We start from the raw sequence: 57671 nt of genomic DNA, 5'->3' as shown, positions 1-57671 counted from the left end.
AGCCACTACCAATTGGGCAAGAAAGGTGCCCGGAAGAGTTTTTACCGGTGGGGCCACTCGCTGCCCCACCGGTGAGTTGAGCGTTCTGCTTGCGTTTGTCTACTGCAACAGACCGTTCAATCACTAATATCCGCTCACCGGAAGCAACCAGGGATATTTCTTGCTAGAATTTGAGCAGTTTGTTCAAAAATTTGGCCCCGCAGTTGACCCGGAGTGAGCATATAGTGCGATTAGATGATGTAGACCTGAAAGTGCTGCTCGCGCTGATCAAGGATCCCCGCATCCAGATCTCTGAACTCGCAGATGAGGTCGGTGTTGCGCGCAACACAGCGCAGTCGCGCTTGCGCCGGTTGCAGCGTGCCGAAATCCTGCGTGATGGCGGCCGCGACATCGATTTGAGCAAGCTCGGCTATGACGTCTTGGCCTTCGTGACCCTGGAAGTGAACCACCGCGACCTGGATTCGGTAATCACCGCACTGCGCCAGATCCCCAACGTGCTCGAAATCCATGAGACCTCCGGACGCGGCGATGTCTGGGTGCGGCTCATCGCCACCGACACCCACCAGCTGCAATCGGCGTTGCGCCAGATCCTGCGCATCAAGGGGGTCACCCGTTCGGAAACAACCTTCGCGCTCCATACGCATTTGGCCTACCGTGCCGCTCCCCTGCTGGAGCATTATGCGGAACATGACCACTAGGAAGTCATTCACTTTCCACTGCAGAAAACAAGTCTTTCGTTTCGAGTATTCGGGTCCTACTCTGGGAATACGAGAAGTCACGAGGTAGATCCCCGGCTTCCGGCGGATCCCTCGTATTCGACGAAGGAGTACGCAATGAGCAAGGATTTCGACACCACAGAATTTGCGCCGGAATACGGCAACGATATCTACGAACCGGATGACGGACGGGATTCCCAGGCTTACGAGGGCTCCAGCGACATGCCCGAGACGATGCGCAATCTCGACCCGCTGGCACAACGCCACTACCTCTATGACGATGATCTGGAAACCGAGGATGATCTGGACAACGAATTCGCCTCAGAAGATGACGAGGACGGGGAAAGTTCGGAACTCGTTGATCTGGAGGATGAACTCTAGTCCGCGGGCTAAGCAATTCTTGGGCTAAAAGCCATAGACTTTAGAAGTGATTAATCCAGTTCATCTGCGCACATTGCTCGAAGTGGTGGCGCATCGTTCCTTTGCCACGGCCGCAACCCGCTTGGGCTACACAGCCAGCGCTGTCTCCCAGCAGATGACAGCATTGGAGCGGAGCACCGGAACCACGCTGTTCCTGCGCGGCGCACGCTCCATTACCCCGACGCCCGGCGCGCTGCGCATGGTGCGCCACGCCAAACGAGTCCTGACCGACCTCGACGCGCTCATGGCGGACGTCGCCACGATCTCCACCGAAGCTACCGACCTTGAGGAAATCAAGCTTGGCATCTTCCCGTCGCTGGCCACCTACGCACTGCCGCAAATTCTCAAGGCCCCGGATTGGTCCTCCCTGGGCATCAACCTGCGCCTGTGGATCGGCGAACCCCAGCAGACTGTCGCGGGCCTTGGTACCAGCGGCGACCTCGACCTCGCACTGATCTTCCAGGTGGGACCCGGAGGGCTGTCCTGGCCGGCATCCCTTGAACGCACCTGGCTGGGCGATGACCAGTTCCGCGTGGTCATCCCGGCATCCTGGCCCATCGCCGAAGACTCCCAGCTGACCGTGGACCAATTGGCCGAATGGCCATGGATCTTCCACCACCCGGGCACCTCGGACGCCACCCTGATTTCCCGCTTGTTCTCGTCCTACAACATCCACCCGCAGGTGGCCGCCTACTGCGATGACTTCAATGCGTCGCTGAGCCTGGTGTCCTCGGGTCTGGGAGCCGCATTGGTCCCCGATCTGGCCATGGCCAACGCTCCGGAAGGCATCCGCATTGTGGATGCACCAGAGATCCGCCTGGCCCGCTCCATCTTCGCGCTGAAGCCGGAGAATTCGAAGAAACCGAAGGCAGCGCTGGTCTTGGACCGGCTCGCCCAGGTCCTCTCCCGCTAATTCATTGCGCCGCGGCCCCAGCGATGGCCGCCTGAGTCCCAAGAAAGAGGAATTCCCCGGTGGAGAACCCAAGCCCTGCATCCTCCAGCGACAGCGTGGTCATCGCGGCCGTGCATGGCCCCATCGGCCACATCCAGCTGAACCGCGCCAGCAAGCTCAACGCACTGACCCTTCAGATGCTCACCGAGCTGGGCCGGGTGCTGCGTGCCTGGGCCGCGGACCCTTCGATTTCCCTGGTGTTGCTCACCGGCCGCGGCGAGCGCGCCTTTTGCGCCGGCGGGGATATTGCCGATTTCCATGCAGCGGTCACCACCGGACGGCACCAGGATTTTGCCGATCTGCTCTCCACCGAATTCGAGCTCGACTATCTGATCTCCGCCTACCCCAAGCCGCTGATCAGCCTGGCCCACGGCATCACCATGGGCGGAGGCATCGGGTTGGCCTCGCACGCACCGGTGCGCCTGGTGACCCCGAACGCAGCCATGGGAATGCCCGAAGCGAAGATCGGCTACACCCCTGATGTGGGCGGCAGCCACCTGCTGGCCAACGCCCCGGGACACTTCGGCGAGTACTACGCCATGAGCGCGCAGTCCTTCACCGGAGCAGATGCAGTGCTTCTCGGTTTCGCCGACGTCGTGGTCACCGAGGAATTCGCCGCGAACATCCTCGATGAGCTCGAGGAGTTCGCCGGGCTGAATGCCGGCGAGATCGCGGCGGCCATCGAGGTCATGCACGGAGCCCCGGAGTCCTTCGCACTGGAGATGGATCGCGGCTGGATCGACCATGCTTTCAGCGCCGGCTCCCCGCAGGAAGTCATCGAGCGCTTGGGGCAGATGGTCCATCCCGCGGCGCAGCGCGCGGCGCAGCTGCTGGCGGCGAACTGCCCCACCAGCATGGCCAGCGCGTTCTACAACGTGCGTGCCGCCCGTGCTGAGCAGGACCTGCGTTCGGCATTGGACCGCGAGCTGCGCTCGGCCCGCTACCTGATGCACCGCCCGGATCTTGCCGAGGGCATCCGCGCCCAGGTCATTGACAAGGACCGCAATCCCGCATGGATTCCGGCTTCGCTGGACGACGTCGACCACGAAGTCTTGCGGTCCCTGGCTGCTGGTTCCGAAGGCTAGCTATCGGCCCCGGGCTTGCCCTCGGGCCGGGTGACATCTGCGTGCACCGGGCGCACCTTTGCTGATTCCCTCGGCTCGATGCGCGGCGCGCTCACCGCATCTTCTGGTTCGTGGACCGTCGACGGGGTGATGTCCACGCTCCTGGGTGCCGCATAGTCCAGCGGCGCATGCTCGCCGAAGTGGTCCGCATCCGCCTCATCCCAATCCTCCTTCCAGGAACTTGGAATGTCCTCTAGCAGCTCGCCGGGACGCAGCCACTGGAACAGCGAAGCGTAGGAGCGGGTGGACTGCAGGTTCACCCGGCGGCGCAGCATCCTGGTGTTCAGCTGCTCCGGGCTGGTCAGCCCCATCGATGCTATGATCTGCGCGCATTCGGTGACGGTCAGGCGATGGTAGTTGTAGACGCGGTGCCCCTTGTCCTCCACATCCAGTGCGCGCATCAGTCGCTTGTTCTGCGTAGCCACGCCAACCGGGCAGTGGTTGGTGTGGCATTGCTGGGCTTGGATGCAGCCGGTGGCCATCATCATGGAGCGTGCCGAGAAGGTGAAGTCCGCCCCCTGGATCAGCCGCTTGATGATGTCCGAGCCGTTGGCGACCTTGCCCGCGGCGGCGAGGCGGATCTCATCGCGCAACCCGGCACCCACCAAGGTGTTGTGCACCAGCATCAAGCCTTCGGTCAGCGGCGCGCCAACATGGTCTTCGTATTCCAGCGGGGCGGCGCCGGTGCCGCCCTCGGCACCGTCAATGGTGATGAAATCCACCAGGATTCCGGTTTCCAGCATGCCCTTGCACAAGGCCATGACATCGGTGCGGGAACCGACGCAGAACTTGATCCCCACCGGCTTGCCGCCACTCAGTTCCCGGAGCTTCGCCACGAAATGCATCAATTCACGCGGGGTGGAGAATTCTGCGTGGCTGGCGGGCGAAATGCAGTCCACGCCCATGGGGACATCGCGGGCCGCAGAGATCTCCTCGGTGACCTTGGCAGCTGGCAGCACGCCGCCGAGCCCGGGCTTGGCGCCCTGCGAGAGCTTGATGGTGATGCCCTTGACGTTCTCGTGGCTCGCCTTGGCAGCGAAGGTTTCAGGGTTGAAGCGGCCTTCCGGGGTGCGGCAGCCGAAGTAGCCCGAACCGATTTCCCAGAACAGGTCGGCACCGTATTCCAGGTGGTATTTGGTCAGCCCGCCCTCGCCGGTTTCATGGACGAACTCGCCCGTCGCCGCTCCCTTGTTCATGGCCAGCACGGCGTTGGCGGACAGCGAACCGAAGCTCATCGAGGAGATGTTCATCAGCGAAATCTCATAGGGCTTCGAGCATTGGCTGGAGCCCACCCGGACGCGGTGCTGCGAGGTGGACGGGGCCACCGGGGCCGCCGAGTGCAGCAGGTATTCGTGGCCGACTTCATTGACGTTCAGCTCCGTGCCGAAGGCCTTGTGGCTATCTGCGCCCTTGGCCCGTGCATAGATCAGCGAGCGGGTATCGCGGCTGAAGGGACGTCCATCGGTGTTGCGCTCGATGAAATACTGCTGGATCTCGGGGCGGATGAATTCGAAAAGGTAGCGGGCGTGCCCGACGATCGGGAAGTTGCGCAGGATCGCGTGCTTCTTCTGCGACAGGTCCCTGATGCCCAGCAGCACCAGCAAGCCGGTCAGCACGACAAGGATCCACCAGACCCATTCTCCGGAGGTGCCGGCAAGGATCGCCGTCACCACGAAGCCAGTGAATAGAACAGCCAGAAACAGGAGAACCACTATTCGCATCATATTGCGAGCCTAGTACGTCCCTTCCAGCTTGTCAGTCCCCTCAAGCCAGCGCCCATGAATCAGCTGGGCAGGACCCTGTCTGCTTCGCGCACGGACATGCGGGAGAACAAGGATTGCTCGTCGGCCAGCAGATCCTGCGCCGCACCGCGTTCGCACACCCGGCCATCGCGGAGCACCAGCACGCTTTGTGCCCGGTGCAGGATCGAGAGCCGGTGGCTGATCATCAGCACCGCCATCCCTTCGGCGCGCCGGCGCTCCACAGCATCCAGGACCAGCTGCTCGCTGCTGGCGTCCAGCGCGCTGGTGGATTCATCGAGGATCAGCACCGCAGGCTGGCGCAGCAGCGCCCTGGCCAGGGCCACCCGCTGCCGCTGGCCGCCGGAAAGCCGTGCAAAGCGATCCCCCAGCCGGGTCTGCAAACCGTCCTTCTGCTTGCACAGCCATGGCCCCAGTCCCAGCTCTTCAAGGACCGCTTCCATCGCCGCGTCGCTGATCCCCTCGGCACCGAGCAGCAGGTTCTCGCGCAGCGTGCCGCGGATCATCACCGCCTCTTGGGAGACCAGGATGATTCGCTGGCGCAATTGCGCCAAGCTCGCCGCTTCCAGCTGCACGCCAGCAAAGCTCGCCATGCCTTCCGCTTCCACCGACCGCACGAGGGCGGCGGCGATCGAGGACTTGCCGGAGCCACTCTCGCCCACCATGGCGATCAAAGATCCCGGTTCGAGGTCGAAGTCCACGCCCTGAACTGCGCGATAGCCTTCGAATTCAACACAGAGATCCGAAACGCGCAAGGTGCCGGTGGCAGGCAGGGGCACCGGGTTGGCTGTTTCATGCACCGGATGGCTGGCTGCCGCGGTGGCATGCAGCCGGCGAGCGCTGGCCAGCGAGTCCTGCAGGCCCAGGATGAAGCCGTCCACGGCGCGCACCGCTTCATAGGACGGGACCAGGGCGCAGCACAGCAGGAGCAGCGTGCCGAATTCTCTGGCGGATCCCAGCAGGACAAAGAGCGTGAGCAGGCTGCCCCAGATCACCAGCTGGGTCAGCGTGGCCCGTACCGCGGTCCAGCTACCGGTCGAGCGGGCGGCCTGCCTGGTCTGCTGCAGGCTGCCGCGCAGGCTCTCCATGACCGGTTTGCCGGCGTTGAAGCCGTGGATCACGTCGATGCCGGCCAGGGTGTCGGTCAGCAGCTGATTCTGGACGCCGCGGGCGGCGGCGGTGCTCCGGGCGCTGGAGCGCAGGGAGCCGACGCCGATGGCCGGGATGAGCACGCCAATGAGCACATAGCCGGCGAGCAGCACCAGGGCCGGTTCGCTGCCGAAGAGCGACCAGGTGCCCCAGGTTGCCAGGGCGCTGACTACTACAGCCGCTACGGCCGGGGGCAGGGTGTGCGCGAAGAACACCTCTACCTTGTCGATGTCGCTGGTGGCCTTGGCGAGCATCCCGCCGGAATTCTTGGTGCCGGCGGTGAACGGCGCTTGGCGTTCGAAGGCCTCGTACATGCGGTTGCGCAATCGTGCCAGCGACAGGAACGCCACCCGGTGGCCAACATACTGTTCCAGGTAGCGCAGTGCTCCCTTGGCCAGTCCCAGGACGATGACCGCGGCTGCCAGCATGCCCCAGCCGGTGCCGGCTGGCAGCAACCCGGTGTCCAGCTGCAGGGCCTTGGCCAGGCCGAGGCCGGCGATGACGTAGATTCCCAGGGACGCCAGCCGGGTGGCGCAGGCGAGCACGCAGGCCAGCAGCAGCGGCGGGAGCAGATCCCTGGTGCTGCCCAGCAGCCAGGCGACGGTCGTGAGCGTGGAGGTTTTCTGCGTATGCATTAGTTCCCCTCCCCCATTTCGGTCCGGCCGCCGGAGTGCAGGGCTTCGGCGCGGTGGCGGAATCCGTCCATTGCCTCTTTGAGATAGCCATCGGTGGCCAGCAGTTCTTCGCGGCTTCCGGCCTGGATGAGCTGTCCCTGGTCCATGACCAGCACATAGTCGTAGTCGGCGAGCAGGCCCAGACGGTGGGTGACGGTAATGACCGTGGTGCTGCGGTCCAAGCCGCGCAGAGTTCCGAGCACTTCCGCTTCGCTCTGCACATCCAGGGCGCTGGTCGGTTCATCGAGCAGCAGTATCGGACGCTGCGCAAGCAAGGCCCGGGCGAGCGCCAGGCGTTGGGCTTGGCCGCCGGACAGTCGCGCCCCGCCCTCGCCCAGGCGTTGGTCCAATCCATCGGGTTGCCCCTCGAACCACGGTCCCAACCCGACCCGGCGCAGCGTGTGGAGCAGTTCGCCGTCGCTGGCGCCTGACGAACCGAGCAGGAGGTTCTCGCGCAGGCTCATGCCAAAGAGCGTTGCCTGCTGTTCCACCACGGCGGTGCTGGCTTTCAGGGTTGCCGGGCCCATGGCCTGGCGGGCATCGCGGATGGTGCCGTCCGACGCTTCGAGCTGGCCCTGGAGCACGCGCAGCAGGGTCGTCTTGCCGCTGCCCGATGGCCCGATGATGGCGGTCCGCGAGCCTGCCGGGAAATGCCAGGAAATGCCGGACAGCGCCTGCTGGCCGCTGTCGTAGCCGGCGCTGACGCCGTCCAGGATCAGATCGCGGTGGCGCAGGTCCACGTCCAGCGGGTTGGCCATGGAGCGGTGCATCGGAATGCCGGCGACCTCTGCCAGCTTCTTCTCGGCGGCTTTCCCTGTCATCCCGATGTAGAAGAAGCTGCCCACGTAGTTCACCGGCGCGAGCATCAAGAAGCTCAGGATCACCAGGGACAGCGCTGCGCCCGGGGAGATCGCCCCGGAGCCGGCGCGCCACCAGGCCAGCAGGCAGGCGGTGGCGAGCAACAGCACGGCAAAGCTTGAATCGATGACCAGCAGGATCAGCTGGTTGCGGGCCAGCAGCTTCATCACCTGCTGTCGTACCCGTTCGGTGGCCTTTTCGATGCGGGCGCCCATCCAGCGGCTGCCGCCGTTGAGCTTGAGCATGCCCAGGGAACGCAGCGCATCAAGGAAGGTCGCCGAGAGGATGCCCTGGGCTCGGCGGTATTCTCCGTTCGAGGCGCCGAAGCGCCGCTGGAAGCCCAGCACGATGACCGGAACCAGTGCGGTGGGAACCAGCATCAGCAGTGCGCTGAGCGGGTCAATGGCAAAGGCGATGAAGCACAGGATCAACACCGGGGTGGCCACCGCGGAGACGGCCGGGCCGATGAAGCTTGATCGGTACTTCACCGACCGTTCCACCGAATCCATGGCAGCATGGACCAGTTCCCCCTCGCCTGCGGCACGCACTGCCAGCGGGCCGATGGACAGATAGTGCTTGAGCAGCTTCATGCGGTGGTGCTCGGTGAGGTCTTGGCTGTTGCGCGAGATCACCACGGGAATCAAGAAGGTGGCGACGGCCATGGCCAGCAGCTCGCCGACGGCGCTGAAATACCATTGGGTGCCCAGCCGGCGATCGGACAAGAGCTCATCCAGGCCCTGGCCCACGACGATCACCAGGCCGGCGGTTCCGGCCGCGGCAATCAGGCTCAGTGCCACCACGATGGCTGTTGACGCCGAAAAAATTCCAAAGACCCTACGCACCCTCCTATCCTAGGCCAGAGCCACCCGGCAGCCTCCCGCCGCGGAATGTGCCGTCAAGGCGCGGGCCGTGAAGCGTCATACATTGCCCGTGGCCTGCGAAGTGCGCGAAACTGGAGTGCATGAGCACTCCGGAGCTGAAACAACGTCCGCATTCTGTCACCCTGCGGTTCCTTGCCGCGCCGACCGACGTCGATGTCACCGGGATCGTGGCTGCGGGCACCGTTCTCGAATGGGTCGACAAGGCCGCCTACGCCGCGGCGGTGGGATGGTCCTCCAGCTATTGCGTCACCGCCTATGTCGGCAACATCCACTTCGAGGACCCGATCCACTCCGGCGATCTGGTGGAGGTCACCGCTTCGGTGGTGTACACCGGCACCAGCTCGATGCATATCCATACCGAGGTGTCCTTCAGCGATCCGCGCGAATTGCGGCCGGTGAAATCCAGCAGCTGCCTGGTGATCTTCGTAGCGGTGGACGAGGAGGGCAAGCCGACACCGGTTCCAACGTTCACCCCGGGCACGGCCAAGGAAATCGCCGTGCGCGAGAATGCGCTGGCACGCATCGAGATCCGCGAGCAGATTGTCGCGTCCATGAATGGCCAGGTCTACACCGATGAAGGCACCGCCGAGCGGGTTGTCCTGCGCTTTTTGGCGGCGCCGACCGATGTGAACTGGGGCGGCAAGGTGCACGGCGGCATCGTGATGAAGTGGATCGATGATGCCGCGGAGCTGTGCGCGGCCCGCTACTGCCAGCAGGAAACCGTTGCGGTGTTCTCCGGCGGGGTGCGCTTCTACCGGCCGCTGCTGATCGGCCACCTGGTGGAGGTCGAAGCCCGCCTGGTCTATACCGGCAACAAGGGCATGCACATTGCCGTGCATGTGCGTTCGGGCGATCCGAAGACCACCGACATGCAGCTGACAACCTACTGCCTGACCGTGATGGTCACGCGGGATGAAACCGGGACTGCTGTTCCGGTCAAGCCGTGGGTCCCGGTCTCCGAGGAGGACCGGCGGCTCTGGAATCACGCCCGCGACCTGCTGGCCATCCGCGCGAACGCGCCCGGCGGCTACACCCCAGTGCATCTGGCCGAGGAGAACGCCAAGTGAGCACAGATAAGCCATTCGTCAAGGTTTGCGGCCTCTCCACAGCCCAGGACGTGGACGTCGCCGTGGCCCACGGCGCCGATGCCGTCGGGTTCGTGCTGACCGAAAGCGTCCGCGAAATTCCGGTCCAGCGCGCTGCCGAACTGGTCAAGGCGGTTCCCGCCGGCATTGCCACCGTCGCAGTCTTCCGCGGCGAGGACATCGGCACGGTGCTGGAGCGGGCCGGACAGGCCGGCGTGGGCTGGGTTCAGCTGCATGGCCAGCGCACCGCAACGGATGTGGCCGCCGCCCACGAGGCGGGGTTCAAGGTCATCCGTGCGGTACGCCGCAATGACTCCGAAGAGCAGTTCGCCGATTGGGGCGAGGAGCTGCTGCTCATCGACGCCTCGGTGCCAGGCAGCGGCGAAAGCTGGGACTATGCGGCGGTGAAGGACCTGGCCGCGGGACGCCGCTGGCTGGTGGCCGGCGGGCTGTCCGCGCAGAATGTGGCTGAAGCCTTGGACGCCTCCGGCGCTTTCGGCGCCGATGTCTCTTCCGGCGTGGAGTCAGCTCGCGGGGTCAAGGAACCCAAGCTGATCGCCAGTTTCATCGAAGCGGCCAAGGCCTAGCCAAGCTCCCCGCGACAGCTGATTCAGCGGATCCAGTTATGCGGGGCGGGCTTGCGGGTGCTGGGCAGCGCACCGTCCTCTCGCCATTGGTGCAGCCATTGAGGCAGGACCAGGTCTTCTGGCATTTCCAAGCCGACAGCTGCCAGGATTTCCTCATTGGGCACCGCGCCCTTTTTCGAGGTCATGCGGGTGGCAATGTAGGCGCGGGCGTAGATCTCGCCCTTCACCACGATGCGCTGCTCGAAGTAGATGCACTTGTCGTCCATGCCGATCAGCTTGGTTTCCTGCGAGAACTTGGTTCCCAGGCGGACCGACTTGCGGAAGGTGATGGTCTCGGTCTGCACGACCGGAACCCACTTGTTCTTGGACATGATGTCCCAGACGCCAGAGCGGAACATCAAATCGAAACGCCCGAGGTCGAAGATGGAGAAGTACATGCCGTTGTTGATGTGGCCGGCAAAGTCGATATCGGTCAGCGTGGCGCGCATGTCCACTGAGCTGGTGTCGAACATGGTCAGCTTGGAAGCCTTCTTGCTTTTCAGGTAGACCATGAGAATTCGGAAAATCATGTGCATACCATCACATTACTCGTTAGTAACCTTTATTCCTAGATCATGTCCTTCCCAGCTCAGCATCGAGACTAAGCCTCCAGGCTCATGCCCGGAACAGCGCAAAACGGTAAAATCGGTTCCAATGCCTGGCCAACGCAACAAACAAGGAACGTCATGCGCCGACTGCCCGAGCTAGTTCACCGTCGGCTCCCCACGCTGCCTCCGGTGGATTGGGAACGCCCCGCTCCCGATCGGAAGGGACTGCGCCGAGATGTGATCGTTGCCGCGGGCTTCCTGCTGCTGGCGCTGGCCATGCACGAACTCATGCAGTCCCTGACCGAACGGGAAGACGCGCCAGATCGCCTGCTCTCCTACCTGGTGCTGGCGTCCTTGATCGTGCCGCTGATGTTCCGCCGGCGCTGGCCGATTTCGATGATGCTCATCGGCTCGGCTGCCTTCTTCGGCGCAGGTAACGAGAACACCTACCGGGTCGGCATGGAACTCTGCGCGCAGCTGGCCTATTTCATTGGCATCTACACGGCGGTCACCTGGTCGAAGAACCGCCGGGGCCTGTGGACGGCAATGAGCGTGGTGCTGTTGTTCATGGCCACCTGGCTGATTATTTCCTTCTTCTCCTCGGACCTGTTCAAGGCCACAGGCACCTCCATGGTCGAAGAACCGGCAGGCGTCCTGCCCACAACCACGGCCTTCGTCCTCTACAACCTGCTGATGAACCTGATGTTCTTCGGAGGTGCGATCTTCCTTGGCATGGTCAGCTGGACCAATGCCTATGCCAGCCAGATCGTCGAAATCCAGGCGCAGCGCATTGCCGAGCAGTCACAGCAGCTGGCAGACCGCGCGGTCAACCAGGAACGGCTGCGCATTGCCCGCGAATTGCACGATGTCATCGCCCACCACATCGCCTCGGTGGGCGTCCAGGCTTCGGCCGCCCGCATGGTGCATGACCGGGATCCCCAGCAGTCAATCGAGCTGATGCGCGGCATCGAATCCTCGGCGCGCAGCGCAGTCAGCGAAACACGGGCCCTGCTGGGCGTATTGCGCGAACATGACGACCCGGACGATGTGCCGGGCTCGGCCGAGGGCGCACGGAACCCCGAACCGTCCATGGCGCAGCTCGACGAGCTGATCGCCACGAATGAGCGGCAGGGACTGGGCATCCAGCTCTCGTGCGATGAGCACCAGCCCGGTTTCATTTCTTCCCTGCCAGCCGGCCTGTCGCTCGCGCTCTACCGCATCAGCGGCGAGGCCTTGGCCAACGTCCGCGCGCATTCCACTGCCCGCACCGCCACCTTCTCGCTGCGTTCGGGAACCGATGCGGAGGGCGCATGGGTAGAAGTCGAAGTCACCGACAACGGCCGCCCCCGTCTCGATTCAGCCGGAGGCGGCTACGGCCTGCGCGGCATCCGCGAACGCGCCAAGCTGCATCACGGGTTGGTGGAAATCGGCCCGCGCATTCCGCACGGCTGGCGTACCCGAGCCCGGTTGCGGGTGGTCTCCGACGCGGCAACTAGACTGTCATCATGAGCAAAATTACCGTGGTGATCTGCGACGATCAGTCCCTGATCCTGTCGTCGCTGAAATTGATCTTGCAAACCGACCCGCAGATCCAGGTCATCGGCACGGCAGAGAACGGCCAAGCGGGCCTGGACCTGGTCCGCGAGCTGAATCCCACGGTGGCGCTGATGGATATCCAGATGCCGCAGATGGATGGCATCGAAGCCACCAAGCTCATCGCCAGCACCACGCAGACCAAGGTCATCGTGCTGACCACCTTCAACCGCGACGACTACCTCTTTGACGCCATGGATGCCGGCGCCAGCGGTTTCCTGCTGAAGAATGCCGAACCTGAAATGCTGGTCACCGCTGTGCACCAGGTCGCCGCCGGCCATGGCCTGCTCTCCCCCGAAGTCACGCTGAAGCTCATCCAGCGTGGCACCGGGGCTGGCACTGGCGCGGATTCGGCAGAGCCATCTGCCGAGGCACAGCAGCTTGAAACGCTCACCGAACGCGAACGCCAGGTCCTGTCCGAGCTGGCCCAGGGCAAGAACAACCAGGAAATCGCCGCGGTGCTCTCGCTGTCTGAAGCCACGGTGAAGACCCACCTGTCCAACCTGTTGGCAAAACTGCACCTGCGCGACCGGGTCCAGGGTGTCCTCTTCGCCCACCGCGCCGGACTCATCCAATAGTTTCATTCCCCAGAGGGAGCGCAAATGCTCCGTCTTTTCCTAAGCTGATGAGCAGGAACAATATCTGGCAGAGGAAAGCATGCTTGAGCTACATCATGTGTCGCGGTCATTCGCGCAGAATCCAGTCTTGAACGACATCAGCTTCACCGTACCGGGCGGGGCGCTGACCGGATTCGTCGGCGCCAATGGTGCCGGCAAGACCACCACCATGCGCATCATCATGGGATTGCTCAGTGCCGATTCGGGTTCCGTGACGCTCAACGGCCAGCCGCTGACCGGGGCTACGCGCCCCAACTTCGGCTACATGCCCGAAGAGCGCGGCCTGTATCCCAAGCAGCCCGTCATCGACCAGCTGGTCTACCTCGGACAGCTGCATGGCCTCTCCCGCTCCGGTGCGCGCAAACGCGCCATGGAACTGCTGGCCCGCTTCGGACTCGATGACCGAGCCAAGTCGAAGCTCGAATCGCTGTCCCTGGGCAACCAGCAACGCGTGCAGGTCACCGCGGCACTGCTGCACGAACCCGATGTGCTCATCCTCGACGAACCCTTCAGCGGCCTCGACCCCATCGCCGTTGATGCGATGAGTTCGATCTTGCGCGACTATGCGGCGCGCGGCGTTCCGGTGCTCTTCTCGTCGCATCAGCTGGATCTGCTCGATGTGCTAGTGGATCATCTGGTGATCATCCAGGACGGCAGGATCCTGGCTGATTCCTCGGCTGATGAGCTCCGTGCAACCCAGGCTTCCCGCCACCGGCTCTCCCTGGGTTCCGACACCGGGTGGCTGCGCAGCGAACCTGGCGTCACCGTCATCGATATTTCGGGCCACGAGGCTTTGGTGAATTTCGATTCCGAATCAGATGCCCAACGCGTGCTGGCCACCGCCATGAGCCGCGGCCCGGTGGCAGAGTTCGCGGTCCACCGCCCTTCGCTGGCCGACATCTACCGGGAGGTCATCAAGTGAACGCTTCCACAGCCCCATGGCTCATCGTTGCCCTGCGCGAAGTCGAAACGAAGCTGCGCGACAAGGCCTTCATCATCAGCACCATCGTGACCTTGCTGTTCATCGTCGGCTCGGTGGCCATTACCGGCGTCCTGGGCAATCGCACCTCGCATTTCACCGTGGCAGCCACCGACGATACGAGTTACCAGGTGCTGGAGCAGGTGATCAAGGATCGCCCCGACGATGTGGAATTGAGCATTTCACGGCTTACTCCAGAGAATGCCAAGCAGCAGCTCTCCGCCGAGCAGCTGAGCGCCATCTTGTCCGCTTCGGATGACGCACAGGAATTCACGTTGACCGGTTTCAACGAGGTTGACCAGGAGCTCAGCTCCCTGGTCCGCGAGGCGATGAAATCGGCGATGACCGATCAACTACTCGCCGAGGCCGGACTGGAATCATCCAGCCTGCCCGATAATGACGACTTGGTCACCGACCAGCTTCACGGCGACTCCGAACGGGCGGCGATGGCCAGTGTCATGGGACTGGTCTTCTCCTTCCTCTTCTACATGGCGGCGTTCCTCTTCGGCATGCCCATAGCCAATTCGGTGATTGAGGAAAAGCAGAACCGCGTGGTCGAGATCCTGGCCAGCACCATCCGCCTGCGCCAGCTGCTGGCAGGAAAAATCATCGGCAATGTCATTCTGGCGATGCTCCAGCTGCTGGCCTTCCTCAGCATCGGCTTGCTGGCCGCCTACATTTCCCCGATCCAGATCCCGTTCCTCGGAATCGTCACCCAGGTGGCCGGATGGTTCGTGGTGTTCTTCTTCGGCGGCTTCCTGCTCCTGGCCGGGATCTGGGCGGCCCTGGGGTCCTTGGCTACCCGCACCGAGGATCTGCAGCAGTCCAGCGGGCCGGTGGTAGGGCTGTTGATGGCGGTGCTGTTCATCGGGTTGTATGCCAAGGGCAGCTTCCTGGTGGTCGCTTCCTACATTCCCATCGTCTCCTCGGCGGCGATGCCCATCCGCCTGCTCTCCGGCGAAGTAGCCATCTGGGAACCGGTGCTTTCCCTGGCCATCCTGCTTGCCGCCTGCTGGATCGTCTTGCTGTTCGCGGAGCGGATCTACCGCCGGGCGGTAATGCACACCGGTGGCGCGCTGACCTTGCGCAAGGCACTGAAGCTCGAGGTCTGAGCCGATGAAGCGGGACCAAGACGTTGCACAGCCAGCGTCACTAGACTTGAACAAGTGAGCGAAGAAAAACCACTGTTGCATCTGCCGGCCCGCCTGATCATTGTCTGGCTGGTGCTGATCGTTGGCATTACCGGATCCACGCTGCTGTCCACCGCCGACTATGTCACCGGTGGCAGCCTGTTCTCGCTGATTGCCCTCTGGGTGATCAGGCTCGTGGCGATCGGCAGCTTCTGGCTGCTCGAAGCACGCAAGGACACGAAGATCTTCGCGATGCTGCTGGTCCTGCTGTCGCTGGTCCTGGACATCCTGCTGAAGCTGCCAGTGCTGGACACCGTGGAGTACGGCGACTGGTTCCTGGTCTCCGCGCTGGATCTGACCGGCATGTACACCGGCTACTTCACCGTGTGGGGCATCGTGCTCCCGGTGCTGTCGCTGGCCGGCTGGTTCATCCTGCGTCCGCGCCAGCTCGCCGGCTGGATTGTCGGCCTGCTCTCCGCGGTGGGCCTGGGCTTCGTTGCCCTGTCGGTTGCAGGTTCAGCCAGCGGATCCGTCTTCGCCTTCACCCTGGCGACCTTGGCGCGCTACCTTGTTCCTGCGCTGCTCGCCGCCGCGGCCGATTTCCTGGCCGCCAAGCTCAAGGAACGCAAGAAGTAGATAGTTCTCAAGAAAAAGGCTGTGGCCAGCATCCATTCACCTGGATGCTGGCCACAGCCATATATATGTGCTTACTCGCTAGATCAACTCATCGCTGAGGTGATTAGGGGTGCCGAAGCGGTGCGCGGTAATGGATACTGCCTGCTCATGCAGGAACGGAAGCATTTCCACACGCCCGGCAGCGGTTACCGGAGAAGCATAGACGGCCACGTCCGGCTTGCCGTTGGTCGCCTCGGCAACCGCCTTCACCGAGCCGCCGATCAGGCGGATGCGGGCAGCGGAATCCGGGCCGGTCTTCGCAGCCAGCTTCGCCGCGCGGGCGGCGAAGGCCGCGGCATCCTCGCGCACCACGGTGACCGAGTTCTCTGCCAGCAGGTTGCGCACGCCTAGCGGCAGCGGCACATCAGCGGAGAAGAGCACGCGGGACCCTGCGGTGACGCCGGCGGCGATGACGCGCAGCGCCTCGGCCAGGCCGTGGCCGCTGGTGGCTTCCTCGAAGCGCACGGTGACATCGACCGGACGGTAGCGCAGGATGTTGCGTTCTGCGAGCAGGCCCGAGCGGTCCTTGGCCTGGTTGAACTCGTTGTTCCACCACAGCTTGTCGCTGGCCAGCGCGGAGCGCAGCCATTGCGCCTGCTCCGAGTCCAGTTCGGCGGTGTTCAGCAGGCGTTCGTCGAAGGCCGAGAGCGCCGCGCCCTGCTTGGCCGGGGCATCGGTCCAGGAACCCATGCCGACAAGGTAGTTCGGGCCGCCGGCCTTGGTGCCTGCGCCGATGGCCGACTTCTTCCAGCCGCCAAATGGCTGGCGCTGCACGATGGCGCCGGTGATGCCGCGGTTGGCGTAGATGTTGCCCGCCTGGATGTTCTCCAGCCAGTAGCCCATCTCCGCCGAATCCAGCGAGTGCAGGCCCGAGGTCAGTCCGTAGTCCACCTCGTTGACAATCTCTACCGCTTCTTCCAGCGTAGCGGCGGTCATCACGCCGAGGATCGGACCGAAGTATTCGGTCTTGTGGTATTCGCTGCCGCGGGCCACGCCGTAGCGCACGCCCGGCGAGTAGAGCTTGCCCGAATCATCGAGCTGCTTCGGCTCGATGGCCCAGCGCTCCCCGGCGCCCAGGGTGGTCAAACCGCGCTTGAGCTTCTCGCCCGGCTCGCCGATCAGCGGGCCCATCTGCGATTCCGGGTTCCACGGGTAGCCGACCTTCAGCGACTTCACCGCGTCGATCAGCTGGTTGTTGAAGCGGCGGGATTCGGCCACCGAACCCACCAGCACCACCAGCGAGGCGGCCGAGCACTTCTGGCCGGCGTGCCCGAAGGCCGAGGCCACGACATCGCGGGCGGCCAGGTCCAGGTCCGCGTTCGGGGTGACGATGATGGCGTTCTTACCGGAGGTTTCGGCCAGCAGCGGCAGGTCCTTGCGGAAGGAGCGGAACAGCTCGGCGGTCTCGTAGCCGCCGGTGAGGATCAGGCGGTCAACGCGCTCATCGGCAACCAGCTGCTGGCCCAGCGAGCGGTCGCCCACGAAGACCAGCTGCAGCACGTCCTTGGGCACCCCGGCATCCCACAGGCACTGCACCATGACGGCACCCACACGGGCGGCCTGGGTGGCAGGCTTGATGATCACCGCGGACCCGGCAGCCAGCGCCGAGAGCGTGGAGCCGGCAGGGATCGCCATCGGGAAGTTCCATGGCGGGGTCACCACGGTCAGCTTCGAGGGGACGAACTTCGCGCCGTCCACGGCATCCAGTTCACGGCCCAGTTCGGCATAGTAGTGCGCGAAGTCGATGGCTTCGGAGACTTCCACATCGCCCTGGTCGATGGTCTTGCCGCATTCGGAGCCCAGCACCTCCAGCAAGGTGGCGCGGCGCTCCTCGAAGAGCAGGCCGGCGCGGTGCAGGATCTGCGCACGCTCGGCCGAGCCCAGCTGCTGCCAGCCGGCGGCGGCATCCACGCCCATGGCGATGGCTTCGTCGAGCTCGCCGGCACTGTTCAGCGTATTGCCTTTCACCAGGTCCTTGCCCAGCGGCGAGTCCTGCATCTTGGACAGGATCTCGCGTCCCCAGGCACGGTTCTGCGCCAGATCCGGGTCGGTATCAGGGGTGTTGAAGAATTTGGTGGTGCCGTCGTCGAAACCTGCCACGCGGGCGCCCAGCTCGGGGTCCTGGACCTGGCGGTTCTGCACCCGGTGCGGGGCGGGAACCACATTGGCCATGGTTTCCAGCGACCTGAGGAAGCGGTTCTTCTCGCGTTCGAACAATTCCTCGTTCTTGGCCAGCTCGAAGACTGCCGACATGAAGTTTTCCTGGCTGGCGCCTTCTTCGAGGCGGCGGATCAGGTAGGCGATGGCCACGTCGAATTCCTGCGGGTGCACCACCGGCGTGTAGAGCAGCAGCGAGCCGACTTCCTTGCGCACCGCTTCGGCCTGGCCGGTGGCCATGCCCAGCAGCATTTCGAACTCGATGCCGTCCGTGACGTTGCGCGACTTGGCCAGCAGCCAAGCCAGGGCGACATCGAAGAGGTTGTGCCCGGCAATGCCGATGCGGATGTTCTCCACATGTTCCGGGCGCAGGGCGTATTCCAGCACCGACTTGTAGCTGGTGTCGGAGTCCTGCTTGGTGTGCCAGGTGGCCAGCGGCCAGCCGTGGATGTCTGCTTCCATGGTTTCCATAGGCAGGTTGGCGCCCTTGACCACGCGGACCTTGATTGGCGCGCCGCCGTCGGCCACGCGGGCCGCGGAGAATTCCTGCAGCTGGATCATCGCGCCCAGGGCATCGGGCAGGTAGGCCTGCAGCACGATGCCGGCTGGCAGCTCCTTGAACTCCGGCTTGGACAGGATCTTGGTGAAGACCGCCATGGTCAGTTCCAGGTCCTTGTACTCTTCCATGTCCAGGTTGATGAACTTCTTCTTCGGGCTACTGGCAGCCAGCTGGTACAGCGGCTGCAGCTTTTGAACGATGTGCTCCACTGCTTCGTCGAAGGCCCAGTGGTTGTGCGGGGCGACGGTGGAGGAAACCTTGATCGATACGTAGTCCACGTCATCGCGTTCAAGCAGCTTGGTGGTGCCATCCAGCCGGCGGGCGGCTTCGCCTTCGCCGAGGATGGCCTCGCCGAGCAGGTTGACGTTCAGGTGCACGCCCTCGCGCTTGATCTTGGAGATCGCGCCGCCGAGCTTGGCATCCGAAGCGTCGATGATCAGGTGGCCCACCATTTCGCGCAGGACCCTGCGGGCGATGGGGACAACTACCTGAGGCATAGCCGGGGCCAGGGCGCCGCCGACGGCGACGGCCTTGCGCATGTACCAGGGCAGGAAGCCTGGAACCATGGGGGCCAGCTGCTTGAGGTTGGCCGCCGCGACCTTCAGGTCTTCGGGGCGGATCACGCCGTCGACGAAGCCCACGGTGAAGTCCAGGCCCTTGGGATCCTTGAGCACGCCGGCCAGGCGGGCGGCGGCGGCATCCACCGGGTAGTCGGAGGCTTCGGTGAGCCAGCGGCGCACCAGCTTGATGACGTCGTCAGCAAGTTCGGCCGGCGAGGTGAGCGGGTTGCCGTCGGCATCCAGTGCGGCTGGCACTGCCTGCTGGGTATGGGTGAAAGACACTGGTGGTCCCTTCGATGCAATTCGTACTTGTGGTTCGGCACCGAACGCTGATGTCGTTATGGCTTTTCTTGGCGTTTCGCCGTGGCCGGCGGAGCGCAAGGAAAAGCTGTGTGCAAGATCGAGTATGAACCCTTATTGTCTTAAGCAAAAGTGAACAAAGCCGAAGATGATCGTTCGGTTTTGCCAAAGTATCTGGGCTCCGTGAGTCCGCATTAACTGAATGGCGGTAAAACCGTGCTTGAACTGAGAAGATTGCGCCTGCTTCGCGAGCTGCATATCCGCGGAACCATTGCCGAGGTGGCCGATGCGCTGAGCTACTCGCCCTCCTCGGTGTCGCAGCAGCTGAGCCAGCTGGAAGCGGAAACCGGGGTGGAGCTCCTGCGGCGCACCGGGCGCACGCTCAAACTCACCCCGCAGGCGCAGATCCTGGTGGCCCACACCGAGGAACTGCTCGACTCCATGGAGCGCGCCGAAGCGGATTTGTCCGCGGCCATGTCCACCGTTTCAGGAACCGTCCGACTAGCGGTTTTCCAGACCGCCATGCTGCGCCTCATGCCGCCGGCGCTGCGCGAACTGCGCACCAAGCACCCCAACCTGCGAGTGGAAATGAGCCAGCAGGAACCAGCCGATGCGTTGAATGAAACCAGCAGCCGCAACTTCGATCTGGTGGTCGCCGAGCAGTACTCGGGGCACTCGGCGCCGCACTACGACAACCTCGACCGGCGTGTTCTGACTCACGATCCGATCCGCCTGGCCCTGCCGGCGCGAGGCGGAGCCGGGAACGCCGAATTCGACCGGGTGCACCACCTGGAGCATGCTCTTTCCCTGCCCTGGGTGGTCGAGCCCGACGGGGCCGCCAGCCGGCACTGGGCGCTGCAGGCCTGCCGGCTGGCCGGGTTCGAGCCTGACCTGCGCTACGAAACCGCTGATTTGCAGGCTCACGTGCAGCTTGTCGCCTCGGGAAATGCCGTGGCGATGCTCCCGGATCTGGTGCTGCGCGACCAGCGCCACGCGCTGCGCACTGTGGATCTTCCCGGCGCTCCCGAGCGCACGATCTTCACCGCCATGCGGCATTCTTCCGTCCAGTCTCCGGCCATCCGCGCGGTACGCAAATCGCTGCATGCCCAGCCCGGAATGAGTGATGCAAGCAACTCGGCGATTTTGGCTACACCCGCAGACTTCGATACGGTCGACTAGATAACAGATAGATCACAGACCGAATGGCACCCGGCGACAAACCCGGGAAATAGTGCCATAGTGGTGACTCGCACCACAGAAATCCGCGCCTTTGGCGGCTGGGAATAGCCGCGGGCACAAACGGTAATGAGGAAAAATGTCCGACCAGACTTTCCAGATGATTGCGATCGCAATTTACATGGCCGCGATGCTTGGCATCGGCTACATTGCATATCGCCGCACCAACAACATTGACGACTACATGCTGGCCGACCGCGGCCTGAAGCCCTGGGTTGCCGCCCTGTCCGCCGGCGCCTCCGACATGTCAGGCTGGCTGCTCATGGGCCTGCCCGGCGCCATCTACCTCGGCGGCCTGCACGAGTCGTGGATCGGCATCGGCCTGCTCATCGGCGCCTGGCTGAACTGGAAGTTCGTCGCCCCGCGCCTGCGCTCCTACACCGCAATCGCGCAGAACGCCATCACCATCCCGAGCTTCTTCGAAAAGCGCCTGAAGGACAAGGCGCACCTGCTGCGCATCGGCTCCTCGCTGATCATCCTGGTGTTCTTCACCTTCTATGTCTCCTCGGGCATGGTGGCCGCAGGCAAGTTCTTCCAGGCATCCTTCGGCTGGCAATACCTTACCGGCATGCTAGTCGTTGCGGGGATCACCCTGCTCTACACGCTGTTCGGTGGTTTCCTCGGCGCCTCGCTGACCGACATGGTCCAGGGCGTGCTGATGTTCGCGGCGCTGATTGCCGTGCCGATTGTGGCGGTGATCCGCATTGGCGATATCGAGACCCTGGGTTCGCGCATCACCGCGGTGAACCCGGAAGCCTTCAACCTGTTCTCCTCCTTCAATGACAACGGTGCGATCCTTGCCACCGTGGCCATCTTCTCCACCGCCGCCTGGGGCCTGGGCTATTTCGGCCAGCCGCACATCATCGTGCGCTTCATGGCGCTGCGCACCCCCGCCGAGGCCAAGACCGCACGACGCATCGGCATCGGCTGGATGTTCCTGACCACCCTGGGCGCCGTGGCCACCGCGTTCATCGGCGTCGCCTACTTCGCCAAGGAGCCGCTGGACAAGGCCAGCAGCGAGACCGTCTTCCTGCTGCTCAGCCAGATCTTCTTCCACCCGCTGATCGCCGGCCTGGTGCTCGCCGCGGTGCTGGCCGCGATCATGTCCACCATGTCCTCGCAGCTGATCGTCTGCTCCTCAGCACTGGTGGAGGACCTGTACAACATCACCGGCCGCAAGGCCTCGCCGAAGGCCCTGGTCAACCTGGGTCGCGGCGGCGTGCTGCTGATCGCGATCATCGCCGCGCTGCTGGCGCTGAACCCGAACTCCTCGATCCTGGAGCTGGTCTCCTTCGCCTGGGCAGGCTTCGGCGGCGCCTTCGGCCCGATCGTGCTGCTGGCCCTGTACTGGCGCAAGCTGACCGCCGTGGGTGGTTTCGCCGGCATGGTCACCGGTGCCGTCGTGGTCTTCGTCTGGGGCAACGTGGACGTGCTGGCCTCGGCCATGTACGAAATCGTCCCGGGCTTCCTCGCCGCCCTCGTGGTCGCATGGCTGGTCTCCAAGGCCACCTACCGCCCGAACGCGGAGATCGAAGCCGAGTTCACCGAAATGGAACAGGAAGTCGGCGCGAAGGTCACCGCCTAGCCGTCATTCCCGTGCAAAGCTCCCCTGGCCATCTGGGCCAGGGGAGCTTTCCTCTTGCAGGACCCGGTGTAACAGTTCGGCCAGGCTTTCAGCTTCTGCCAGCCGAAGCGCACCGGGCACAGTAGCCTAGAGCTATGCCCGAGCAACCGAGCTGGAAGGAACGATTCCCAGATGAGCACCACGAGCAAGTTCACGCACTGGCAGCGCACCGAGTCGCAATTCCTGGCCGCTGACCCGCAAGCCGTCTACTCGATCGTGGGCAACCTGTCGCAGACCGGGCAGTGGATGAAGAGCTTCGACGGCTTCATCGTGCACGATGACCAGCGCGGGGTGGGCACCAAGGTCGACCTGCTGCCGCCGGGCAAGCTCTTCGGCCCATTGCACCGCAGCACCGCCCCGTCGGGTTCCATCACCCGCCGCAACCAGGACACCCTGATGGTGGAGTTCACCCAGCCGCAGCCCGCCGGCGAGATGGTCTTGCGCTGGCAGGTCGAGCCGCATGAGCACGGCTGCGTGCTGCGCTTCACCGTTGAGCTCAACGGCCCGGGCACCACCGCCTTCAAATTCACCGTGGCCAACGCGTTGTGCAAGGACTTCGCCATCGCCGCGGCCCGCCTCTACCGGATCATCGCCCCGAGCGCGCACCGCAAGCGCGATGCCCAGGTGGTCATCTCCGGCGGACGCGGATTCCTCGGCCGCAACCTGGTCGCGGACCTGGTCTGCCGCGGCATGTCAGTTTCGGTGCTGACTCGCAACCCGGAGGATGATTTCCCTGCCGAGCAGTACAGCTGGGACGGAGTCCACCAGGGTGCCTGGGCCAATGTGCTGGCCAGCAAGCATCCGGTGCACCTGGTCAACCTGGCCGGCGAGCGCGTCGACAAGCGCAACACCCCGGAAAACCTGGCGGCGCTCACCGGTTCGCGCGTGGCCTCCACCCAGACCTTGGCCGAAGCCGCTGCGGCGGCACCGAAGCTTGCCACCTGGATCCAGGCCAGCACCACCGCGATCTTCGGCGATGCCGGCGAAGAGGAGCTGACCGAATCCAGCCCGGTTCCCACCGACCAGCGCGCCCTGCCGGAAATGACCGGGGTCGCCTCCGCCTGGGAACAGGCCTTCACCGGGGCCGAGGTCAATGCCGAGCAGCGCTACCTGCTGCGCACCTCGCTGGTGATGCACCCCGACGCTCCGCTGCTCGGCCCGCTGAACCTGCTGGTGAATACCGGCCTGGGCGGTCCGATGGGCGATGGCAAGCAGTGGTTCAGCTGGATCGGGCTGGAAGACTGGTTGCGCCTGATCCGCTGCCTGCTCGGCTTCGAGGAGCCGGCCATCCCTGCCGGCCTGGTGCATGCAGCCTGCCCGAAACCGCTGCGCAATGCCGAGGTCATGGCAGCCTTGCGCTCCATCGCCGGGTTGCCTGGCCTGCCCACCGGTTCGGTGCTTCCGAAGGTCGGCGCCGCGGTCATGGGCTCCAACGCCCGGGTCGCGTTGACCGGACGCAAGGTCACCAGCGAAGTCCTGCAGCAGGCAGGATTCGAGTTCCAGCAGCTGGATTTCGCGGCCACGGTATCCAGCTAGCGTCCGTGCACTGCTGCAATAAGGAGTAATCTTCACCGCGCATTGATCCCGCGCCCGCCGTTGCATGCCAAGTCACAAGCTGCAACAGCGGGTGCTGGCGCAATGTTCACCACCCGTTAAGCAGAACGTGTGCCGGTGCTTGCAAAGAGCCCTGAGCATGAAACTGTCACGCATTGCGCCGTGCCATTGCCCTACTTCGGACAGTTTCAAAGGACATCTCCACATCATGGCCAACATTCTTGAAGCCCACGCCCCGGCTTCTCGCCACCGCATGCCCAAACCCAGCGATCTCGACAAGCTGCGCCACAAGGCACGCACCGTCACCGATCAGCTCAGCGCCAACGTCGCGGTCGACGCGGCCTACAACGAGTCCGAACCGGCAAATCTCCCGGCCAAGGTCCTGCGCATGGACCGCAAGCTGAAGAACATGAGCGAAGTCCGCCATTTCTTCCGCACCAACACCACCCCGATCTTCTTCCTCGGCGCCACCCCGGTCAACCTGCTGGGCCTTGACCGCTGGGTCCGCAAATTCAGCTACATCACCTACTACGACGGCTGGGATGGCCATCACCCGCGGGTCTTCACCCCCGCCGAGAAGCCCTATGTCGATTTCCAGAGCGCCGAAGAGATCAACAACTGGCTGCTGGAGAACTCCGAGGTCCGCGAATACATCGATTCCCAGTGCACCCCGGGCGGTCCGCGCCCGAAGATCGCGATGGTCTTCTTCGACGAGGAAACCGAAGCGATCTGCGAGGAGCTGGGCTACGACCTGATCCTGCCTTCGGCGGCACTGCGCACCGAACTGGATTCCAAGATCGTCACCACCAAGCTGGGCAATGCGGCTGGCGCCCCATCGGTGCCCAACGTGCTGGGCACCGCCGATAGCTACGAGGAGCTCATAAAACTAGCCGAGGAAGCCGGCCTGGGCGATGACCTGGTGGTGCAAACCCCGTACGGCGATTCGGGCAAGACGACCTTCTTCATCGATTCCAAGGCGCAGTTCAAGCAGCACTCCAAGAACATCATCGGCGAGCAGCTGAAGATCATGAAGCGCATCAACAACCAGCCGGTGGCCGTCGAAGCGGTGCTGACCGAATGCGGCACCGTGGTCGGTCCGATCCTGACCGAACTGGCAGGATACAAGGAGCTGACCCCGTACAAGGGCGGCTGGTGCGGCAACGAGATGCACCCGGATGTGGTCACCGATTCCCAGCGCTCGCGCGCCATCGACCTGGTACGCAAGGTGGGCAACGGCCTCAAGGACACCGGCTACCGCGGGTTCTTCGAGGTGGACGTGCTGGTGGACACCGACACCGACGAGGTGTACCTCGGCGAGCTGAACCCGCGCATTTCCGGAGCCAGCGCCATCACCAACGTCACCGCCGGCGCCTACGCCGACGTGCCGCTGTTCCTCTTCCACCTGCTCGAATACCTCGATGTGGACTTCGAGCTGGATGTCGACGAGATCAACGCCCGCTGGGAAGAGATGAGCGGGGCCGATGTCTGGAGCCACATGATCATCAAGGAAACCGATGACATCCTGCAGTACATCACCCACGCGCCGCGCACTGGCAACTACTACCTCGACTCGCGGGGCAAGCTGCAGTTCTCCCGTTCCGCCTTGGACTGGCACCAGCTGCAGACCCACAAGGAAGCATTCTTCCTGCGCATCTACGGCGTTGAGGATTACCGATGGAAGGGAGCCGATCTTGGGGTCCTGGTCACCAAGGCCAAGCTGCAGTACGAAGGCAAGAAGAAAACCAAGCTCAGCATCGATGCCAAGCACTTCATCTCCTGCATCCGATCCCAGTACAAGGGAATTGACGTTCCGCCAGCAGAGCATGGCAACTGAAGCGACTGATGCCGCCGGGCACATGGCGGCTAACCTCGCAGGTCCTCCCAGCAAGGCGCTGAACATCGCCACCTGGCAGTACCCGCAGAACATCAAGCGCTCTTTCCAGAACATCGCCCGGATCCATCCCACCGTGAAGGTTTCGCGCGGAGACGGCCCGATCGTCAGGTTGCACCTGGCCGAGGAGAAGCTGGGCAAGCTGGAAGTTGCCAAAGCGAGCATTACCGACCCTGCACTGACCGTGCGCGGGGTAATGCACGCGACGAATACCGATGCCGTGCTGGTCATGCACAACGGACGGATCCTCTGGGAGAAGTACTACAACACCATGACCTCGCTGACCGATCATCTGCTGATGTCGGTCAGCAAGACCCTGGTGGGCTCCCTGGCCGGTGCGCTGGTGGATGCCGGAAAGCTCGATACCGAGCAGACGGTGACCACCTACGTGCCGGCCTTGGAGCGCAGCGGCTATGCCGGCGCCCGCGTGCGCGACCTGCTGGATATGCGTTCGGGGATCAGGTTTTCCGAGGAGTACCTGGATCCGCAGGCCGAGGTGCGCCAGCTGGAGGAAGCCATCGGCTGGGCGCCGCAGCGTGGCGACATCGGCCCGATCGGGATGTACGAGTTCCTGCTGACCTTGGAGGCCAAGGGACCGCACGGCTCGGTGTTCGAATACCGTTCCTGCGAAACAGATGCCCTCGGCTGGGTGCTGGAAGCCGCCGGCGGCGCCCCGATGCAGGAACTGCTCTCAGACTATGTCTGGTCGAAGCTCGGGGCCCAGCAAGACCTGGTGATGGGTGTTGACCAGTTCGGCACCGGCATGTTCGATGGCGGCTTCAACGCCTGCCTGCGCGATTTGGCGCGGTTCGGCCATCTCTATGTCAATGGCGGGCGGGCGCTGACCGGCAAGCAGGTGCTCTCCGAGGAATGGATTGCCGATACCTTCATCGATGATCCCGCGCTGGTCCAGGCTTTTTCCCAATCGCCGGGCGATAACATGATGCCCGGCGGGCACTACCGGAACCAGATCTGGTTCCCGAACCCTGCCACCGGGGCCGCGGTGGCCCTGGGCATCCATGGACAGATGATCTACATGGATCCGGCGACCAAGCTGGTCGCGGTCAAGCTCTCCAGCTGGCCGCTGCCGCAGGACGCTTCCAAGCTGTTCCCGACCATTCGCGCGTTCGAGGCGATCTCGGCGCATCTGGCGGAACGGAAAGTATAGCCTCCAGGCCACTGGCCAAGGCCTTGGTTTGCGCATCGTGCGCGAACCAGGGCCTAGGACGTTGTGCCGGCGGCCATCCTGCGCTCCAGTCCCTGCACAACTGATGCGCGAATCCGCCCGGCAAAACCGGGCGGATTCGCACTGTGTTCAGCTCAAGCCGCTCTGCACGCTCAGGACTGCTGCGCCGCGACCTGTTCCAGGGCTTCGCAGGTGAATACCTGGTAGCCCAAGTCCTGGTGGTACCCGTGGATCTCGCGGGTATCGAGCCGGTCCATGTAGTCCAAGATGCCCAAGGTGATCTCCTGCCCCGGAACCAGCACCGGGAAGCCCGGCGGGTACGGGGTGACGAACACCGCCGAGACCACGCGGTCCCCCGCCAGCAGCTGGGTACGGATCTGCGCCGAGGACAGGAAATGCGTCGCCGGATCCTGGTAAGTCAGGTAGTAGGCCGAGCGCATGTCGCCGCTTCCGCCGCCTCGGGAGAATTCAGGAGCGAAGGCGCTAAAGTCCGGCAGTGGAATCTCTTCGGTCGCAGGCTTCTTCCCCAGCGCCAGCACGCGGCCATCCAGCCGGCGCTTGCGGTCCAGTTCCTCGGCGATCTTCACCAGCACCTCGATCAGGTGCGCCACTGCGGAACGCGTGGTGCCGATATTGGTCATCAGCAGCACCGAGGTGCGGCTGGTCTTGTTGACCTGGATCGAGTGCCCATCCATCAGGTACTCGTGCTTGAAGGTGTCCCCGTCCACGCCGGTGCGGCTGATGTCCAAGGTCAAGCGCGAGGGGTCCACCACGAACTCGTCTGCCGCCCAGGCTTCGTCCCAAGCCGCCAGGCCGTCGCGCACCGGGTTCTGCGTCGCGGAGTGACGGTACTTCTGCGGAATCAGATCCGTCGAGTGCAGGATCTTGAAATACTTGCCCAGCAGCTCGTTGCGCGCCATGGCCCGCGAAATCGACTGCGCCAAATCGACCTGTCGCTGCACCAGCGCATAGCCTTCCAGCTCTGCCTGCCGGCGGCCGATATCCAGCGAGGCAAGGATCTGGTAGTTCGGCGAGGTGGAGGTGTGGGTCATGTAGGCCTCACGGAAGGCGTTGAGGTTGCGCACCGCGAAATCCTGGTCATAGATGTGGATCATCGAGCCCTGGCGCAAGGAGGTCAGGGTCTTGTGCGTGGACTGGGTGGAGTACACGCGCAGGCGGACCTGCTCCGGATCCGGAATCAACCGGGTGTCCAGCCAGGCCTGGTCGTTCTCTGGGTGCGCAATGGTGCCCGGTTCCGGCAGCGCAAGCTGCTGCGCGGCGTAGCGCTCGCGGTATTCGGCGCTGTCCAGTTCTGCTTCCAGCACCCCAGCCACGGTCATCGCGGTGCGCCGTCGGTACACCGGGTGGAACCCGGCGAAGGCGAACCAGGCCTCGTCCCAGAGGAATACCAAATCGGGTTTGATCGCCAGGCATTCTTCCATCACCCGGCGCGGGTCATAGATGATCCCGTCGAAGGTGCAGTTGGTCAGCGTCAGCATCTTGACCTTGTGCAGCAGGCCCTCGCGGCGCAACTGCAGCAGCCGTCCCTTGATCTCTTCCAGCGGCACCGCCCCGTACATGGAGTGCCCGTTGAGCGGGTAGGCCTCCAGGTAACTCACGTTCGCTCCGGCCAGCACCAGGGAATAATGGTGCGACTTGTGGCAGTTGCGGTCCACCAGCACGATGTCCCCCGGGGCGAGGATCGACTGGTGCACGATCTTGTTGGCCGTCGAGGTGCCGTTGGTGACGAAGTAGGTTCGGTGGCTGCCGAAAGCGCGGGCCGCCAGCTCGTGGGCCTTCTTGATGGAACTCTGCGGATCCAAGAGGGAATCGAGCCCACCGGAGGTGGCCGAGGTTTCTGCCAGCAGCAGGTTCTTGCCGTAGAAGTCCACCAGGTCCCGTGCCCACGGGGAGTTCTGCACCGATCCGGCACGGGAAATCGGCATGGCATGGAAGACTCCACCGGGCCGTTTGGCGTACTTTTGCAGGGCATTGAAGAACGGGGTCTGGTACCGTTCGAGCACTTCCGAGACAATCGACAGGTGCAGGTCCATCCGGTCGTTGCGCGAGAAGATCCTGCGGAAGCGCCCGGTGATTTCGTGGGCGATGGATTCCAACGCAACTCCCGCGATCAGGTACACCGGAACTTCGGGCCGCAACTGGTCAAGGATGTTTTCCAAATCCAGCAGGCCGCGGATCTGCTTGGTGGATTGGAAGTAGCCCTCCATCCGCCGGGCAATGAAATTCTTGAGCGTCGAGGAGAGCCGGCGGCGCGTGCAGACATCAAAGCGGGCAGTCAGCACGACCGCCTGGATGCCGGGATTGATCAGGATCGCGGCCAAGGCGTCTTCCACGCTGGGCACCACCACGAAGTTGTAGTGGAAAGGATCGGTATGCTGGCGCTGTTCGGCGATTTCGTCCTTGAAACGCTCAATTTCTTCCGCAGGCCCATTGTCCACCAGCAGGATTTCCACCATCGGGACCTGTGCCTTGCCGGGGCCCGGTGCGACATTGCCCAGCTGGGCCGGATCCGCTTCCGCCCCTTCATGGCCGTCCATGTCGACATATTGGGTCTGGTTCCTGAAGGTCTGGTTCGCTTGGTAGACCAGCTTCATGGCATCTTCATACTGCCCGCCGGACATGAGCCGGGAAACCTCGTTGAAGTAGTCGATGCCGGGATTCGCCCAGTACGGTTCGATGGCTGCCAGTAGCCCCATCAACCGGCCGGCTTCCAGCTCATGTTCTGTGCGGCGTTCTTCCTCCTGGTATTCAGAAGAAATCTCGCTGAGTACATAACCCAAGTGCTCCCACGCATCCTTGCGCTTGCGCCACGCGCTTTCGGGCGTCGCCGTTCCTTGGTTCGTCCCGTAGGTCAACCTCTTGCTCACGGTTGCCGGTCTTCCTTTCGCCCCTGCAGAGTTAACTGGTTGTTAACCGCGCGAGCACAGCTGCCCCGCTCGGTATCGAGAGACTATGCCACTTCCGGAACCGTTTCGAACCGTTTCGGCGATATTACGCATTATTTTCGTCATTCGATGAAGTGTTCACCCAGCGTTTACCGCAGGTGGAATGAACCGGAAGCAAGAGCCAGAAACCGGTGAATTATCGCTGAATTCTTTTGCCTTGCCGACCGCTCAGGATTCCGCGGGCTGCCCGCCGCGCTTGCGCGCCCCGAGCACCATCGAGGTGCGCAGCTGGACCATTTCGCCCCAGTTGGTCTTGGCAATGAATTCATAGAGATCCCGCTGGGTTGGCACCGTGACATCGACCAGCAGCTGGGCATCACCGGCCACCGCTGCAACGTATCTGACCTGCGGCAATCCAGCGAGCAGGGTTCCCAGCGCATCCACATCGGCAGGGGAGACCTGGACCCAGAGCAGCGCTTCGACCTTGAACCCCATCAGTGCCGGGTCAACCAGTGCACGGATGCTGATGTGCTCGCCGCGCAACAGCCAGTCGACCCGGCGGGAGACCGACGTTTCGCTCATGCGCACCTGGCGCGAAATGGCCTCGATGCTGGCGCGTCCGTCCTTGCGCAGCACGTCGATTATGAGGTGATCGCTTTCGCCTAGCTCCCCGATAGGGTTCCATGCAATTAATTCGCCTCCTGCGCTGGGAGACAACGCCGCTTCCTGCCCCTGGCTCAGCTCCCCGCCGCGCCAGGCGCGAATGGTCTTGAAGTATTTCAGGATCGGGTAGATCTGGATATTACTCAGGCCCGGTGTCGCTGGCAGCTGCAGCGTGAGGATGTCCTGCAGCCCGCCGTCATAGTGCAGTTCGCTCACGACGTCGCTCTCACCAGTGACCATATAGGTGAAGCTGGTGTCGGTTCGCGCGGAGAGCGCCTGGCTGGCAACCGGGATCGTTCCCGGCGCGCAGCTCAGCGAAGCGATGACAGCGCCGGAGCGATGGGAAATGGCCGCGATCTTCACCTTGCCCTGCTCAAGCATCGCTGATCCGTAGCGGGCTACGGTGCGTTCCGGTTCGCCAATCACCCTGGCGATCTTGCGCCACGTTGCCCTGCCATCCACCTGCAACGCGACAATAATTCGGCGTTCCAGGTCGCTGAGCTCGGTCAAATCCTTCATCATTCCTACTTTCAGGCCACAACCGTCGTTCATCGCCGGTACTTTTACGAACTATACGAAAAAACGCCCGATACATTCGTCGAAATCCCCGATATCCGGGATGCAATTCGGGTCGATTTGGAGGAATTGGCCAGAATTATGGCCAATCTATCCATATCTTGCCAGAAGCATTCTAATCCCGGATCGTTGAACCCGAAAGAGATCCACCTCACATTGATTTTCAGACCCTAGGAGCGCAAATGAATCCGCAACTCGTCATGGCGGCAGGTGATCCTGGTTCAACCGATATCTGGGCTGTCGCCAACTCCCCCGTTCTCTGGATTTGCGCTCTGGGCGTCTTCGCGGTCATCTTCGTCCAGTGCATCCTGTACTCGCGTGCAGCGAAGAAGGCCGCCCCGCACGTGGACATGCCAATCAATGAGGTCAAGGAATCCTTCCGCGCTGGCGCGGTAGCCTCCATCGGGCCTTCGCTGGCCGTGGTCCTCGTGGCTATTGCCCTGCTGGCCCTGTTCGGCACTCCGGCTGTGCTGGTGCGCATCGGCCTGATCGGCTCTGCCGCGGCCGAAACTGCTTCGGCCAGCATCGCCGCGGGCACCATGGGCGCCCAGCTGGGCGGCGACAGCTACACGCAGCAGGTCTTCGGCGTCGCATTCATGGCGATGAGCCTGTCCGGCGCAATGTGGATGATCTGCACGCTGATCATGACACCGCTGCTGAAGAAGGGCGGCTCCACGCTGGCCAAGCGCAACCCGGCAGTGATGGCGCTGATCCCCGCCGCCGCCCTGCTCGGCGCCTTCTCCGCCCTGACCATCGCCGAGCTGCCCAAGTCCAATGTGCACCTGATCCTGGTCGGCATCTCCGCTGCGGCCATGGGCTTGTGCCTCTACCTGGCCAAGGTGCTGGAGCTCAAGTGGCTGAAGGAATGGGCCCTGGGCATCTCGATCGTCATCTCCATCGTCGCCGCCTACTTCCTGCACACCGCCTAAGGACCGATCATGACTACGACATCCCAATTGTCCAGCGCCGACGCTTCGATGGCGCGCTTCGAGAAGCAGACTTCCCGCTACGGGTCCATCACGATGCTCATCGGCTTGGTCCTGTCCCTGATTGGCCCGATCTACATCGCTTTCTTCAGCGGGCTGGAGATCACCAGCACAATGATCTGGGTGGCCTTCCTGACCGTAGCCGGCACCTTCGGGGTGCTCTGGTTCGTCGAGCCGCTGACCTATTTCCCCATCCTGGGTTCGGCCGCCATGTACCAGGCCTTCATGATCGGCAACATCTCCAACAAGCTGCTGCCCGCGGCCATCGTGGCGCAATCGACCATTGGCGCCAGGCCCGGAACCAAGCGCGGCGACCTGGCCGCGGTGATGGCCATCTGCGGTGCCGCCACCGTCCACCTGACCAGCTTGCTGCTGTTCGTCGGCCTGCTGGGCACCTGGCTGGTGTCCATGATCCCCGCCGATGTCATTGATGTGGCCCGCCTGTACATCCTGCCGTCGCTGATGGGCGCGGTCCTCGTGCAATGCATCGTGGCCATGAAGTCCCTGCGCCCGACGGTCATCGCGATCGTGCTGGCCCTGGTGATGAACTTCGTCGTTGTCCCGATGGCTCCGGCCATCGGCATGTTCGCCACCGCCATCGTGGTCATCGCCTCCATTGTCTTCTCCTGGGTCCTGCGCGACCGCAAGAAAATCCACACTTCAGAAAGCTAGAGGATCATCGCATGCTGAACACCTACGGACTCACCGACGCCGAAACCCAGGCCTTGCACGAGGACTACCTGCACCTGCACCGCAACCCGGAGCTGTCCATGCAGGAGCACAACACCGCTGCGTTCATCGAATCCAAGCTCAGCGAACTGGGCATCGAGCACTTCCGTTGCGGCGGCACCGGCGTGGTGGGCATCCTGCGCAACGGCGAAGGCCCGGTGGTGGCCTTCCGCGCCGACAGCGACGGCCTGCCGATTGCCGAGGACACCAAGGCGGAGTACGCCTCCACCGCCAAGGGCTTTTTGGCAGATGGCACCGAGGTCCCGGTAATGCACGGCTGCGGCCATGACACCCATGTGGCCAGCGCCCTGGGCGCGGCCCGGGTGCTCGTGCGCAGCACCGATGTGTGGGCCGGCACCGTGGTGTTCATCTTCCAGCCCGGCGAGGAAACCAGCGCGGGAGCCGCCGCAATGCTCGCTGACGGCCTGTGGGATCGGGCACCGCGGCCAACCGCGGTCCTCGGCCAGCACGTATTCCCCTTTGCCACCGGCACCATTCATATCACCCCGGAATCGGCGATGGCCATGGCCAACTCGCTGGAGGTCACCCTCTACGGCAAGCAGGCCCACGGTTCCCAGCCGCAGGATTCCATCGACCCGATTGTGCTCGGAGCCAATATCATCACCCGGCTCCAGACCATCACCTCGCGCGAGCTGCATCCGCTGGATTCGGCCGTGGTCACCTGCGGCTCCTTCCACGCGGGCCTGAAGGAAAATATCATCCCCGACACCGCGGTATTCACGCTGAACATCCGCACACTCACCGAGCCGGTGCGCGAGAAGGTCCTGGAAGCAGTCACCCGGATCATCAATGCCGAGGCGGATGCCTCAGGGGCACCTCGGCCGAAGATCGAGCAGCTCTACACCTTCCCGCGGCTGTACAACGACCCGGAGCACACCGGCAATGTCGTCGGCGCGCTGCGCCAGGAGTTCGGCGAGGAGCAGGTCCGCCTGGTGCCGCCGCTGATGGGATCCGAGGACTTCGGTTCGCTGGGCGATGCCATCGGCGTGCCGAATGTGTTCTGGATGTTCGGCGGCGCCGACCCGCAGGACCCGGCACCGGCTGGCAACCACTCCCCGTTCTTCCTGCCTGAGTACCGTGGAGCGTTGGATTCCGGCGTGCGCGCAGCCTTGGCCGGAATTCGCCATTATCTCGGCGCCTAACTAGCCAACAAGAGCGCGTAGGGCCTGGGTGAAGGAAAATTTCCTTCACCCAGGCCCTGAGCTGTTTCAGCTCCCCCGGCGTGTCAGAGCTGGGCGCGCCCGTCGAGGTAGGCGCCGAGCACCTGCAGCACGCCGTGATCAAGGTTGGACGGCGCAGTGAAATTCGCGGCTTCTGCCACCACGGGGTGGGCATTAGCCATCGCAAAAGAGTAGGTGGCGGCCTTGATCATTTCCAGGTCGTTGGGGTAGTCGCCGAAAACTGCTGTTTCATCGGCGCTGATTCCCAGCTTCTCCTGCAGCGCATTCAGGGCCAAGCCCTTGTGCACGCCATGATTCATCGCATCGACCCAGTGGCTCCCCGAGATCACCACCTGCAGCGGAACTTCCAGCGCCGTCGCCATCTCCTTCACTGCACCGGTGCCGACGTTGATTGCCATCTTGATGATCTCGTCCTCGACCAAAGCCAGGTCGTCCACCACCTGCACTGCACGGTAATACGGTGCAATCGCGGCGGCGAACGCATCATCGGCGCGCTCCACATAGGCGGTGCGGCGTCCGCACAGCACCAATCCGGCATCGAGCGCAGATTGCGCGCGGACGGCCTGGATGACCGCGTCAACCGAGGACTTACCGATGATGTTGGAGTAGATCTCGTTCTCGCCATGCATCACGACGGTGCCGTTCTCGGCAATGATCGCGATCTCGCCCAAGGGGGCGAACTGCTCGCGCAGGGTGGCGAACTGGCGCCCGGAAGCCGGCACGAACTTGATGCCGCGTTCCTGGAGCCGGTCGATGAGCGCCCAGGATGCCTCCGGGATTTGGCCCTCGCCGTCCAGGAAGGTGCCGTCCATGTCAACGGCGACGAGCTTGATCTGGGCGTTCGGGTCAATCGTATGCATAGGTTCCTAGTTGCCGGGATTCAGCGCGCGATGCGCGGCGCCCAATACCCCGGCGGCGTTGTTGAAGCGGGCGGGCACGATCTTGGCACGCAGTTCCAGCTGCGGCAGGAATTTCTCGTGGTCTTCGGAGATCGCTCCGCCGATGATGATCAGATCCGGGCTGCAGAGGAATTCCACGTGGGACAGGTAGCGCTGCAGGCGGGCGATGTACTGTTCCCAGCTGAGGTTTTCCTCGTGCATGACTCGCGCGGCGGCCTTGCTCTCGGCATTGAAGCCGTCGATTTCGAGGTGGCCGAATTCGACGTTAGGGAAGAGCACTCCGTCGCGGAAGAAGGCCGAGCCAATGCCGGTGCCCAGGGTCAGCAGCAAGGTGCTGCCCTTGACAGGCTTGCCATTCTCGGCTCCCGCACCCGCGTAAACCTCGGCGACGCCGGCGGCATCCGCGTCATTGAGCACAAAGACGTCGCGGCCCAGGAGCGCACTGAACGAGGCGGTGACATCCAAGCCGATCCAGGCCTTGTCGATATTGGCCGCCGAGTGCACGACGCCGTCGATGACGATGCCGGGCACGGTGACACCGGCGGGAATCCCGGCCAGCTCATCGCCGGTGAGCTCCTGCAGGTCGGCAATGATTCCTGTCATCACCTGGGCGACGGCCTCCGGATGCGCGCCTTCTGGGGTGGCGGCCTTGCTGAAGGTGCTCTCAACGAGCTTGCCGTCGGTTCCAACCAATCCGTACTTGATGGACGAGCCGCCCAGATCAAGGCCGATGGCAGCGAACTGCGACGTGGATGCCGATGCGTCAGATGGTGCCATCAGTGGTCTCCCCGGAGATGCAAATAGAATTTTAAGGACTCTTTACAATATATAGCTTGGATCACTTTGGTCAACGTGCCCGGTAGTTTTCCCACAAGTTGCCCAAGGCGAGCTCCCGGGCACCAGCCAGTGCCCCGCGTGCCGCGGCTTCGGTTCCCAATGCGGAAAGCTGCACATGGACCGGCTTGGGCAGCAACCTATTCAGCTCGCTCTCCAATGCCGCGCACAATTCAGGGGTCAGGCCCGGACCGATGGCCACCACCCGCTGCGGATCGACGAAGCCAATCAAGTTCGCCAGGACCTGGCCGAACGGCGCAAGGAATGCCGGCCAGTTCCGTTCGTCGGCCAGCTTCTCCCAGAGCACGCGGGTCTGGAACATCCCCGCCTCGGCGAGCGCTTCGCGCAGGTTTGTCCCGCCCACCACCTGGGTCTCCAGCTCGCCAGCGGTGCCGTGCTTGCCGCGGTGCAGCGCACCGTCGATGACCAGTCCTGCGCCCAGGCCAGATCCGATATAGATCATCATCAAGGAGTCTGCCTGCTCGCCCGCTTCGGCCAGGGCCATCCAGTTCACGTCGTTATCCAGCAGCACCGGAACACCGTCAGCGAATTGGCCTGCAAGGTCAGCTCCGGAGGAAGGGAAAATCGGGGTAGCCAGCACGCGCAGCTCGCCATCGCGCTCCACCGGGGCCGATTGGCTCACGGCCGCGGCCAGCAGCGGGGAGCCGAGCTCGGCGGCCACGCGCGAAATCTCCCGGGCACCCATTTGCGCTACTTCCGCTGCAGTGGTTTGCGCGGTGAGCGGGTAGAGGCGGTCCACCAGGGTTTGCCCGGCCAGGTCGGTGGCGCGGACCTGCAGGAATTCAGCCTGCAGGCACAGGGCCAGCAGGTGGCCGAAGCTGCTGTCCAGCGCATAGTGCTCCGGTACGCGTCCGCGCTTGGGCTCGTTTTCCCGCTCGATGGCCAACGCCAACCCGTTCTCCTGCAGGCGCGAAATCGCCTGCGATGCGGTGGGCTTGGAGATGCCCAGATCCGCGGCGATCCGGGTCCGTGTCGCCGGGGCCTTGCAGAGGTAGTCGAAGACCCGGATGTCGGTCAGGGTTGCCAGGGCACGGGGCCCCGCAGTGGAATCAGTCACCCACCAATCCTACTGGGCTTCCGCCCCGATTCCGGGCAGCAGAACTTGGCGTACCGAGCGCCCGTCAGCCAGATCGTCGAGGGCTTCGTTGATCTGCGCCAGCGGCCTGGTCTCCACCAGCTTCTCTACCGGGAGCCTGCCTGAGCGCCAAAGCTGCTCGTAGTAGCCGATATCCTGCTTTGGCAGCGCAGAGCCCATATAGCTGCCGATAATCGTGCGGGCGCCGGCGGTCAGGGCCAATGGCTCGATGCTGCTCATCGCGCCCGGGGCCGGCAGCCCCACGGTCACCAGGGTTCCGCCCACGCCTGTGGCCTGCAATGCGGTTTCGAAGGCCCGCGGATGACCGGCGGCCTCAACCACGATCTGCGCACTGCGCTGCCCCAGCTCCTGCGGCGTGCAGGCTTCATCGGCACCCAAGGCCAGCGCGGCCGCCAGCTTCTGATCATTGGCATCAATGGCCAAGATCCTGCCGGTAGTCCGCTGCCCTGCGGCCACCAGCAAGGCGGCCATGCCCACTCCGCCCAGTCCAATGATGGCCACATCCTCGGCACCTGTTGCCTTGGCGGCATTGCGCAGCGCGCCGCCGCCGGTGAGCACCGCGCACCCCAGCACCGCGGCCACCTCGGCCGGCACATCCGCGCCCACCGGTACCAGGCTGCGCGCATCCATCACCGCATAATCGGCAAAGGCCGAGACGCCCAGGTGGTGGTGGACCGGCTTGCCATCGAGCATCAGCCGGCGAGCGCCAGTCAGCAGGGTTCCAGCGGTGTTGGACGCGGTGCCGGCGCTGCACGGCAGCTTGCCTCCGGTGGCGCAGGCTGCGCAGTTCTCGCAGCGTGGCAGGAAGACCGAGATCACCTGCTGGCCAATGTCCAGCTGAACCCCTTCGCCAACCTGCTCGATGATGCCGGCCGATTCATGCCCGAGCACCATCGGCACCGGACGCGGCCGGTTCCCGTCGATGACCGACAAATCCGAATGGCAGAGTCCGGCAGCCGTAATGCGCACCAGCACTTCCCCGGGGCCGGGGTCGCCCAGCTTCAGCTGGCGGATCGCCAGCGGCCGGTGCTCGGCATAGGGGCGCTGGTTCTGCGTGTGCCCCAGCACCGCTGCCTGGATCTGGCGCATGCTCAGCCGGCAGCTGGCTGGTTGGCGTTGGCCGGTTCCGGGATCCACCCGCGCACGGCGCCATCAGGCAGCAGGTTCTTCACGATCAGCGAGCAGTCCTTGTCCCCCAGCCCCTGCTCGATCAGTTCGTCGAAGTGCTCGCGGGCCAGGGTTGCTGCCGGCAGCCGCACGCCGGTGCTTTCCCCGGCATCTAAGGCCAGCCCGACATCCTTGCGTGCCAGATCGGTGCGGAAGGTCGCTTCGAAATTGTTGTTTGCCGCAGCGGTATCGATGATGCCGGGCACCGGGTACCAAGTCTGCTGCGCCCAGGACCGGCCCGAGGAGACCGAGGCGATCTGCCAGAAGACCTCGGGATCCAGGCCCAATGCCTCGGCCAGCTGGGAACCCTCGGCGCTGGCCATCAGGTCGATGAACAGCATCATGTTGTTGCAGATCTTGGCGGCAATGCCCATGGAGGGCCCGCCTGCGACGATGGTCTTGCCGCTCATCGGGGCGATGAATCCGCTGGCCCGGTCCATCACTTCCGGCTCACCGCCGAGCATGAAGGCCAGGGTCCCCGCCGCTGCGCCGGAGATGCCGCCGGATACCGGGGCATCAACGAAGTGCAAGCCGCGCTCCGCGGAGCCTGCGTGGATGTAGCGGGAAGTTTCAATGTCCACCGTGGAGGAATCCAGCAGGAGCATGTCCTTGGTGGCGTTGGCCCAGATGCCTGCCTCGCCCTCGTAGACCGAGCGCACGTGCGCGCCCTTGGGCAGCATGGTGAATACCGCATCGGCATGCTCCATGGCTTCGGCCACCGAGCCGGAGATCTGCACCCCGCCTCCCGCCGCGGCGGCGCAGGCCTCCGCGTCCAGGTCGTAGCCGCGCACCTGGTGCCCGGCGGCCACCAGATTCGCTGTCATCGGTCCGCCCATGTTGCCCAGGCCAATCCATGCGTACGTGCTCATCTGCACACCCCTCGTCGTTGCGTACCGTCCTTTCAGGCCAGCGTAGGATGCCGGTCGTGCCGGACTCAATGCACCCCGGCACGGCAATTGCGCAAGCCCGGTGTGCGCTAGCGCACACCGTCCATGGCAGACTGTGGACTATGGACCGTCAGATCGATTACCGCCATCTCGAATCACTCATTGCCCTGCTGACCGTTGCACGACTGGGCCGCTACACCGCCGCCGCGAACGTCCTCGGGGTAAACCACTCGACGATTTCCCGCCGCATCGACGCACTGCAAAAGGCGATGGGCGGCCACCTGCTCACGCGCACCCCCAACGGCTGGGAACTGACCGATCTGGGACGCCGGGCGATGGCCAGCGCGGAAACCATCGAGCAGGCAGTGGAGGCCATCGGCGCCGAGAAGGACTCCGGAGCGCTGGCAGGCCATGTGCGCGTCGCTGCCCCCGATGCATTCAGCGCGCACCTCGCTGCCCCGGCACTGGCCAAGCTCCAGGTAAAGCATCCGCAACTGGTCTTCGAGATCGTCTCCGAAACCACCCGTGCACGGCAGACGCGTACCGGCATGGACTTGGAGATTGTCATCGGCGAACCCCATGTCCGCAAGGCGGCTTCGATGAAACTCATGGATTACGAGTTGCGGCTCTACGCCACTGCCGAATACCTGGAAAGCCATGGCACGCCAAGATCCATCGAGGATCTGGCAGGGCATAGCTTGAACTACTACATCGATACCGCTCTGACGGTGGACAAGCTCGATGACGCCACCAGCGCCCTGCCACCGATGCGCCGCTCCATTTCTTCCACGAGCATCGCGGTGCAATACGCGGCCACCATGAACCATGCCGGCATCGGGCTGCTGCCAACATTCCTCTCCCGTCACTATCCCAACATGATTCCGGTGCTCCACGAGGAGTTCACCTTCCACTCCGAATATTGGCTGGTGGGACGCGACGAGGCTTTGCGCAGCCGTGCGGTCCAGGAAACGGTGCGCGCACTGAATGATGCTGCCACCGCCGACGACTGGTTCATTCCGCCGTTCCCCGTGCCGAGCACGTCCGGAAGCTAGTGCGTTCGGGCTGGTTCCCAGTCAATGATGGCTTGGCACATCTGTGCCGTTGATTGCGCGCTGTCCAGGCGGAGCACCGGACGGGACTCGTCCTTCAACCATGCCTCGTGGTGCGCGCGGCTGCGTCCGGCGAACTCCGGGTCATCGTAGCCAGCCGCCCACAGCATGAAATGCTCCACAGCCTTTGGATCCGGGGCTTGCCCGGACTGCCGAAGTTGCTCGCGTTCGGCAAGCCGTCGCAGGCGCACGTCGGGATCCAGCGTCAAGAACACGAAGGCATCGCATTCGGCCAGCACATCATTCCCCCACCCCTGCATGGATCCCGAAAGCACCCATGCGCTGCGCGGCACGAAGATCTCATGCATGAACTTGGAGCGTTCAGCTGGCGCTCGCTGCTGGGAGTACGGCGGGTCGGTGGGTACCCAGAAATAGTCGTCGCTATCGGCATGCGGGACCGACCAAGCATTCGCCACGGCTCGGGCAAGAGTCGTCGTGCCACTGCCGCTGGCACCGAAGATATTCAGCCTGCACTGCTCCATCTGGAAATCCCCCTCTGCCGGCTTGGCTGCGTCTTCCCATTGCTCCGATGCCGGCGATTCAAATCGCGAGTGGCAATGAATGCAATTCGGCACAGCATCGCCATCAAATCTCCGAATCCCGCCGGTTGAAGCACCTCGCCGTCGCAAAGTCTTGTTGACAATAATCTCCGCCAAAACGCCATCTGCACTTAGGTGCCAGAATGTCAGCAAGTCGCCGACTGCACAACCGGATTGCCCAAGGCAGGCAATCAAGCATCACAAAAGCAAACCCCGTTTGGGAATTGATCTTCGGTGCCGTCATGGATGCTGGGGAGTATCCCTGCGATGCCATTACATCGAGGGCACGCTCGCCGGATCAAACTACAAAACGACATCTTCTAAAGCAGTGCGGCTCACAGCAATAATTTCTCGGTATCGTAATGGGCTGTTTCTAGTTTTCATTTAAGCCATCTGCAGGATAATATCCACTTGTGTTGTTTTTATCATTTCAACACTCGTCATGCTAACCATTTGATCAGTAGATACATTGGCCAGTTTTTTTAGTAAAAGAAGTTCAAAATTCGCAGCGATCTTCCTAGGCTTCGCTCTACTTTTTCCAGCTGCATCGGCAGCCCACGCGGCCCCAATTTGGAACTATGGAACTGTAGATGCGCCGGGTTGGAACACACGGTACATATGGTCAAGCTTTGATGACACAGAGAAACGCCACGGCGCAAGTGCCGAAGGCGATATCGGGGGCCTCAAACGCTCGACTTGCAAGTCGCCCAATACCCGGGCTTATGCAGAGTCCATCTACTCACCTTCGGGCGGCTGGCACCTCGCGTACTACCGGTACTGCTAGATAACGATTGTGTCCGCTGGGAGCCTCCCCAGGCTCCCAGCCGGCGCGACAGAAAGCGTAAATGAAAAAACAAAGGGCTTCATCTAGCCGTCGTTATCGCAGCCTTATACGCCATGTTCGCTGGTTTTGCATCGTCGATCCTCCTAGAAGAAACAACGCTTCCAGATTCACGTCAAATACTCGTGAGCGGTCAAACCGTATCCACAGGCGGAGCTGGGCTTCCAGTGTTAGCCCAGAAACTGGCAGACGACAGCTCCTCAGTAATCGTCAAACACATTCGCGATCTGCACGATACCAAGATTCGTAATCTCTATATCGCCACAGGTAACGAGAATCTGCCACAGTCCCACTGGATCACAGAAGGTTATCCGCGTTTTAGCCAGGGTATCCAGACCAACATTTACCCTGTGGAAGATCTTCAAGGAAAAGATCCTCGGGGGAGGTACTTTATCTTCGGCTCCGACGGAGCTGAAGACAAAGTTGTGGAGGAATTCGAAAGAGTTGGATTCTCCGTAGAAGAAATCCCGGTATCCAGTTCCCTTGGATTAGGCATCCTTCTCCAAGGAACTCTGAGCTCGCCAACCTTGGTAACCATGCTCCTAATCGTCGTTCTTTCGGGTACTTCAGCCATCGCGCAAATAAAGCGCTACTCAGTAGAGCGGCTTCATGGTGCCAGCAAGAATGATGTCCTCATCCACGAACTTAAGGACCTTTTTAAACGAGCTTTCCCCCAAGTCGCCGTACTCGGTTGCGTCGGAACGTTTTGTCTACATTCCTATAATGGCCTGAACCAATTCGTTCCGTTGGCTCAGAGAGTGTCGATTATTTTTGCAATCGCTCTCTGCCTGGCGATTGCGATTCACGCGACCGTCGCAACGCTGCTCTGGGATACCTCTATACTTCACGGCCTAAAGGGGCGCCTAGGCTTCCGAGTGGCGGTTCCGGTTGCCTACTTAATCAAAGTCCCTGGAATTCTCATTGCAGTTTCCTTGGTCGCATCTGCATTTGGAGCTCTCCAAACAACTCATGAGGCGGCGGTCGCCAAAGCAGAGCTGAACGCAGCTGGAGATGCATCGGCAATTGTATTTGAAGGGCGAACCTCGCCGGAAGAAATGGATCGTTTGGCTTTCGAGTCAGGTGCCTGGCTAAAGAACGAAGCTAAAGCAGGTCGAGCTGTACTATCTGCACCGTATCAGTTGGGCGAAAAACGCGGTGATGGTTCAATCCCGGTTCTATTGATCAACAATGCATATCTGGAAAGAAACGAGGTGCTCGCAGAATCTGGAGAAAGAGTCCAGCAGATTCCGGAGAGCGATATCCGGGTGTTAGTGCCCGAGAACAGTCAAGCGCTCCGAAGTGCAACACTCGACTTTATCGGCGAATTTTCAATAGATTCAATAGCGGAAGAAAAAGTTTCCTTCGAATCCATTGAACAGGGACAAAAGCACTTTCGCTATGATCCCGACGTTGCCGCTATTGGAGGCTCTCTGGCCGTTGCAGACTCAATTCTGATTATCGTAGGTTCCGACTCCGGGCTTATCCGCGATGACGACTACATGGCATTGGCAAGCGATGGCCGTGTCTTGATGACAGATCCCGTGATCGCCGCCCAGCGAACCCCTCCTGAGCTTATGGGCAACTGGATAGCCGCCTATGTACCTATAGCCCAAATTGCAGCCAACAATTATGCGGATCAAAAATCTGATCTGAATGTCAAGATCGGAAGCTCGCTGGTAGCGCTCATCGTGTTGCTTTCCACTGCCGTCGGGCTTGCCCAAATACACGTTCGCGGCAACTCGCAAACGATCCTTGTCAGATATTTGCACGGTTGGAGTTTCTACTCGATCCATCGTTGGCTGATTCGTGCTGAGTTATTGCTGCTCCTGCTGGTCACACTCTGGGCTTTCGGCCGATCAACCATCTTGGCAATCGGAGCCAGCTCTGAATTCACTTCTGGAGTTGCGTACGAATCAGTGATAGTAGCAAACCATTGGCAGCCGTGGGCCATCGCGTTCATAGCCATGAGTAATCTCAGTATCCTGCTGGGATTAGTGCACGTTCAGTCCAAGCACATGTTCCGTACCCATAGTGAGGAAACAGCATGAGTGAAATTATCGTCAGCCACGCGGCAAAGTCTTTCAAGCAACGCCAACTCTTCACGGATCTATCGTTCCGGGTCCGTGCCAAGCAACTGACAGCACTCACTGGCCCATCGGGCTCAGGAAAATCCACATTGCTGAACTGCATCGGGTTGCTCGACGATCTTGATTCAGGAACTATCCATGCCGGAGAAAAACGGATTTCACGGATGGGCAAGGAAAAGCAGAGGCTATTTCGACGAGATAGCCTAGGCTACATGTTCCAAGACTACGCACTGATCGAAAATTCCAGCATCAATCAGAATCTTGAAATTGCTGTAGGAGCCAATGGAAGACGTGCGGTGAAGTTCGCGAGCTTCGATGCCGCACTCACCAGAGTGGGGCTCGGCGGACGAGGTAATGAGCCCGTCTATTCTCTCTCCGGTGGGGAACAGCAGCGCGTTGCGCTTGCAAGGCTCATCGTCAAAAAGCCTTCCATCATTCTTGCGGATGAACCGACTGGGGCACTCGACCCTGCCAATGCGGAGGTTGTTCTCAGCGAATTGGACCGGCTGGCCCAAGAAGGGGCCGCAGTCATAATTGCAACGCATTCTGCGCAGGTCATCGATGCTTGCGCAAATACGATCAGCCTTGCCCACATGTCCTAGAAGCATGCACCTCTGCCAAGCTGCGCATCTGGATCACCAGTAGGCAGTCCAGATTCTTGCAGTTTGCGGACGCATGACGGAAGACTACACCTGCCACCCGAGAGAGTTCACCGTCCGCCTGAACTGCTCCCCACAAGTTGTCGCGACTTTCTACAGTCCAACTTCTGGGGAGCAGTTCACTATTGGATGACGAACTCTCTCATGCCGCGTTCGTCCAGATATTTACTGCATCTTCATTTCGGCGCTCGAAGCGGCCCCGCCGTTCAACGCCAAGCGGTCAGCCTCGTCGATCTCGCCGAGATCCAGCCCCTTGGTTTCCTTCATGAAGTACACCGCCACCATGGTGACTGCTGCGGCGAAGACAATGTACCCGGCGACCGGTACCCAGGATCCGTAGACCTTCAGCAGGAAGGTTGCGATGATCGGTGCCATCGAACCGGCAACAATCGAGGTGACCTGGTAGCCCAGCGAGACACCCGAGTAGCGCATGCGGGTCGGGAACATTTCCGCCATGATGGCCGGCTGCCCGGCATACATCAGGCCATGCACGAACAGTCCCAGCATGATGGTGACCAGGATGACCGCATCGTTTCCAGTGTTGAACAACGGGAAGGCTGCCACGCCCCACACTGCCATGAGCACCACGCCGGTAGCATAGACCGGTCGACGTCCGCGGCTGTCGGTGAAGCGTCCAACAATTGGCACCAGGATGGCGTGGAAGACGTGTGCCACAAGCATCAGGCCCAGAATTGTGGAGGTGTCCATCTTCAGCTGGGTGGCCATGTAGGTGATGGAGAAGGTGACCACCATGTAGTACATGATGTTCTCGCCGAAGCGCAGCCCCATGGCGGTGAACACCCCGCGCGGGTAGCGCTTGAATACTTCGCCCACGCCATAGCCGGCGGCCGCGTTCTGTTCCAGCTCCGCCTTGGCTTCCTTGAAAATCGGGGCATCAGAAACACGGGTGCGGATGTAATAGCCCACTACCACGATGACCACCGAAAGCCAGAAGCCGATGCGCCAACCCCATGCCAGGAAGGCAGCCTCGCTGAGCGTTGCCGAGAGCACCAGCAGCACCACCGTGGCCAGCAGGTTGCCCACCGGCACTGCCGCCTGCGGCCAGGATGACCAGAAGCCGCGTTCCTTGTTCGGCGCATGCTCGGCCACCAGCAGCACTGCGCCACCCCATTCCCCGCCGACGGCGAAGCCCTGGGCAAAGCGCAGCACGATCAGCAGGATCGGTGCGGCGTAGCCGATGGAATCGAAGGTGGGCAGGCAGCCCATCAGGAAGGTGGTCGCGCCAACCAGCACGATCGCCACCTGCAGCAGGTGCTTGCGTCCGAACTTGTCGCCGAAGTGGCCGAAGACGATGCCGCCGATCGGGCGGGCAATGAAGCCGACCGCGTAGGTCAGGAAGGCCTTGATGATGTTGTCCAGGTCGTTGCCGGTATCCGGGAAGAAGATCTTGTTGAAGACCAAGGTGGCCGCAGTCGCGTAGAGGAAGAATTCATACCATTCGACGACGGTGCCAGCCATGGAGGCTGCTACGACCCGGCGCAATCCCTTGCGCTCGGCCTTCGATGACGTTTCGCTTGCCACTGTGCGTTCCTTCCGCCTTCGCCAGTACCCCCTGCGGGACCAGCTTCATCAGCGAGTATGGCCTAGATCACATGGCGAAAGATAGACGGCAAGAGGCATAGTTGGAGGCAGTTTCTGCACATTCAGCGTGCATTTTTGCACATGGCATGGCCACTCGCGGAAGGGTTGACGATGACAGCTTGGGAAAACGCAGCGTACCAGGTCGCGTTGCGCGGCGTGCGCATGGACGTGCACACCCGTTGCGCCCACTACCACTCGCTGATCGATGTGATTGCGTTGAAGCACCACTGCTGCGGCATCTACTATCCCTGCCACCTATGCCATGGCGAACTGGCCGGCCACGAAGCAACGCTGTGGCCGGCGGACAAATTTGATGAGCCTGCGGTGCTCTGCGGGGTCTGCAGCACGCAGCTGAGCCCCGCCCAGTATCTGGAAGCCGATTCCTGCCCCAACTGCCAGGCGCTATTCAATCCCGGCTGCAAGGCGCATCGGCACCTGTACTTCGAGGTGGAATCAGGACCCTAGTCCCACGGCAGGTCGTTCTCCTCTGCAGGCTGTTGCGGAACCACCAGCACCGGCCGATGCTGCTTGTGGGCCAGCGCCACGGCAATCGAGCCGTCGAGCAGCTGGGCCATCTTGCTGCGGATCCCCGGACGGCGGGTGCCGATGACGATCATCTGCGCATCCAGCTGCTCCGCCACCGCCGCCAGTACCTTGGCCGGTTCACCGGGCACCGTATAGCTCTCGAACTCCACGCCGGTCACCACCGAAGCGATTTCCCAGGCGAGCTCCTCGGAGACCGGATCTGCCGAGGCCAGCAAGTCGCCTTCGGACAGCTTGTCGGTAATCAGTCGTCCGTAATCTGCATGGATGCACACCAATCGTGCATCCAGCCCGCGAGCCAGCGAGGCGGCCGCCGCCAATACCGCCGGCGACATGCCTTTTTCCACGCCCACGACCATGGTGCTCATCAGCTATTCCTGCTTTCCTAGTCGGTCCATTCCTTGCTGAAAATCCTAGAGGTCGCCAAGCTCAATGCCCGTATCCGCCAAGCGTTCGGCTGGAATCTCGCGGCCCACCAATTCGCGCAGCTGATCGTTGACATCCCAGATGTTCACGTTGGCTGCCGCCGTGATCCGTTGGCCGTCCTGCCAGAACAGCAAAAATTCCCCGCTCTCCACAGAGCCGCGGACTACCGAAGTGTCATCCGGCGAATTGTGCCCCACGTATTCCATCCCCAGATCGAACTGGTCGGTGAAGAAATACGGGAGCCAGTCGTAGGATTCTTCCTCGCCCATCAGCGTCGCGGCCGCGAGCTTACCCTGGCGGATGGCATTGTCCCAGTGCTCCACGCGCAGCTGCCGGCGCAGCCTGGTATTGAAAGCCTGGGCGATATCCCCCACCGCGAGAATCTTGGAGTTGCTGGTGCGCAGCGACGCATCAACGATGACTCCCGAATCCACGTCCAGCCCGGCAGTCTCGGCCAGTTGCAGGTTGGGGCGGGCACCGATGGCCAGCAGCACCACGTCGGCACGCGAAGACCCGGCATCGGAGAGCACCTGCAGGTGCCCGTCAACCTGCTCGATGCCCTGGGCCCGCGCGGTGCGCACATCCACGCCATGGCGTTGGTGCAGTTCCAGCAGGTAGTGCCCGAAGCGTTCGCCGAAGACCTTGGCCAGTGGCACCTCGGAGGGAGAATAAACGGTGACGCGCGCACCGCGCTGGCGTGCGGTGGCAGCGACTTCCATGCCGATCCAGCCCGAACCGATGACCGCCACCTGCGCGCCCTCGGTCAGTTCTGCGCGCAGCGACTTCGCATCTGCCAGGGTGCGCAGCACGTGCACGCCTGGCAGGTCATAGCCGGGCATTGGCGAGTCCCCGCCCACGCTGGCCCGCGAACCGGTCGCCAAAACCAGCTGGTCGTAGTCCACCGCGCTGCCATCGGCCAGCAGCACCTGCTGCTTGCCGGTCTCCACGCTGATTGCGGCGGTTCCCAGCCGGAGGGTGACCTCCTGCGCTGCGTACCACTGCGCGTCATGCACGGTGAAGTCTTCTGGCTCGTCATTGCCCTGCAAGAACCCCTTGGACAGGGGCGGACGCTCATAGGGCAGGTGCGATTCCTCGCCAATCAGGGTGATCGGGCCGGCATGTCCCCGCTCGCGTAGTGCTGCCACCGTACTGGCGGCGGCAAGCCCGGCACCAACGATGACTATCGACTCCTGGTCCATGGAATAACCCCTCTGCTTCCCGCCGCGGTGACGGCCCGCGGCCAGTGGATAGTGCTTGTCACCTTGATCCTCACACCCCGATGCCCTGCTTGGCAAGACATCGGGGGCCAGGCCACGGACCTAGTCGTCACTTGGCTTCACGTGCCGGGATTTTGCTTCTGATTCCACGCGCTTGCCGAAGATCCCGCGCGTGCGCGAGACCCGGTAGTCGATACGGTCATCGACGTAGCGGCGCAGTTCGGGCTGCTCGTCCAAGGCGCCCCACAGCTCATCGGAGACGTGCTCGGTGACCCGCGCCAGCCGGCGCTTCTGCTCGATGACTTCCAAGGCCCGGCTTTCATGGCGCAACCCCTTGATCGTGGCCACCGACATCATGATCATGATGATACTGAATGGCAAGGCCGTGGCCAGCGAACCGGCCTGCAGCGCCTGCAGCCCGCCGGCCACCAGCAAGGCAGCGGCCAGCACGCCTTCGAGCACCGCCCACAGCACCCTGGACCAGGTCGGCGGGTTCGGGTGCCCGCCGGAGGCGAGCATGTCGACCACCAGCGAGCCGGAGTCCGAAGAGGTGATGAAGAAGATCGCGACCAGCAAGATCGCCACCACCGACAGGATCGAACCCAGCGGCAAGGCTTCAAGCACCTGGAACAGCGACCCCTCCGCGGAGACCGCGCCATCCTCGACCATATCCCCGGCGCCGAAGAACTGGCGGTACAGCCCCGAGCCGCCCATGACCGAGAACCAGAGGAAACCGACTATGGTCGGCACCAGCAGCACGCCGGTGACGAACTGGCGCACGGTACGCCCGCGCGAAATGCGGGCGATGAAGATGCCCACGAACGGTGCCCAGGCGATCCACCAGCCCCAGTAGAAGACCGTCCAGCTGGAGAACCAGGTGGCCGATTCCTCACCCTGCTGGAAGGCACCCACGTCGAAGGTCATGTTCATGAAGTTGGCCAGGTACACGCCCAGGGACTGCACGAAATTCTGGAACAGGAACAGCGTCGGGCCCAGCAGCAGCACGCTGATCATCAGCAGGCCTGCCATGGACAGGTTGATGTTCGACAGCCACTTGATCCCGGCGCCCAGGCCGCTGACCACGCTCATGGTGGCTAGGAACGTGATGACCACGATCAGGATGACCAGCAGCGTGTTATCCACCGAACCGACCAGTCCGATCGCCTTCATGCCCGAGCTGATCTGCTGCACGCCCAGGCCCAGCGAGGTGGCCACGCCGAACACCGTGCCGAAGATGGCCAGTACATCAATCACATCTCCCAGCCAGCCCTTGACCCGATCTCCCAGGATCGGTTCTAGCGCCCAACGGATGGACACCGGGCGCCCGCGGCGGTGGATCGCGTAGGCCAAAGCCAAGCCGATCACCGCGTAGATGGCCCACGGGTGCAGGCCCCAGTGGATGAAGGTCTGCGCCATGGCCAGTCCGGCCAGCTCCGATTCGCTGCCTTCCCAACCCGGCTTCGGATCCACGGTGGCGTACATCAGAGGTTCGCCGACCCCGTAGAAGACCAGACCAATGCCCATGCCGGCGGCGAAGAGCATCGCGAACCAGCTGAACAAGCCGAATTCGGGTTTCTCTCCGTCATTGCCCAGGGTGATCCGCCCGAGCTTGGAGAAGCCGATGGCGATCACCAGCGCCACAAAGCCGCCGATGATCAGCATGTAGTACCAGCCCAGGTTGGCTACGATCCAGTTCTGCACGGCGTTGAAAGTCGTGTCCGCCGCATTGGGCGCGAGGATCGCGAAGACCGCCACAGCCAGGATCACCAGCAGCGCCGGCCAGAAGACCGCAGGGGCGATCCCGCCCTTGCCTAGGCGCACGCCCTGCCGGCGCAGCTTCGCGGTGATCTGCTCGTCGGTGTCGTCCTCGGCAATGTGCATGTGCACCGGGATCGGCGCGGTATGCGGGGATGCTTCCAGCACAGCATTTGCGTGCTGCCCATTATCTGCTTCGGGAGGTTCAACTTCGTCAATGTTCTTCGTCATGGTCCAGGCTCCTTCACTCAGAGAAATGCCCTAGGACTTCCACCCTTGTTCTTTCGCCGCGAAGATTCAAGTGGCCAGCGAAGAATAGTGACTTCTTTCTGCCCGTCGGGCATCGCCGGGCCGTGCGCCGCGGTTGCTGTGCGCTGCATAGGTGCTTGTTGCCAAGCATGGCAGTTTGTCCATGCCGCCGGGTACAGTGCGAGGTACCTCGTAGGCCTTGGCATGAAAGCCTCTCGGAACCAGTAAGGAGCCCCGTCATGTACAGCAACCAGATCCGTCAAGCGACCGTCGCCGAAATTCCCAACCGCTACGTCTTGGTCTTCGACCGGCAGGAATCCGGAGCCCCGGGCATCGCAGCAGCCCAGCGCGAATCAGAACTTCCGCAGCTGCTGGCTGAACAGGGCTATTCCAGTACCGAGTACTTCCCGATGCTGGGCATCGCTGTGGTCACCAGCTCGGCTGACCAGCTTGAGGACTTCCGCCAGCGCTGCGCAGGGCACAAGCTGCCAGCCTCGGTGGTACCCGAGCTGGTCTACCGGATCCTGCCCGACGCCCCGGCCGCTACGGACTCCTATGCGGACACCGGCCAACTCACCTGGGGCCTGCAGGCCGTAGGCGCTTCGCTTTCGGGCTACACCGGCAAGGGCATCAACGTGGCCGTCTTGGATACCGGTTTTGACAGTGCGCATCCGGACTTCGCAGGCCGCACGGTGACCGCCAAGTCCTTTGTCGCAGGCGAGGACGCCACTGACGGCCATGGACATGGCACCCACTGCATCGGCAGCGCCTGCGGTCCGCGCGAACCGCAGCAGGGTCCGGGCTACGGGGTCGCCTCGGAAGCCAATATATTCGCTGGAAAGGTGCTGGGCGCCGATGGCTCAGGTTCGGACTCCACGATCCTGGCCGGCATCAACTGGGCACTGGAAAACAAGTGCGAGGTCATCTCCATGTCGCTGGGTGCTGATGTGAGAACTGTGCACCCACCCTATGTCACTGCCGGACGCCGCGCCTTGGAGCTGGGCTCCTTGATCGTGGCGGCCGCCGGAAATAATGCACAGCGCTCTGCCGGGAACCCGGGATTCGTCGGCGCACCGGCCAACAGCCCGTACATCATGGCCGTAGCGGCTTTGGACTCGAAGCTGGCCGTGGCGGACTTCTCGGCCCAGGCGTTGGACACCGACGGCGGCGAGGTGGATATTGCAGGCCCCGGCGTTGCTATCTACTCTTCGTGGCCCGGCGCCAAGCGGTACAACACCATCAGCGGCACCTCGATGGCCACCCCGCATGTGGCCGGCGTGGCAGCGCTGCTGGCCGAATCCACCGGGCTGCGTGCCCAGGAGCTGTGGGACAAGCTGCTGTCCACCTCCCGCGATATCCCGCTGCCGGCCGAGGATGCCGGAGCCGGGCTGGTCCAGGCCCCGGCCTCACAGGAAGCGTAGCGGCATGTCCGGCGCCGAAGTGCACGTCTATGTCATCACCATTTCCACCCAGCATCCGCTGGAACCGGTGGTCAGCGAACTGCAGTCCCGCGGATTGCAAGTTAAGCAGGTGCTCGCCGCCCTCGGCCAGGTAATTGGCGAGGGCAGCGAGGATGTTGCCGAGAAGTTGCGCGGCATATCGGCGGTGGAATCGGTTGATGCCCAGCAGCAGTACCGGGCCTTGAATGATGATGCCTAACGCAGGATCACCGTGCGGTTCCCGTAGAGGAAGACCCGGCCCTCGCAGTGCCAGCGCACCGCATTGGACAGCGCCTTGCACTCGGTGTCGCGACCGGCGGCCACCAGGTCCTGCGGGCCAAAGGTATGATCCACCTCGACGACCTGCTGGGCGATGATCGGGCCCTCATCCAGCTCGGAGTTCACGTAGTGGGCGGTGGCGCCCACGGTCTTCACGCCGCGCTCCCAGGCCTGGTGGTACGGCTTGGCGCCCTTGAAGGAAGGCAGGAAGGAGTGGTGGATGTTGATCGTCTTGCCGGTCAACTCGCGCGAGAGCTCGTCGGAGAGCACCTGCATGTAGCGGGCCAGGACCACCAGCTCCGCTTCGTGCTTGGCGATCAGCGAGAGCAGCTCCGCCTCGGCCTGCGGCTTGGTCTCCTTGGAGATCGGCACATGGTAGTACGGGATGCCGTGCCACTCGACCAGCGACCGGCTGTCCGGGTGGTTGGAGACCACCGCGACGATCTCGATCGGCAATTCGCCGGTGCGGGCACGGAAGAGCAGGTCGTTGAGGCAGTGGTCGAACTTCGAGACCATGATCAGCACCTTGGTCTTCTCACCGCGTTCGCGCAGCTGCCAGTCCATTTCGAACTGCTGGGCGACCTCGGCGAATTCTGCACGCATCTGCTCCAGCAGGTCGGCCTGCCCCTCGCCGGCGAAGTCCACGCGCAGGTAGAGCCGGCCGGCGGCCATGTCGTCGAATTGCTTGAGCTCGACGATGGTGCGTTCGTGCTTCAGCAGGAATCCGGTGACCGCGTTGACGATCCCCATTCCCTCGGGGCATTGCAGGGTCAGCACGTGGCGGATTTGCTCGCTCATGATTGCTTCAGGTCCTTTCGGCTAGCGGGTTAGACAGCACTGTGCCAGAGCCGGTGTCCGAACGCCACGAACTGGCCGGATTGTTGCTGTGCATGCTTGTGCTTGCGTGTTTGCTGATACAGGCCAGTCCGGCCCCGCCCCGGCGTCGGGACGGGGCCGGATCAGCCGGTGCGGCTAGGCCACCGGTGGTGCGGCGAACTCCGCCATGGCGTCGATCAGCCAGTGCACGGTGTGCTCGGTGAACGATGCGCGCGGGAAAATCCGCCAGCTGGTTTCGCCGGTGCGCCACAGCAGCACCGGAATGTTCGCCAGCGAGGTGGTGATCGCCTGGTTCACGCCGAAAGCGCGCGGGTGCAGGTCCGCCGGGCAGCTCTTGCGCAGCACCAGCGGCGCATCCGGGCCTTCCAGTTCCAGCACCGAGCGGTTGGCCGAGAGGTCGACCACCTGCCCGGGCTCATCGCCCAGGGCGGCGGCAAGCGCACCTGCCAGCTCGATGTTCTCCGGGCTGGTGGCCAGGAACTCGTCCGGGCCCAGCCAGAGCACCGCAGTGCCCGACACGTCGCCGGCCACCTCGCCCACCGTGGCGGGCAGGCCCACGCCGGTGGCCGCGGACAGCGCCGCGTGGGCTGCCCCGCCCGGTGCGCTGCGCAGCGAGATCTGGGTGGTGAAGGCGATTTCGCGCAGGGACACGCGGCCGGCGACGCTGGCCGCCTCCATCTGGGCTGCCAGGTGCTGCGCCGGCGAGCGGCGCACGTCGGTGTCAATCAGGGTGTCGTTAGCCATCACGGCGGCTTCCTTCCGGGTCGAAGAGAACGAGTTCGGAGACCTGGACGTCGACCAGCTGGCCGCCGACCGGGGTCTTGAGCACTTCGCCGATGCGGTTGCGCCCATTCTTGATCAGCGCCAGGCCGAAGGTGCGCCCCAGGGCCGGCGAGTTGTACGAGCTGGTGACCCAGCCTTCCATCGGGGTGATGCCATCGGTGGCCAGCGCGTCGGCGGCCACCAGCGCGGCGCCTTCGGGCAGGCGCAGCGAAGAATCCACCGGCAGCACCGAAACCAGGTGCTTGCGGTCCTCGCGCACATTGTCCTCGCGGCTGTAGGAGCGCTTGCCGACGAAGTCCTTGAGCTTGGAGACCACCCATTCCATGCCTGCATCCTGCGGGGTCACCGTGCCGTCGGTATCCTGGCCGACGATGATGAATCCCTTCTCGGCGCGCAGCACGTGCATGGTTTCGGTGCCGTACGGGGTGATGTTGAATTCCTCGCCGGCGGCGTACACATCTTCCCAGACGCGCAGCCCGTGCCAGGCAGGGATGGCGATCTCGAAGGCCAGTTCGCCGGAGAAGGAGATGCGGCTGATCCGCGCCTCGATCCCGGAGTCCAGCACCACGTCCTTGAAGGCCATGAACTTGAAGCCCTCGTTGGACACGTCCACCGAGCTGGCCAGCTTCGCGATGACCTCCCGGGACTTCGGCCCGACCACCGCGACGGTGGCCAGCTGCTCGGTCACCGAGGTGCAGGTGACGTCCAGTTCAGGCCATTCGGTCTGCAGCCATTCTTCCAGCCAGTCCAGCACGTCGGCGGCGCCGCCGGTGGTGGTATGCATCAGGAAGCGGTCCTCGGCCAGGCGCAGGGTCACGCCGTCGTCGAAGATCATGCCGTCGGCCTTGCACATCACGCCGTAGCGTCCCATGCCGACCTTCAGCTTGGTGTAGCCGTTGGTGTAGATGCGGTTGAGGAACTCGGCGGCGTCCTTGCCGCGGATCTCGATCTTGCCCAGCGTGGTGGCATCGAGCATGCCAACCGAAGCGCGCACCGCGGCGGATTCGCGGTAGACCGCGTCGTCCATGCTCTCGCCCGGCTGCGGGTAGTACCAGGCGCGCTTCCACTGCCCGACGTCCTCGAATTCGGCGCCGTGCTCCACATGCCAGGAGTGCATCGGGGTGATGCGTGCCGGATCCAGCAGCTGCCCGCGGGTGCGTCCGGCCAGCGCTGCGAAGGCCACCGGGGTGTACGGTGCGCGGAAGGTGGTAGTGCCGATCTGTGCCGGGTTCTCGATGCCCAGCACCGCGGCGATCACGCCGATTGCCGCGACGCCCGAGGTCTTGCCCTGGTCGTTGGCGGTGGAGATCGAGGTGTACCGCTTTATGTGCTCCACGGACTGCATGCCGGCGCCGGTGGCGCGCAGCACGTCGGCCACGGACTGGTCGCGCTGCAGATCCACGAAGTGGGTCTTGTAGTTCGCCGCGTCGTCGCCGTTCAGCGAGGGCACCAGCCAGACCGGACGGGTTTCCCCGGCCGGGACGGCTACCGCCTGCGGTACTTCTGCGATGCGCTGGAAGCCTGCTGCGCTGGCTGCCGCGGCGCCGGTGGCGGCCCCGGTGCTCAGCGCACTGGCGGTGTCGAAGCGGCCGGTGACAGCGCCGGCCAGGTGCTGGTTGGCCACCGCGGCGGCCGGGACGAAGGCGTGGATCGCAGTGTCCCAGTCCAGCTTGCCCTGGCGCTGGGAGTGCAGGTGCACCACCGGGTTGAAGCCGCCGCCCACGGCCAGCACGTCGGCCTCGAAGCGCTGCGGCGCGCCGAGGTTGCGCTGCTCGTCCAGCTCGGCGACGATCACTGCCGACAGCTCGCCGGAGGCATCCGCTTCGGTGTCCACCACGACGGAGCCGGTCAGCACGGTGACCCCGGCGGCCACTGCTTCTGCGGCGGCCGCAGAGACGGTGGTGCGTGCGTCGATCACTGCAACCACCCCGCCGGTGGCTGCCAGGTCGGAGACCAGCGGGTAGACCGAGTCGTTGGTGGTCGCCACCACGATCTGCTGCCCGGCGCGCACGCCGTAGCGGTTCAGGTAGCTGCGCACCGCGCCGGCGAGCATGATGCCCGGGCGGTCGTTGTTCTCGAACACGATCGGGCGCTCGTGGGCGCCGGTGGCCAGCACGACCTGCTGGGCGCGGATGTGCCAGATGCGTTCGCGGGAAACGCCGTCGCCGGCCGGCCCGTCCAGATGCACGGTGCGGCGCTGCGCGGCGATCAGGTAGTTGGCATCGTAGGATCCGAAGACGGTGGTGCGCTGCAGGTGGGTGGTCTCCTCGGCGGCTGCCAATTCGGCGGCGACCGTGTCGATCCACGCCGCGGCGTCCACGCCGTCGATCTGCTCGCCGGCCGCATCGCGCAGGGTGCCACCGGCTTCGGCACGCTCGTCGAGCAACATAACCCGGGCGCCGGAGCGCGAGGCCTCGCGGGCAGCGGCCAGGCCTGCAGGCCCGGCGCCGACCACCAGCACGTCGGTATGCACGTGGACGTGGTCGTAGTAGGCGGGGTCCTCGTTCGGATCCAGCACGCCCAGTCCGGAGAGCAGGGTGGCGTTCAGCGATTCGGTGACCGGGACGGTGGTGGCAGGCAGCATCGACTCGGCGATGTCCTGGCTGTGCCGGGCGTCGACGGTGATCAGCGCGTTGGGTTCCTCGACGCCGGCGGCGAAGATGCCGCGCGGGCGGTCCAGGTACAGCGAGGTGCCGCATGAACGCATCCCGTTGGCCAGCATTGCGCTGGCCACGGTGTCGCCGCGGAAGGCGGAAAGCTGCTGCCCGTTCACTCTCAGGGCCAGTGCTTCCTCGCGGTTAATGCGGGCGCCGGCGCTGTGCGCGGCGGCAATGCGCTGGGACTTGCTCATCGGGTGCCTCCTTCGGTGGCCTGGATTTCTGGACGTGCTTCGCCGGCACGGTAGACGGCTTTGAATTCATAGGTGACGGTGTCGCGCAGGGCGTTGAACCACTTGCGGCATCCGCCGGCGTGGACCCAGCGTTCGGCGAAGATGCCCTTCTTGTTCTGCCGGTAGAACAAGTAGCGCGACCATTCCTTGTCGCTCAGCGCGTTCGGATCCTCCGGGTAGGCAACGTGGGCTTCTCCCCCGTATTTGAATTCGTTCTCGTTGCGTGGCCCGCAGTTCGGGCAATCAATCAGCATCATGGCGGTTGCTCCTAGTGTGCGACGGCTGCTGCGCCGTGCTCGTCGATGAGGTGGCCGGTTTCGAAGCGCTCCAGGCTGAACGGCTTGTTCAGCTCATGAGGCTCGTCGTGGGCGATGGTGTGCGCCATGGTGAAGCCGGCGCCCGGGGTGCCCTTGAACCCGCCGGTGCCCCAGCCGCAGTTCACGTACAGGTTCTGGATCGGGGTCTTGGAGACGATTGGCGAGGCGTCCATGGTGGTGTCCACGATGCCGCCCCAGGTGCGCAGCACGTGCGCCCGGGCGAAGATCGGGAACAGTTCCACCGCGGCGGCCATCTGCTCCTCGATCACGTGGAACGCGCCGCGCTGGCCGTAGCCGTTGTAGCTGTCGATGCCCGCGCCCATGACCAGTTCGCCCTTGTGAGCCTGGGAGACATAGACGTGGATGTGGTTGGACATGACCACCGTCGGGTGCACCGGCTCGAACAGCTCGGAGACCAGGGCCTGCAGCGGGTGGGACTGGATGGGCAGCTCGAAGCCTGCCATTTCGGCCAGCACAGAGGAGTGCCCGGCACCGGCGAGAGCGACCTTGCCGGCATTGATGGTGCCACGGGTGGTCTTCACGCCGGTGACCTTCTCGCCATCCTTGATGAATCCGGTGACTTCGCAGTTCTGGATGATGTCAACGCCCATTTCGTTGGCCTTGCGGGCGAACGCCCAGGCCACGTGGTCGTGCTTGGCGATGCCGGCGCGCGGCTGCCAGGTCGCGCCCATGACCGGGTAGCGGATGTTGTCGCTCACGTTGATGATCGGGCAGGCTTCCTTGACCTGCGATGGGTCCAGCCATTCGGCGTCCACGCCGTTGAGCTTGTTGGCTTCCACGCGGCGCACTGATTCGCGCACATCCCCGAGGGTATGGGCCAGGTTCATCACGCCGCGCTGGGAGAACAGAAAGTCGTATTCCAGGTCTTCGGGCAGCTGTTCCCACAGCTTCAGCGACTTCTCGTAGATGCCTGCCGACTCGTCCCAGAGGTAGTTGGAACGGATGATGGTGGTGTTGCGGGCCATGTTCCCGCCGGCCAGCCAGCCCTTTTCCAGTACCGCCACATTGGTGATGCCATGGTTCTTGGCCAGGAAGTAGGCGGTGGCCAGGCCGTGCCCGCCGCCGCCGACGATGACTACGTCGTAGGACTTCTTCGGTTCCGGATTGTTCCAGAGGAATTCCGGGTGTTCTGGGAGCAAATCAGCCATGATTATTCCGCTACTTTCTTGAGATTTGGGTAGAGTGGGTGGGCTTCAGCCAAGGCCAGAACACGTTCCTTCAGCTCTGGCAGTGCAGCCGTATTGCCGTCGGCACCAGC

The 57671-nt window shown here is 63.3% G+C and carries 48 protein-coding genes (1 of these 48 running past the window's edge); 25 read left to right on the top strand and 23 right to left on the bottom strand.

Annotation, left to right across the window (positions count from 1 at the left end):
- Positions 1–6 carry the start of an MFS transporter gene (locus BKX98_RS15355; RefSeq protein WP_369826805.1) on the bottom strand. The gene continues 1260 nt to the left of window position 1, outside the view, so 6 of the gene's 1266 nt are visible here — the first part of the coding sequence; its start codon is at positions 4–6; its stop codon lies off the left edge, out of view.
- 218 nt (positions 7–224) lie between these two features.
- Between BKX98_RS15355 and BKX98_RS15350 the strand changes: the two genes are divergently transcribed.
- The 4 genes from BKX98_RS15350 to BKX98_RS15335 all read left to right on the top strand — a co-directional run bounded on the left by BKX98_RS15350 (position 225) and on the right by BKX98_RS15335 (position 3173).
- Positions 225–698, top strand: coding sequence for an Lrp/AsnC family transcriptional regulator (locus BKX98_RS15350; RefSeq protein ID WP_174520626.1), 474 nt, complete (start codon positions 225–227; stop codon positions 696–698).
- Positions 699–833: 135 nt separating this feature from the next.
- Positions 834–1097 (top strand): hypothetical protein, encoded by a 264-nt coding sequence (locus BKX98_RS15345; RefSeq protein ID WP_038991625.1) that lies wholly within the window; start codon positions 834–836, stop codon positions 1095–1097.
- Positions 1098–1143: 46 nt separating this feature from the next.
- Complete coding sequence (locus tag BKX98_RS15340; RefSeq protein ID WP_073707910.1) at positions 1144–2049, top strand: LysR family transcriptional regulator; 906 nt, start codon at positions 1144–1146, stop codon at positions 2047–2049.
- Between the two features lie 59 nt (positions 2050–2108).
- Positions 2109–3173 carry an enoyl-CoA hydratase/isomerase family protein gene (locus BKX98_RS15335; protein WP_073707909.1) on the top strand — a complete coding sequence of 355 codons (1065 nt, stop codon included), beginning with the start codon at positions 2109–2111 and terminating at the stop codon, positions 3171–3173.
- Here BKX98_RS15335 and BKX98_RS15330 read toward each other — a convergent pair.
- From BKX98_RS15330 to BKX98_RS15320, 3 genes are all read right to left on the bottom strand, one after another.
- On the bottom strand, positions 3170–4933 hold the full coding sequence (locus BKX98_RS15330) for an FMN-binding glutamate synthase family protein (RefSeq protein ID WP_233125405.1): 1764 nt from the start codon (positions 4931–4933) through the stop codon (positions 3170–3172). The genes BKX98_RS15335 and BKX98_RS15330 overlap by 4 nt on opposite strands.
- A gap of 62 nt (positions 4934–4995) precedes the next feature.
- Positions 4996–6756 (bottom strand): amino acid ABC transporter ATP-binding/permease protein, encoded by a 1761-nt coding sequence (locus BKX98_RS15325; RefSeq protein WP_073707907.1) that lies wholly within the window; start codon positions 6754–6756, stop codon positions 4996–4998.
- A complete protein-coding gene (locus BKX98_RS15320; RefSeq protein WP_158024711.1) occupies positions 6756–8453 on the bottom strand; it encodes an ABC transporter ATP-binding protein/permease in 1698 nt (565 codons plus the stop codon). Before BKX98_RS15320 ends, BKX98_RS15325 begins: the two co-directional genes overlap by 1 nt.
- Positions 8454–8614: 161 nt before the next feature.
- Between BKX98_RS15320 and BKX98_RS15315 the strand changes: the two genes are divergently transcribed.
- Both BKX98_RS15315 and BKX98_RS15310 read left to right on the top strand, forming a co-directional pair.
- Positions 8615–9601 carry an acyl-CoA thioesterase gene (locus tag BKX98_RS15315; RefSeq protein WP_073707905.1) on the top strand — a complete coding sequence of 329 codons (987 nt, stop codon included), beginning with the start codon at positions 8615–8617 and terminating at the stop codon, positions 9599–9601.
- Positions 9598–10206, top strand: a complete 609-nt coding sequence (locus tag BKX98_RS15310; RefSeq protein ID WP_073707904.1) for a phosphoribosylanthranilate isomerase — start codon at positions 9598–9600, stop codon at positions 10204–10206. The genes BKX98_RS15315 and BKX98_RS15310 overlap by 4 nt, the downstream gene beginning before the upstream one ends.
- Positions 10207–10229: 23 nt before the next feature.
- Here BKX98_RS15310 and BKX98_RS15305 read toward each other — a convergent pair whose 3' ends face one another.
- Positions 10230–10781, bottom strand: a complete 552-nt coding sequence (locus tag BKX98_RS15305) for a thioesterase family protein (protein WP_038991618.1) — start codon at positions 10779–10781, stop codon at positions 10230–10232.
- Positions 10782–10931: 150 nt separating this feature from the next.
- On the opposite strand from BKX98_RS15305, the gene BKX98_RS15300 reads away from it, so the two are divergent.
- From BKX98_RS15300 to BKX98_RS15280, 5 genes are all read left to right on the top strand, one after another.
- Positions 10932–12302, top strand: coding sequence for a sensor histidine kinase (locus tag BKX98_RS15300; RefSeq protein ID WP_073707903.1), 1371 nt, complete (start codon positions 10932–10934; stop codon positions 12300–12302).
- On the top strand, positions 12299–12964 hold the full coding sequence (locus BKX98_RS15295; RefSeq protein ID WP_073707902.1) for a response regulator transcription factor: 666 nt from the start codon (positions 12299–12301) through the stop codon (positions 12962–12964). The genes BKX98_RS15300 and BKX98_RS15295 overlap by 4 nt, the downstream gene beginning before the upstream one ends.
- A gap of 79 nt (positions 12965–13043) precedes the next feature.
- Entirely contained in the window at positions 13044–13925 is an 882-nt protein-coding gene (locus BKX98_RS15290) for an ABC transporter ATP-binding protein (protein ID WP_073707901.1), read from the top strand.
- Positions 13922–15094: an ABC transporter permease gene (locus BKX98_RS15285; RefSeq protein ID WP_073707900.1), complete on the top strand. Its 1173-nt coding sequence runs from the start codon at positions 13922–13924 to the stop codon at positions 15092–15094. Before BKX98_RS15290 ends, BKX98_RS15285 begins: the two co-directional genes overlap by 4 nt.
- 54 nt (positions 15095–15148) lie before the next feature.
- Positions 15149–15748 carry a hypothetical protein gene (locus tag BKX98_RS15280; RefSeq protein WP_066144743.1) on the top strand — a complete coding sequence of 200 codons (600 nt, stop codon included), beginning with the start codon at positions 15149–15151 and terminating at the stop codon, positions 15746–15748.
- A 78-nt stretch (positions 15749–15826) separates the two neighbouring features.
- Here the strand turns inward: BKX98_RS15280 and BKX98_RS15275 are convergent, their stop codons facing one another.
- Complete coding sequence (locus tag BKX98_RS15275) at positions 15827–19345, bottom strand: bifunctional proline dehydrogenase/L-glutamate gamma-semialdehyde dehydrogenase (protein WP_073707899.1); 3519 nt, start codon at positions 19343–19345, stop codon at positions 15827–15829.
- A gap of 234 nt (positions 19346–19579) precedes the next feature.
- On the opposite strand from BKX98_RS15275, the gene BKX98_RS15270 reads away from it, so the two are divergent.
- The 5 genes from BKX98_RS15270 (at position 19580) to BKX98_RS15250 (ending at position 26836) form a co-directional block, all read left to right on the top strand.
- A complete protein-coding gene (locus tag BKX98_RS15270; protein WP_073707898.1) occupies positions 19580–20542 on the top strand; it encodes a LysR family transcriptional regulator in 963 nt (320 codons plus the stop codon).
- A 136-nt stretch (positions 20543–20678) separates the two neighbouring features.
- Positions 20679–22184, top strand: coding sequence for a sodium/proline symporter PutP (gene putP, locus BKX98_RS15265; RefSeq protein WP_073707897.1), 1506 nt, complete (start codon positions 20679–20681; stop codon positions 22182–22184).
- Between the two features lie 171 nt (positions 22185–22355).
- Entirely contained in the window at positions 22356–23759 is a 1404-nt protein-coding gene (locus tag BKX98_RS15260) for an NAD-dependent epimerase/dehydratase family protein (protein ID WP_073707896.1), read from the top strand.
- Between the two features lie 226 nt (positions 23760–23985).
- Positions 23986–25611, top strand: coding sequence for a biotin carboxylase (locus BKX98_RS15255; protein WP_073707895.1), 1626 nt, complete (start codon positions 23986–23988; stop codon positions 25609–25611).
- On the top strand, positions 25601–26836 hold the full coding sequence (locus BKX98_RS15250; RefSeq protein WP_083586975.1) for a serine hydrolase: 1236 nt from the start codon (positions 25601–25603) through the stop codon (positions 26834–26836). The genes BKX98_RS15255 and BKX98_RS15250 overlap by 11 nt, the downstream gene beginning before the upstream one ends.
- A 170-nt stretch (positions 26837–27006) precedes the next feature.
- Here the strand turns inward: BKX98_RS15250 and BKX98_RS15245 are convergent, their stop codons facing one another.
- The gene (locus BKX98_RS15245; protein WP_073707894.1) at positions 27007–29742 is read right to left on the bottom strand and encodes an aminotransferase class I/II-fold pyridoxal phosphate-dependent enzyme; all 2736 of its coding nucleotides are present in this window, start codon (positions 29740–29742) and stop codon (positions 27007–27009) included.
- A 246-nt stretch (positions 29743–29988) separates the two neighbouring features.
- Positions 29989–30942, bottom strand: a complete 954-nt coding sequence (locus tag BKX98_RS15240) for an Lrp/AsnC family transcriptional regulator (RefSeq protein ID WP_073707942.1) — start codon at positions 30940–30942, stop codon at positions 29989–29991.
- 239 nt (positions 30943–31181) lie between these two features.
- Here BKX98_RS15240 and BKX98_RS15235 point away from each other — a divergent pair, with 239 nt between their 5' ends.
- From BKX98_RS15235 to BKX98_RS15225, 3 genes are read left to right on the top strand one after another with little or no spacing between them, the layout of a single operon-like run.
- Positions 31182–31928 carry a DUF5058 family protein gene (locus tag BKX98_RS15235; protein WP_073707893.1) on the top strand — a complete coding sequence of 249 codons (747 nt, stop codon included), beginning with the start codon at positions 31182–31184 and terminating at the stop codon, positions 31926–31928.
- 9 nt (positions 31929–31937) lie between these two features.
- Positions 31938–32657, top strand: a complete 720-nt coding sequence (locus tag BKX98_RS15230) for a hypothetical protein (protein ID WP_073707892.1) — start codon at positions 31938–31940, stop codon at positions 32655–32657.
- 11 nt (positions 32658–32668) lie between these two features.
- The gene (locus tag BKX98_RS15225) at positions 32669–33877 is read left to right on the top strand and encodes an amidohydrolase (protein ID WP_073707891.1); all 1209 of its coding nucleotides are present in this window, start codon (positions 32669–32671) and stop codon (positions 33875–33877) included.
- A gap of 83 nt (positions 33878–33960) precedes the next feature.
- Here BKX98_RS15225 and BKX98_RS15220 read toward each other — a convergent pair whose 3' ends face one another.
- The 5 genes from BKX98_RS15220 to mmsB form a co-directional block, all read right to left on the bottom strand.
- On the bottom strand, positions 33961–34776 hold the full coding sequence (locus BKX98_RS15220; RefSeq protein WP_073707890.1) for a Cof-type HAD-IIB family hydrolase: 816 nt from the start codon (positions 34774–34776) through the stop codon (positions 33961–33963).
- Positions 34777–34782: 6 nt separating this feature from the next.
- Positions 34783–35592 (bottom strand): polyphosphate--glucose phosphotransferase, encoded by an 810-nt coding sequence (gene ppgK, locus BKX98_RS15215; RefSeq protein ID WP_038991604.1) that lies wholly within the window; start codon positions 35590–35592, stop codon positions 34783–34785.
- A gap of 70 nt (positions 35593–35662) precedes the next feature.
- Complete coding sequence (locus BKX98_RS15210; RefSeq protein ID WP_073707889.1) at positions 35663–36727, bottom strand: ROK family transcriptional regulator; 1065 nt, start codon at positions 36725–36727, stop codon at positions 35663–35665.
- A 9-nt stretch (positions 36728–36736) separates the two neighbouring features.
- Positions 36737–37855, bottom strand: a complete 1119-nt coding sequence (locus tag BKX98_RS15205) for an alcohol dehydrogenase catalytic domain-containing protein (RefSeq protein WP_073707941.1) — start codon at positions 37853–37855, stop codon at positions 36737–36739.
- Between the two features lie 2 nt (positions 37856–37857).
- On the bottom strand, positions 37858–38802 hold the full coding sequence (mmsB, locus tag BKX98_RS15200; protein WP_073707888.1) for a 3-hydroxyisobutyrate dehydrogenase: 945 nt from the start codon (positions 38800–38802) through the stop codon (positions 37858–37860).
- Positions 38803–38942: 140 nt separating this feature from the next.
- Between mmsB and BKX98_RS15195 the strand changes: the two genes are divergently transcribed.
- Complete coding sequence (locus BKX98_RS15195; RefSeq protein WP_073707887.1) at positions 38943–39872, top strand: LysR family transcriptional regulator; 930 nt, start codon at positions 38943–38945, stop codon at positions 39870–39872.
- Here BKX98_RS15195 and BKX98_RS15190 read toward each other — a convergent pair.
- Positions 39869–40411 (bottom strand): AAA family ATPase, encoded by a 543-nt coding sequence (locus BKX98_RS15190; RefSeq protein WP_073707940.1) that lies wholly within the window; start codon positions 40409–40411, stop codon positions 39869–39871. The genes BKX98_RS15195 and BKX98_RS15190 overlap by 4 nt on opposite strands.
- Positions 40412–41365: 954 nt before the next feature.
- Between BKX98_RS15190 and BKX98_RS15185 the strand changes: the two genes are divergently transcribed.
- Together BKX98_RS15185 and BKX98_RS15180 are read left to right on the top strand one after the other, a co-directional pair.
- Positions 41366–43357, top strand: a complete 1992-nt coding sequence (locus tag BKX98_RS15185) for a hypothetical protein (protein ID WP_143181155.1) — start codon at positions 41366–41368, stop codon at positions 43355–43357.
- Complete coding sequence (locus BKX98_RS15180; RefSeq protein ID WP_038991597.1) at positions 43354–43998, top strand: ABC transporter ATP-binding protein; 645 nt, start codon at positions 43354–43356, stop codon at positions 43996–43998. Before BKX98_RS15185 ends, BKX98_RS15180 begins: the two co-directional genes overlap by 4 nt.
- Before the next feature lie 222 nt (positions 43999–44220).
- Here BKX98_RS15180 and BKX98_RS15175 read toward each other — a convergent pair whose 3' ends face one another.
- Positions 44221–45597, bottom strand: coding sequence for an MFS transporter (locus tag BKX98_RS15175; RefSeq protein ID WP_073707885.1), 1377 nt, complete (start codon positions 45595–45597; stop codon positions 44221–44223).
- 171 nt (positions 45598–45768) lie between these two features.
- Here BKX98_RS15175 and BKX98_RS15170 point away from each other — a divergent pair, with 171 nt between their 5' ends.
- Positions 45769–46122 carry a CHY zinc finger protein gene (locus BKX98_RS15170; protein ID WP_073707884.1) on the top strand — a complete coding sequence of 118 codons (354 nt, stop codon included), beginning with the start codon at positions 45769–45771 and terminating at the stop codon, positions 46120–46122.
- Here the strand turns inward: BKX98_RS15170 and BKX98_RS15165 are convergent.
- The 3 genes from BKX98_RS15165 to BKX98_RS15155 all read right to left on the bottom strand — a co-directional run bounded on the left by BKX98_RS15165 (position 46119) and on the right by BKX98_RS15155 (position 49829).
- Complete coding sequence (locus BKX98_RS15165) at positions 46119–46568, bottom strand: universal stress protein (protein ID WP_073707883.1); 450 nt, start codon at positions 46566–46568, stop codon at positions 46119–46121. The genes BKX98_RS15170 and BKX98_RS15165 overlap by 4 nt on opposite strands.
- Positions 46569–46613: 45 nt before the next feature.
- Positions 46614–47825: an NAD(P)/FAD-dependent oxidoreductase gene (locus BKX98_RS15160; RefSeq protein WP_073707882.1), complete on the bottom strand. Its 1212-nt coding sequence runs from the start codon at positions 47823–47825 to the stop codon at positions 46614–46616.
- A gap of 120 nt (positions 47826–47945) precedes the next feature.
- A complete protein-coding gene (locus BKX98_RS15155) occupies positions 47946–49829 on the bottom strand; it encodes a BCCT family transporter (protein WP_073707881.1) in 1884 nt (627 codons plus the stop codon).
- Between the two features lie 257 nt (positions 49830–50086).
- Between BKX98_RS15155 and BKX98_RS15150 the strand changes: the two genes are divergently transcribed.
- Complete coding sequence (locus BKX98_RS15150) at positions 50087–51268, top strand: S8 family serine peptidase (RefSeq protein ID WP_038991593.1); 1182 nt, start codon at positions 50087–50089, stop codon at positions 51266–51268.
- Between the two features lie 4 nt (positions 51269–51272).
- Complete coding sequence (locus BKX98_RS15145) at positions 51273–51506, top strand: hypothetical protein (protein ID WP_073707880.1); 234 nt, start codon at positions 51273–51275, stop codon at positions 51504–51506.
- Here BKX98_RS15145 and purU read toward each other — a convergent pair.
- The 5 genes from purU to BKX98_RS15120 form a co-directional block, all read right to left on the bottom strand.
- On the bottom strand, positions 51503–52363 hold the full coding sequence (purU, locus tag BKX98_RS15140) for a formyltetrahydrofolate deformylase (protein WP_038991590.1): 861 nt from the start codon (positions 52361–52363) through the stop codon (positions 51503–51505). The genes BKX98_RS15145 and purU overlap by 4 nt on opposite strands.
- Positions 52364–52537: 174 nt before the next feature.
- Entirely contained in the window at positions 52538–53146 is a 609-nt protein-coding gene (locus BKX98_RS15135) for a sarcosine oxidase subunit gamma (RefSeq protein WP_073707879.1), read from the bottom strand.
- Positions 53139–56036: a sarcosine oxidase subunit alpha family protein gene (locus BKX98_RS15130; protein WP_073707878.1), complete on the bottom strand. Its 2898-nt coding sequence runs from the start codon at positions 56034–56036 to the stop codon at positions 53139–53141. Before BKX98_RS15130 ends, BKX98_RS15135 begins: the two co-directional genes overlap by 8 nt.
- Positions 56033–56332: a sarcosine oxidase subunit delta gene (locus BKX98_RS15125; protein ID WP_073707877.1), complete on the bottom strand. Its 300-nt coding sequence runs from the start codon at positions 56330–56332 to the stop codon at positions 56033–56035. Before BKX98_RS15125 ends, BKX98_RS15130 begins: the two co-directional genes overlap by 4 nt.
- 11 nt (positions 56333–56343) lie before the next feature.
- The gene (locus BKX98_RS15120) at positions 56344–57561 is read right to left on the bottom strand and encodes a sarcosine oxidase subunit beta family protein (RefSeq protein WP_038991586.1); all 1218 of its coding nucleotides are present in this window, start codon (positions 57559–57561) and stop codon (positions 56344–56346) included.
- Positions 57562–57671 lie beyond the last annotated feature (110 nt).

Source organism: Glutamicibacter sp. 0426 (assembly GCF_001906485.1).
In the GTDB taxonomy this organism is placed as follows: Bacteria; Actinomycetota; Actinomycetes; order Actinomycetales; family Micrococcaceae; genus Glutamicibacter; species Glutamicibacter nicotianae.
Note: the sequence above shows the minus strand (reverse complement) of the source record. Positions and strands in the feature narration are given on the sequence as shown.

Bases quoted from the DNA above. Each gene is read 5' to 3' on its own strand.
- BKX98_RS15330 (WP_233125405.1), bottom strand. From the start codon at position 4,933: ATGCGAATAGTGGTTCTCCTGTTTCTGGCTGTTCTATTCACTGGCTTC.
- BKX98_RS15145 (WP_073707880.1), top strand. From the start codon at position 51,273: ATGTCCGGCGCCGAAGTGCACGTCTATGTCATCACCATTTCCACCCAG.
- BKX98_RS15120 (WP_038991586.1), bottom strand. From the start codon at position 57,561: ATGGCTGATTTGCTCCCAGAACACCCGGAATTCCTCTGGAACAATCCG.
- BKX98_RS15130 (WP_073707878.1), bottom strand. From the start codon at position 56,036: ATGAGCAAGTCCCAGCGCATTGCCGCCGCGCACAGCGCCGGCGCCCGC.
- purU (WP_038991590.1), bottom strand. From the start codon at position 52,363: ATGAGCGAGCAAATCCGCCACGTGCTGACCCTGCAATGCCCCGAGGGA.
- BKX98_RS15155 (WP_073707881.1), bottom strand. From the start codon at position 49,829: ATGACGAAGAACATTGACGAAGTTGAACCTCCCGAAGCAGATAATGGG.
- mmsB (WP_073707888.1), bottom strand. From the start codon at position 38,802: ATGAGCACGTACGCATGGATTGGCCTGGGCAACATGGGCGGACCGATG.
- BKX98_RS15195 (WP_073707887.1), top strand. From the start codon at position 38,943: ATGGACCGTCAGATCGATTACCGCCATCTCGAATCACTCATTGCCCTG.
- BKX98_RS15125 (WP_073707877.1), bottom strand. From the start codon at position 56,332: ATGATGCTGATTGATTGCCCGAACTGCGGGCCACGCAACGAGAACGAA.
- BKX98_RS15345 (WP_038991625.1), top strand. From the start codon at position 834: ATGAGCAAGGATTTCGACACCACAGAATTTGCGCCGGAATACGGCAAC.
- BKX98_RS15220 (WP_073707890.1), bottom strand. From the start codon at position 34,776: ATGCATACGATTGACCCGAACGCCCAGATCAAGCTCGTCGCCGTTGAC.
- BKX98_RS15170 (WP_073707884.1), top strand. From the start codon at position 45,769: ATGACAGCTTGGGAAAACGCAGCGTACCAGGTCGCGTTGCGCGGCGTG.
- BKX98_RS15190 (WP_073707940.1), bottom strand. From the start codon at position 40,411: ATGGAGCAGTGCAGGCTGAATATCTTCGGTGCCAGCGGCAGTGGCACG.
- BKX98_RS15235 (WP_073707893.1), top strand. From the start codon at position 31,182: ATGAATCCGCAACTCGTCATGGCGGCAGGTGATCCTGGTTCAACCGAT.
- putP (WP_073707897.1), top strand. From the start codon at position 20,679: ATGTCCGACCAGACTTTCCAGATGATTGCGATCGCAATTTACATGGCC.
- ppgK (WP_038991604.1), bottom strand. From the start codon at position 35,592: ATGGCACCATCTGACGCATCGGCATCCACGTCGCAGTTCGCTGCCATC.
- BKX98_RS15150 (WP_038991593.1), top strand. From the start codon at position 50,087: ATGTACAGCAACCAGATCCGTCAAGCGACCGTCGCCGAAATTCCCAAC.
- BKX98_RS15135 (WP_073707879.1), bottom strand. From the start codon at position 53,146: ATGGCTAACGACACCCTGATTGACACCGACGTGCGCCGCTCGCCGGCG.
- BKX98_RS15240 (WP_073707942.1), bottom strand. From the start codon at position 30,942: ATGAAGGATTTGACCGAGCTCAGCGACCTGGAACGCCGAATTATTGTC.
- BKX98_RS15315 (WP_073707905.1), top strand. From the start codon at position 8,615: ATGAGCACTCCGGAGCTGAAACAACGTCCGCATTCTGTCACCCTGCGG.
- BKX98_RS15180 (WP_038991597.1), top strand. From the start codon at position 43,354: ATGAGTGAAATTATCGTCAGCCACGCGGCAAAGTCTTTCAAGCAACGC.
- BKX98_RS15160 (WP_073707882.1), bottom strand. From the start codon at position 47,825: ATGGACCAGGAGTCGATAGTCATCGTTGGTGCCGGGCTTGCCGCCGCC.
- BKX98_RS15260 (WP_073707896.1), top strand. From the start codon at position 22,356: ATGAGCACCACGAGCAAGTTCACGCACTGGCAGCGCACCGAGTCGCAA.
- BKX98_RS15305 (WP_038991618.1), bottom strand. From the start codon at position 10,781: ATGCACATGATTTTCCGAATTCTCATGGTCTACCTGAAAAGCAAGAAG.
- BKX98_RS15295 (WP_073707902.1), top strand. From the start codon at position 12,299: ATGAGCAAAATTACCGTGGTGATCTGCGACGATCAGTCCCTGATCCTG.
- BKX98_RS15300 (WP_073707903.1), top strand. From the start codon at position 10,932: ATGCGCCGACTGCCCGAGCTAGTTCACCGTCGGCTCCCCACGCTGCCT.
- BKX98_RS15250 (WP_083586975.1), top strand. From the start codon at position 25,601: ATGGCAACTGAAGCGACTGATGCCGCCGGGCACATGGCGGCTAACCTC.
- BKX98_RS15205 (WP_073707941.1), bottom strand. From the start codon at position 37,855: ATGCGCCAGATCCAGGCAGCGGTGCTGGGGCACACGCAGAACCAGCGC.
- BKX98_RS15225 (WP_073707891.1), top strand. From the start codon at position 32,669: ATGCTGAACACCTACGGACTCACCGACGCCGAAACCCAGGCCTTGCAC.
- BKX98_RS15290 (WP_073707901.1), top strand. From the start codon at position 13,044: ATGCTTGAGCTACATCATGTGTCGCGGTCATTCGCGCAGAATCCAGTC.
- BKX98_RS15165 (WP_073707883.1), bottom strand. From the start codon at position 46,568: ATGAGCACCATGGTCGTGGGCGTGGAAAAAGGCATGTCGCCGGCGGTA.
- BKX98_RS15325 (WP_073707907.1), bottom strand. From the start codon at position 6,756: ATGCATACGCAGAAAACCTCCACGCTCACGACCGTCGCCTGGCTGCTG.
- BKX98_RS15255 (WP_073707895.1), top strand. From the start codon at position 23,986: ATGGCCAACATTCTTGAAGCCCACGCCCCGGCTTCTCGCCACCGCATG.
- BKX98_RS15185 (WP_143181155.1), top strand. From the start codon at position 41,366: ATGTTCGCTGGTTTTGCATCGTCGATCCTCCTAGAAGAAACAACGCTT.
- BKX98_RS15230 (WP_073707892.1), top strand. From the start codon at position 31,938: ATGACTACGACATCCCAATTGTCCAGCGCCGACGCTTCGATGGCGCGC.